The following is a 57,671-nucleotide window of genomic DNA, read 5'->3' on the forward strand; positions in this document are numbered from 1 at the left end:
GATTTTTGGCTGGCATACACTATAACTAATGATTGCTTATTTTTTTATATTATACAATCTAGCTGCGTCTCAGCTTACTTTTGCACTAACCGCTCATCCAACATTGCCTTTACTTCGGCATCTGTAGGTGGTGGCGCGTCCGTTTTCGCAATGCCAATTAAACTCGCGGCTAAACCCTTCGGCTTCACCTTCGATCGGGGTTTCGGTTGGAGCGATCGCATCAAAGCATTAATTAACTGCCATCGCTCCTCGGCAGACAACCTCAGTGCTCGGTCTTGAAGTTCGCGTAACGTCATAGTAATTATCTTTGACAGAAAGCATTGGACAAGCAGCCAAGTATATAAATACCCCTGCTTCAAAATTTTAGCGCCTCAAGTGATGTAATTTCATCTTCTTAAAAACACTTAATTTTTCGAGAGAGGGAGTTAAATGCCCTACAGTCAATTTAGCGTCGAACAAATTAAGACAAATTTTGGCATAACCTTGAATAGAACGGTTGGCTTGTTTGCCGACATTCCCGAAATAGAACTGAACACTTTTTTGCAAGAAACTTTGCAATTCAATCTGCCTTTAGCGCTAGAAATTAATTCCGAGAAAGCTCGCTCAGAGCTAATTGTCGCGCCAATATTAGTTGAAATCAAAAAAGGCTATCGCAACGGATGAGTTTATTTTCAGGTCGAGAATTCAATGTAGACGCTGCTAGGGGTTTGAGCGGTTATTGCGATTTTCTAATTAGCCGATCGCCAGAACAGCTTGTCATAGAATCCCCAGTAATCGCCTTGGTTGAAGCCAAAAACGACAACATTCAATCCGGCTTAGGAGAGTGCACAGGGGGAACCATTGCAGCACAAATATTTAACCAGCGTCGCGAACATGATATTCAGACAATTTATGGAGTTTTGACAACTGGGAGTATCTGGAAATTTTTTTAAGTTAGAAGGAATTGCGATCGAGATTGATAAAGACGAATATCTTATCAAAAATGTTGCTAAAATTATCGATATCTTAATAAATTTTATAGAGTCTTGAGTAAAACCAGAATGTATTATCTAAGGCGATCGGGCAAATCGCAAGTTAAAATAGTTGTTGACATCCTTTAACCAAAGCCAGCCATGAATCAAGCACCCAATCCTTTTAACTCAAATCCATCGAATCCGCTAGATCCCTTGGAACAAGAACTTGACGAGCAAGGTCAAGAGTTGCCCAGACAGTACCACCCAGCTACTAAAAAAACTCTGCAAACAGGCTTTCTCATCCTGGTAGTTGTCGGGGTAGTTATTGGGGGAATTCTATCTGTAGGGGTAATTTCGTTGATGCAAAAGACCGGATTGACTGATGTGCCGGCGCGAGTACAGAGTCCGAAGTAATATCATGTCCGTTGAATTGCCCGCGATCAAATTTTGTCGTCTAGGATGGGCGGGTTTATAGATATTGTCGGTGTGAATTGCAGATGGTGAGTGAAACCCGCTCCTACCAGTATTGCTGTTGATTTACTGGACTATATCTAATATTTAGTGGGAATGTTCTGTCGGTGCTAAATGCACCTATTTTGGGGGATGAAGTTTGAGAAAATATGATGTTTTATATAGATTTTTGCAAAATATAGCAACTGTACCCGATGGTGAGGAGGTTCTCGCATTCCCCAAACCGTTGCTTTTCTTCCTTCTTCCTGATGACGTTGGACGGAAAGCTCGGAGGCGACAGCACTAATGACTGATGACTAATGACTGATGACTAATGACTGATGACTAATGACTTCTTCTACAATTGATGGTGAAAAATTCTCAAATTGCGCCCGATGGCACTTCTCAACCGCAGATTTCCGAAAAACTTGTTTCGGCTGGCTTTCACGCGCTTTCTGACCCCCTGCGGATTCAGATTTTGGAGTTGTTGCGGGAACAGGAGTTATGTGTTTGCGATTTGTGCGATCGGCTTGGAGTCTCTCAATCTAAACTCTCTTTTCACCTCAAAACCCTAAAAGAAGCCGGTTTGGTTCGCAGCCGCCAAGAAAGCCGCTGGATATACTACAGTCTCAATTTAGCTCAGTTTCTCGTGCTGGAAGAGTACCTCGCCCAGTATCGCCGTTTCAGTCAGATGCTGCTGGCCCGCCCTTGTTCTGAGGTGGGTTGACCGATCAATATTTCTTAATAAGTAATATTATGTCCCCCAAAGTAACCGCTATTGGTTTGTAGTGAGGACTTCATTCCTGTCTTGATGCGGACTCGCATTCCGAACGATCGAACCAAGAGGGTGGACGCATCAATTTTTTTTGATATAATGTATTTAAACCAATGAGTTGATAGCGATGGGTGCAATAGTAAAGAAGTTAGCTTCTGGTGAAAAACGAGATTGCAAGCGAGAAGCACTTGCGGAAGGCCTCGGTACATTTATTATAGTTTTTGCCGGCACCGGCGCGGTGATGGTCAACAAAATTAGCGGTGGTTCTTTAACTCATTTGGGCGTTAGTTTTGTGTTTGGTGCCGTTGTAGCTGCGATGATTTACGCGATCGGGCATATCAGCGACGCGCACTTTAACCCAGCCGTAACTTTAGGGTTTTGGGCGAGCGGTTTTTTCCCAAAATACAAAGTTTTGCCCTATGTTTTGGCGCAGTGTGCGGGGGCGATCGCAGCTTCTCAAGTGCTGCTAATTACCCTAGGAAAAGTAGCAAATCTCGGTGCAACAGTTCCTCTAAACGGCAACTGGTTGCAGTCTCTAATTTTAGAAACAGTCCTGACCTTTATCTTAATGTTTGTTATCCTCGGTTCGGGATTAGATAGACGCGCTCATATCGGTTTTGCGGGGATAGCAATTGGCTTAACTGTAGGCTTAGAAGCTGCATTTATGGGGCCGATTACCGGAGCGAGCATGAATCCGGCTCGATCGCTCGGCCCGGCTTTAGTTGGCGGAATTTGGCAACACCATTGGGTTTACTGGGTTGCTCCGATTTGGGGAGCGCAATTAGCAGTCGCAGTTTATCGAGAACTGTCTAACGGATTTCGGGATTTCAATTAAAACTATCATGGAAAAATTCACACACAAACCGAGAATTTTGTTTTTATATGGCTCTTTGCGAGAGCGTTCTTACAGCCGTTTATTAGCGGAAGAATCGGCGAGAATTATTGAGGGTTTCGGGGCCGAAGTTAGGTTTTTTCATCCTCGGGAATTGCCGATTTACGGTAGCGTTCCCGATACGCATCCGAAGGTTCAGGAATTGCGGGAATTGAGTTTGTGGTCGGAGGGTCAAGTGTGGTCTAGTCCAGAAATGCACGGCAATATTACTGGAATTATCAAAAACCAAATTGACTGGATTCCTTTAAGTATTGGGGTCGTCAGACCGACTCAAGGTCGAACTTTGGCGGTGATGCAAGTCAGCGGCGGTTCTCAGTCTTTTAATGCTGTCAATACTTTGAGAATTTTGGGCCGCTGGATGCGGATGTTTACAATTCCCAATCAGTCTTCGGTTGCGAAGGCTTATCAGGAGTTTAACGAGGATGGGACGATGAAGGATTCGCCTTATCGCGATCGCGCGATCGACGTGATGGAGGAACTGTACAAGTTTACCTTGCTGTTGCGGGAGCAAACGGACTATTTGACCGATCGCTACAGCGAACGCAAGGAACAAGCAGCTAAAGAGGCGATCACACTAGCAAATCGCGCCCTTGAAACATCTAACTAACAACCACCAACTAACAACCCACAACCCACAAAAATCATGAAAAAAGTAATGTTCGTTTGCAAAAGAAACTCCTGCAGATCGCAAATGGCAGAAGGATTCGCTAAAACCATCGGAGAGGGCAAAATTGCTGTCAGCAGTTCCGGCTTAGAATCAAGCAGAGTTCATCCGACAGCAATTCAAGTCATGTCAGAAATCGGCATTGACATCACAGATCAAACATCCAACCCATTAAACGAATTCAATGCAGAAGACTACGACGCCGTAATTTCTCTGTGCGGCTGCGGCGTGAATTTACCCGAAGCGTGGGTATTGCGAGAAGTTTTTGAAGATTGGCAACTCGACGATCCCGACGGACAACCCATCGAAACTTTTCACCGCGTTAGAGATGAAATTAAAGCACGAGTTGCAAAATTAGTTAACTCTCTCAAACCAGATTAATGTCGAAAATATCACCCTTGGGTTGCGGGTTGCGATCGATTATCAACGGACTGATTTTTAACCTGTCGCTGTCGCATCCAAAGAATTAGTGCTAAATTATGAGAGGCGTTCCGGCCGATCGCCTCTCAATCCGTTGCGAGCACAGACCGAAAAATTTAGCACATGATTCAGACAGCAATCACGCCTTTCAAAAACAAACTAAACTCAGCTTTAACTAAAAAGCAGATTACAGTTTTACAAATTAATCTCGGGAAACGCTGCAACCTCGCTTGCACTCACTGTCACGTAGAAGCTAGCCCGAAACGAACAGAAGAACTTTCCCCGGAAATTTGCGACCAATTAATTGAAATGATTCGCCGTTTTCCTCAAATTCAAACTGTTGACCTCACTGGCGGTGCTCCCGAAATGCTTTACGGTTTTAAACCGCTAGCAGAAGCAGCAAGGGCAACAGGTAAAGAGGTAATTGTTCGTTCTAATTTAACGATTTACTTTGAAAAAGGTTTTGAGGATATTCCTGAATATTGCGCGCAGCAACAACTCAGAATAGTTGCATCGCTTCCTTGCTACCAAGCTGACAATGTTGACAAAATGCGCGGTAGCGGTGTTTTTGACAGTTCGATTCTGGCGCTGCAAAAGCTGAATCAGTTGGGATACGGGAAAAACCCAAATTTGATTCTGGATTTGGTGTACAATCCGCAAGTGCCGACAACAGATAAGTTCTCGCTAACAGCGGAACAAGGCAAGTTACAGCGAGATTATCAGGTTTATTTAGCTGAAAATTTTGGAATTTGTTTTAATCACTTGTTCGCGATTACTAATTTGCCTGTGGGACGGACTAAGTTTCATTTGGAACATAAGAAACTTCACAAGCCTTATCTGGGTTTTTTGGAGGATAATTTTAATCCGGGTACTGTGGAGCATTTAATGTGCCGCAATGAGTTGTCGATCGACTATTTGGGCAATGTCTACGACTGCGATTTTAACCAAATGGAAAATCTGCCGGCTAAAACTCGCAGCGGGGAACAGATAACTGTTGCTAAATTGCTGGAATCTGGCAGTTTAGATGTGATTCCAGAGGTGCAAACTGCTGCTTATTGTTACGGTTGTACGGCTGGTTCAGGTTCTAGCTGCGGCGGCACTTTGACTTAAGAAGGAAGAAGGAAGAAGGAAGTTCGGCAACGAGCAATGTACGGGATGTAACGGATGTAACGGATGTAACGGATGTAAGTCCGTCGGAAGAAGGAAGAAACTATGCCCAATGCCCTGTTTGGCCAATGCCAATGCCCAATGCCCTGTTTGGCCAATGCCCAATGCCAATTCCCAATGCCCTGTTTGGCCAATTCCCAATTCCCAATTCCCAATTCCCAATTCCCCAATGCCCATATTGTTGAGAATGGAGATTTTAAGCAATGAATGATTTGCGATCGCCCGATGAAAAAAATCCGCCACCATCCCAAAGGTGGAAACTGTTTTTAGGGATTGCTTTAGCTGTAGCTTTGATTGTGGCGGCACAGTTTTTTAACTTTCAAGCAATTCTAAAAAATGCGCTATCGGCGATCGCGAGTCTGGGCCCTTGGGGCCCTGCAGCTTTTATTCTAATTTACATTGTCGCTACGGTTTTATTTATTCCCGGTTCTTTGCTTACTCTCGGTTCTGGGGTTTTGTTCGGAGTCGTTGGCGGCACGGTTTGCGTTTCCATCGGCTCGGTTTTGGGCGCAACTTTCGCTTTTTTAATAGGAAGGTATTTAACTCGCGATTGGGTTTCCAAACAGATAGAAGGAAATTCCAAATTTCAGGCGATCGACTCCGCAGTTGCTTCTGAAGGATGGAAAATTGTGCTGCTGACGCGACTTTCGCCAATTTTCCCATTTAATTTGCTCAACTATGCTTTTGGAGTCACGCAGGTATCTTTCAGAGACTATTTTTTTGCATCTTGGCTCGGCATGATTCCCGGAACTGTGATGTATGTTTATATCGGTTATCTGGCTGGGAGTTTGGCGGCACTCGGAGCTGAAGGGCGATCGCGCACTGCTGCTGAGTGGGCTCTTTACGGCATTGGTTTGCTAGCAACGATCGCCCTCACCGTTTATGCAGCCCGCTTGGCAAAAAAAGCTTTAGACGAAAAAATTTCTCCTTAAACTCACTGCACAAATTGGTTAAATTGTCAATACGGTTTTGCTCGTAAATTATAATACATAGCTAGTTTAAAAAACTCCGTATTTTCTCTGTGTTATTTACAAAAAATTTGTTATACAAACGAGATAGATATTAAATATATCGTAAAGCACTAACCTCAACAAAGTAAAATCAAAGTCAAAATACAAAATTGATGTCAAAATAGAATGCGATATTGCGATCGAAATAAAAATTATTCGCAGCCAGAAATCCACATCCCCATCAGCCAAACCTAGGAGGAATCAAGTCCTGACTGTTGACATGATATTAATTCTGCCGAATGACCGTGCAGTTCGATCAATTTCACTCTCGACGAGAACATTTGATGATGCAAAAACCAGCAAATCAAGCCCGACCCGTTTCTGCGCCGCCGCCCCACCAAAACCCAAAACTGCGCCACTTTTGGCAAAACATCGGCGTCAGCGCTCAATCGCGCTGGCAGCAACTAGAAAGTCTTTGGCAACACAGACGGCAGCGCCGCCATTTGTTGACTCTGCTAATTCTAGGCACCACGGCTTTAACCATTAGCACAACTACTTGCGTAAGCTATTTTTTTGTGCGCGGACTAATACTCGATAATTTAAAGGAAATAGCACTATTAAAATTAGAAAAAGGCACCGATGAAATCGATCGCTGGCTCAGCAGCCGCAAAGCAGAAATAGAAACCATCGCTTACTCTCCAAAGATTCGCACTCTCAATTGGGAATTAGTCGAACCCCGGTTGCAATCAGAAATATACAGGCTAAAAGAGTATTTCATTCTGGCATTAATTCAACCCAACGGCTCACTAATTAACACTCTAGGCAACCGCACGAATGTCAAAGACCGCCAACACTTTACAAAAGCAATGGCCGGGCAAATCAATGTTTCTGACCCGCTGATCGGCCGCAGTACACAAGTTTCGACCATCGTCGTTTCAGTTCCTATTTGGGCTTTGCCACAGGCTTCTAATCAAGTAATTGGAGTCCTATCGGGCAGCATTAAATTAGACAGAGTAGCAAATGTTGTTAACAGCCTGCAGTACGGTTCCGAGAGTTACGCTTTTGCGCTCAATTCCGAAGGAGTGCCAATTGTTCATCCCAACAATAACTTAATCGGCAATAGCGATCGGTCCGCCCCAAGCTTTTTACAGTCACAAGATTCCGCACTCTCCACAATTGCGCGGCACATGATCGATCGCCAGACGAACATCGAACTGGTAAAAATAGATAACAAATGGGTGTATGCCGTCTACGCTCCCCTCCAGGAAGTGAACTGGTCGATGGCCTTAATAATTCCCCGCGAAAATATTGAATCCCAACTGCAAGCATTAAATTTTCTAACATCCGTCGTCGTCGGACTGCTAGTCCCGGCAATGCTAGCAGCAATATGGCTAATTTATTCCTCGGAAAACAATCGCGCCAGAGCCGAGCGAGAAGCCATGCTCAACCGAATTGCTGGACGCATTCGCACTTCTCTAGAATTAGACAAAATCGTGCAAAGTACCGTCGAAGAAATAGTAAATTTGCTGCATCTAGAACGAGCAGCTTTTGGTTGGTACGAACCGCAGAACAAAACTTTACAAATTTTGTGGGAATCTTCCCAATTTGATTGTCCGAGACAAGCGATAAACTTTGAGCCTTACTTGGTGGAAAATTTGTCAGTAGGGAGCGACCAATCCGATCCAATTATTTTTAGTGCCGATACTTGGACTCGGGGCGCAAGTCAACCGCTCGAACTGAAAGCTAATAGCTATTTAGCGGTGCCAGTCCCGACTCAAAACGAGCAACAGGGTTATTTAGTGTGCAGCCACGCTGCTCAGTGGTTTTGGAGTGCGGAAGAAATTCAACTGTTAAAAGCTGTAGCAGATCAATTGGCGATCGCAATTACTCAATCTCACCTTTACACTCAAACCCAAGACCAAGTAAAACTGCTCAATAATGCCTTGCACGAACTGAAAAAGACTCAAACCCATTTAGTGCAGAGCGAAAAAATGTCATCCCTCGGTCAAATGGTAGCGGGGATAGCGCACGAAATCAACAACCCGGTTAACTTCATTTCGGCTAATTTGCCTCACACCACAAAATATACTAAAGATTTATTAGAATTAGTGAGTTTGTACAAACAAACATTCCCAGAAGTCACCCCGGAAATCGCCCATTTTACAGAAGAAATTGAGCTAGATTTTATCGAGGAAGATTTGCCGCATATATTAAATTCTATGAAAATAGGAACCGATCGCATTCGCAGCATAGTTCTTTCTTTACGCAACTTTTCTCGCCTCGATGAATCAGACAAAAAGCAGGCGGACATTCACGAAGGCATGGAAAATACCTTGCTGCTGCTTTCCAACAAAATCAAAAATGGCATTTATATAGTCAAGAGATACGGAAAAGTGCCTTTAGTAGACTGCTATCCGTCTCAGCTAAATCAGGTGTTTATGAACTTGCTGAGCAATGCGATCGATGCCTTGAACGAGATCGATCGCCTGGATAAAATTATTACTATTTCCACAGGAGTAGTTCGCGAACATAGCATAAAATTTCTGAAAGTGGCGATCGCCGACAACGGCCCCGGCATTCCCGACAGCGTTAAAGACCAAATTTTTAACCCATTTTTTACCACCAAACCGGTGGGACAAGGCACTGGTTTGGGGTTAGCAATCAGCTACAAAATTGTTGTAGACGGACACGGCGGCAGCATCAAAATATCTAAACCTGCAGGCGGCGGGACGGAGTTTTTAATAAAAATTCCGATTAATGAAAAGCGACAGGAAGCAAGCAATAAAAGGGAAGTTGGGCAACGAGCAATGTAGGGGAGGTAATGGATAGAGGCTCGAGGAGACAAATAACTTTAATTAATGCTAATTTTACTGCTGTTGGCTAAAATTAAAAGAGTTTTTGTGAAAGGAGTTTTATGGCTGTTGGTAAGGATACAATTTTCGAGCGCTTTTTATCGCCGCTGATCCGACTGGCGATCGACGAAGAAGCAATCAAACGACTCTACGAAGGTACTGACTGGGAAAAAGCGGGCGATCGCCACCGACAAACCAACCTAGTTTATCCCAAATATTACAGCAGCCAAAACTTTCACGGCATCAAAGGCGGCTACCTCAACCCCAGTGCCGCCGTTTCCTACGATCCAATCACGCAATACGTTTTGCCTCCCCACGAAACAGTCGTCAGACAAGGTTTAATTGACGCTGTGCGGGTAAAACCGCGCCGAATTATCGATTTGGGATGTGGCACCGGTTCGACAACCCTGATGCTCAAACAAGCCTTTCCCGAAGCGGAAGTTGTCGGCCTGGACTTGTCTCCTTATATGCTGGTAGTCGCCGAAATGAAGGCGCAAAAAGCCGGCTTGAATATCGAGTGGTTGCACGGAAATGCTGAAAGCGTGGGTTTTGCTGACAGCAGCTTCGATTTAGTCGCAGCTTCCTTGCTGTTTCACGAAACGCCGCCTGCTGTCTCACGGGCAATTTTGCGAGAAAGCTTCCGACTGCTGAAGGTTGGGGGACAAGTGGCAATTTTGGACGGAAATCAAAAAACTTTGCGACATACAGAGTGGCTGACTGATATCTTTGAAGAGCCTTATATTAAGTCTTACGCGGCTGGTAGTATGGATGCTTGGGCGGGGGCGGCGGGATTTGCTGCGGTGCAAACTCAGGAACACTGGTGGGTGCATCAGGTGACGCAGGGCGTGAAACCTCTTCTGGGAGAAGATTTCGAGCCGGTGCGTCAGGCGCAGGTGTCGAATTTGGGCGATCGCGCTCCTGATTTTGATGGCGATTTACCGGGCATTCCAGCACCCGCTTGATTTATTGACTGTTGGCTGTTGACAGTTAACTGTTAACTGTTGGCTGTTGACAGTTAACTGTTAACAGTGGCTGTATATAAATTATATGTCACAAAACAATTCCCCGTCTTGTGGGGTGTCCCGCCCTGAACATACAATTTAAATGTCCGACAGCTTAATGACTACCCTTTGACTTCGATCTTCGGGCAAGATGATTAATAACTGATAACTAATGACTGATAACTAATAACCAATAATATCAAATCCGGTAGCATCGGAATGATTCAGATATATATTCTCTCCCTCTGTGTACTCTGTGCTCTCTGTGGTTAAATCAGTCCGATACAAGCGGAAACGATATAACCAACAACCAACAACCAACAACCAACAACTAATAACTAATAACTAATAACCAATAACCAATAACCAATAACCAATAACTAATAACTAATAACCAATAACTAATAACCAATAACCAATAACTAATGACTCTAAAAGCAGTTTTATTTGATTTTAATGGCGTTATTATTAATGACGAGTCGATTCACGAGAACTTAATCGATCGCCTGATGCTAGATGAAAATCTGCAACTCAAACGCGGGGAGTTTCGAGAAATTTGTTTGGGAAAGAGCGATCGCGCTTGCATTACCGAACTGCTGCAGCGCCGAGGACGATATCTCACAGAAACATACCTCGATCGCTTGCTGTTAGGCAAGGCCAAAGCTTATCAAGAAAAAATAAATAGTTTGGAAACATTGCCGATTTATACCGGTTTGGCAGAATTTATTGACAAAATTCGCGTTTCTGGACTAAAAATGGCCGTAGTTAGCGGGGCCATGCGATCGGATATAGAATTAGTGCTAGAGCGAGCCGGTTTGGCTGCAAATTTTGAGTTAATTGTCGCAGGTGACGACTTGACGGCGAGCAAACCAGAACCCGACTGCTATTTGTTGGCTGTGGAACTTCTCAACCAGAAATATCCCGGTTTGAACCTGCAACCGATCGAGTGTTTGGCCCTAGAAGATACTTTTGCGGGGATAGAATCGGCGAAAAAAGCGGGGATGCAGGTAGCGGGCGTGACTCACACTTACCCGTTTCACATGATCCAGCGCCAAGCTAATTGGACGGTGGACTATTTTGCTGATTTAGAGTTGGACAGAGTGGCCCAACTTTGCTCGATCGCCCCCACCGAGCCGGCGGCGGAAAACTCTTGACGTTTTTAGCCCTTACGTGCTAATGTTGGTCACGGTTTGTAAAATTGAAAGCAAATGCAATTTGCAAGCCTTTGAGATTCGGCAATCGAGCATTTAAAATGCTAAATTGAAAGTCAATCAGGGGAATTAGCTCAGTTGGTAGAGCGCTGCGATCGCACCGCAGAGGCCAGCGGTTCGAGTCCGCTATTCTCCATAAATTAGTTGACAGTGGACAGTTGACTCCGAAAGCAGTTGCAGAGTAGGGGAATCAAACCATTTATGCTTGACGGGTATCGGCTGTATTCATTAGGTTATTTATGTCCGCGCCCAATGTGGCTGTTGCTATATTTGTAGAAAGGGCGATCGTCATCTGCTTTGATATTTTCCTGTGAACGCGCGATCGATTAACCGCAGCAAGATGAATTCGCTTCGTAGTGCGGACTTCAGTCCGCTCATTATTGCATTGTGGTGTCCACACTACGAACCGTTTTTGTGATGGTAATCGATCGGACACGATCCAAGTGTGCCACAAACTCAGTTACGGTCTAACTCCTAGTATCAATAAGATAATTCTCTAAAGAAACCCGGTTGTTAATTTCAGACCGATCGCTCAAAGTGCATATCTTAGTGTCTAAACTCCGTTTCTGCCACATTTGCCATCAATCCTCACCAAACCTTCATTTTGTAAATTAATAATAACTTTTGTATATAAAGATACAAAAGTATTCTCAACCTAGTCTTAATATCAAGTCGCTATATGTTATTCTCAATCATCTGACTGAGCTATTTAAGAGTAACAAGGAAAAATGACAAAGCGATTCGATCGGCGGAAATTTCTTTTATACGGTTCTGCTACCCTCACAACAAGTTTATTCCTCAAAGCTTGTAGAACTCCGACTCCAACAGCCACCCCAGCCGCTTCTCCAACAGCAACAGGAACTGCACCAGCAGCAGGCGGTGGAAACACGATCAAAGTAGGAATTTTACATTCCTTGAGCGGCACAATGTCCATCAGCGAAAAAAGCGTGGTTGATGCCGAACAATTAGCGATCGAAGAAATCAACAAAGCTGGCGGTGTCCTCGGAAAACAAATCGAAGCAATAGTAGAAGATGGCAACTCAGACTGGCCGACTTTTGCCGAAAAAGCCAAAAAATTGATCGACCAAGATAAAGTTGTCACAGTCTTCGGCTGCTGGACATCCGCCAGCCGCAAAGCAGTATTGCCAGTCTTTGAAGAAAAAAATCATATGCTCTGGTATCCCGTACAATACGAGGGTCAAGAGTGCTCAAAAAACATCTTTTACACCGGGGCAGCCCCAAACCAACAAATCGAACCAGCAGTTGACTGGCTGCTAGAAAATAAAGGAAAAAAATTCTTCTTAGTTGGGTCTGACTACGTTTTTCCCCGCACCGCAAACACCATTATTAAAGCACAGCTAGCAGCCAAAGGCGGAGAATTAGTTGGCGAAGATTACATACCTCTTGGCGGTACAGAAGTCACGCCCATTATTACTAAAATCAAGGCAGCTTTGCCCGACGGCGGGGTCATCTTCAATTCCCTCAACGGCGACAGCAATGTGGCATTTTTCAAACAGTTGCAGGGTGCAGGTTTGGGCCCGGACAAATATCCGTCAATGTCTGTCAGTATTGCAGAAGAAGAAGTAAAGGCGATCGGCGTAGAATATCTCAAAGACCATTACGCCGCCTGGAATTACTTCATGACTGTGGACACACCCGCAAATACAAAGTTTGTCGCAGCATTCAAAGCAAAATACGGCAATGACAGAGTGACAAACGACCCGATGGAAGCAGCTTACATCATGGTTTACCTGTGGAAGCAAGCCGTCGAAAAAGCAGGAACAGCCGACGATTTGGACAAAGTGCGGGCAGCAGCTTTGGGTCAAACTTTTGACGCACCGGAGGGCAAAGTGACCCTAGAAAACAACCATCACCTTGCTAAATTTGTGCGGTTGGGTAAGGTGAGAGAAGACGGTTTGTTTGAAATTGCTTATGCTACGCCAGAAGCCGTGCCACCGATTCCTTGGAATCAGTTTGTCCCCGAAACAAAAGGCTTTTCTTGTGATTGGTCAGATCCGGCCAAAGGCGGCAAATTCAAGACCAGCTAAGTAAAGCAGAATTCAAGCGTGAAGGGCAGCATCTCCGGCTTTGCTTGTTACCAGGAAAAGCGAAAGTAACGCATATCTGGAGGCTCTGCCTCCTTTTACTTCGCCACTTATAGGAGAAATAACTATAATCTGTTGTGCATTTAAATTGTATATTTTGATGACAATCAAAAATTGTCAAATCCTCTCCCTCTCTCCCCCTCTCCCCTTCTCCCCCTCTCCCCTTCAATCGCCATACACAATATATATGAGCAACAGCTTAGGAGGTATTTAAGTTATTAAATGTTCCTAAGCAAAGTAGAAGTCAATCGTGAAATCGGAAGTTTGTAGGCTGCTTGGGAGTGCACCTTACCTTTATACAAAAAATCGCGACATCAAATATCGAAAAATAGGAGGATAAAAAGTGCTGAGTGGCTTATTGGACGGTGTATTCAACGGCATTAGCATCGGCGCTGTTTTACTAATTGCAGCCCTGGGGTTAGCGATTATTTTCGGGTTGATGGGCGTGATTAATATGGCTCACGGCGAATTGATGATGCTGGGGGCTTATACAACTTTCGTAGTGCAGAATGTTTTCAAAGGTATCGGAGGATTTGCCTTTGAAATCTATATTTTATTTGCCATTCCCCTAGCTTTTTTAGTAGCTGCATTGGTAGGATTAATTCTCGAACGCGGAGTGATTCGCTATCTCTACGGGCGGCCCCTAGAAACATTGCTGGCGACGTGGGGCGTAAGTTTAATTTTGCAGCAGTTTGTCCGCAGTGTTAGTTGGGTTTTGGTAGCGGGAATTGCGGTGTTTTGTTTGCTATTTTTTGGCGGCTTGCAGGTGCTGAAGCGACGCGCAGATTTCGATCGCATTCGCAAGGGAATTATCGCCATAATTTTACCTTTATCTTTGGGTATTTCTTGGGCTGTCAGCGCACTTTTAAGCAAAACTTACAAACTCGCAGTAACTAAACCTTGGTTTGGCGCTCAAAACGTCGATGTGACTGCGCCTGCATGGCTGCGCGGCGGCATCCCGCTGGGCAATTTTCAACTCCCCTACGCCAGACTTTTTATTATTGCGCTGACAGGAGTTTGTTTGGCGGGAATTTACCTATTTTTGCAAAAATCTGTGTGGGGATTGCGGATTCGCGCTGTGACGCAAAATCGCAGCATGAGCGCTTGTTTGGGAATACCTACCGAGAAAGTAGATGCGCTGACTTTTGCTTTGGGTTCGGGGTTGGCTGGTGTTGCTGGCTGCGCGATTAGTCTGATTGGTTCGGTAGGCTCAAATACCGGACAAAATTATATTGTCGATACCTTTATGGTTGTGGTTGTGGGCGGTGTCGGCAAGATTGTGGGGAGTGTGGTTGCTGCAATGGCGATCGGCACTGCAAATTACCTGATCGGCTCTGGGACATTAGCATTAATGTTTGCTCCTATCAAGCCCTTAGCTGATTTCTTCACATTTTTCGCCACCACCAGCATGGCAAAAGTCATGGTATTCGCCTTGATTATGGCTTTTCTGCAAGTGAAACCAGGAGGAATTTTTCCGCAAAAAGGACGCACTGTTGAGAATTGAAAACTACAGCTTCGATCGCCAAAAAAATGAAAAATACACAAAAAAAGGCACGGCTAAAAGAAGCAGCAATTGTAGGGGCGATCGCCCTAACATTCATATTGCTCGTCCCAGGAATAGTTCCTGACGCTCGTCTCAACCAATTGGGCCGATTTTTAGCACTAGCAATTGCAGCCCTCGGCATAGACTTAATCTGGGGATATACAGGTTTGCTCAGTCTGGGACATGGCGTGTTTTTTGCCCTAGGTGGCTACGCCTTCGCCATGCACCTAAAACTGCAAATTCCCCCAACCGCCAGCACTCAATTGCCCGAATTTATGAGCCTCTACGGCGTCACCGAACTGCCTTGGTTTTGGCAACCATTTTACTCTTTTCCCTTCAGTGTCGTCGCAGTATTTCTCATTCCCGCCATCTTGGGCGGACTTTTAGGTTACTTAGTATTCCGCAATCGAATTCGAGGCGTTTACTTTTCAATTCTCACCCAAGCAGCAACCATTGTATTTTTCAACTTTTTCAACGGCCAGCAAAAACTGATTAACGGCACCAACGGACTCACCGACTTTAAAACCCTGTTCGGAGCCTCAGTAAACAGTAGAGACACTCAATATATTTTCTACATTCTCACCGTACTATTTCTAGTAGCAACCTACGCCCTCTGCCGGTGGCTGACAAGCGGGCGTTTCGGGCGGTTGCTCGTAGCAATTCGCGACGACGAAGTGCGCCTGCGTTTCTCAGGTTACAATCCCACAGGATACAAAGTTTTAGTATTTGCAATTTCCGCCGGTTTAGCCGGAATAGCAGGCGCTTTATTCACCGTACAAACCGGAATCATTTCCCCGAAAGCAATGGATATTGCATTTTCCATCGAAATAGTAATTTGGGTAGCCGTAGGAGGGCGCGCCACTTTATCTGGGGCCATATTGGGAGCGCTGCTAGTCAACTTTGGCAAGAGTTTCTTGAGCGAACAATTTCCTGAAGTCTGGCTATTTTTTCAAGGCGCGCTATTTTTAATAGTAGTCACAGTCCTGCCCGACGGCATAGTCGGATGGCTGCAAAATAAAGATTTTGAACACATCCGCCGCCTGTTCAAAAAACCAAAGTACGCATCAACTTACCCCAGCCTGGAACAAGACCCCGAAGTACAGCGAGAAAAAGAAGAACTTGAACATTGAATGCTAAAAAATGATATCTGGTATGCTTGCGAATTTCCAACTAAAGATTTTGTAGTAAAATAACTCAATTATTTAACATGAGGGGAAACAGATGGCAGATATTATTGACTACAAAATCTACGGCGACGATTTGCAACTGATTGAAATTGAACTCGACCCCAGAGAAGGCGTCAGAGCTGAAGTGGGAGCCATGACATACATGGAAGGCGACATCCAGATGCAAACAGCCACAGGTGGTGGCATATTTCAAGGTTTCAAACGGATGCTGACAGGGGAAAGTTTTTTTATTAGCACCTTTGTCAACAGCGGAAATCGCAAGGCCCGCGTCGCTTTTGCCGCCCCCTATCCTGGGAAAATAATTCCCCTCGATTTAGGTAAACTTGGTGGCAAATTTCTGTGTCAAAAAGACTCATTTCTCTGTGCGGCAAATGGGATTGACATTGATGTAGCTTTCACCAAGCGACTCGGTGCTGGTTTCTTTGGCGGAGAAGGCTTTATTCTGCAAAAATTGCAGGGTGACGGCCTCGCTTTTGTTCATGCGGGAGGAACAATAGTTGAGAAAAATTTGGGAGTTGGCGAAGTGTTGCGAGCGGACACTGGTTGTTTGGTCGCTTTTGCGCCGACTGTAGATTACGATATTCAGTTTGTGGGCGGCTTTAGAAATGCTTTATTTGGTGGCGAAGGCTTGTTTTTAGTCAAGCTAACCGGGCCTGGCAAAGTGTATTTGCAAAGTCTGCCACTCTCGAAATTGGCTGAGCGAATTATGGCGGTAAATCCAGCTCCTTTAAGGAGCAGTTCTAGCAGTTCTAGCTTCGCGTAAAAGGTTTGTAGTGAGGACTTTAGTCCGCATTCAGGCTAAATCTGTAAGAAGCAACTCAAGTTCTTACTCCAAATATTCAGTAATAAAAGACTAAAGCCCTTACTACAAATATTCAAGAAATATTCAATAAAATTTCTGACAAATACATGAACAAAAAAGTATTAGAAATCGAAAACTTGACTGTTAGCTTTGACGGTTTCAAAGCCATTAACAATCTGAATTTTAGTATGGATGCGGGCGAACTGCGAGTTATCATTGGCCCCAACGGTGCGGGGAAAACAACTTTTCTCGACTCGATTACCGGGAAGGTGCAGCCGACGGAAGGGCGGGTAATCTTTAAAGGTCGCAATTTACGCAAATTGTCGGAATATCAGATTGCTCGCCTCGGTATTGGCCGCAAGTTTCAGACGCCGCGAGTTTACTTGAATTTAACGCCGAGGGAAAATTTAGAGCTATCTTGCAACGGCAATAAAAATGTATTTCCTACTCTGTTTAAGGGTTCTCCTGTGGCGGAAAAGCGCACGGTTGCTGGTTTGTTAGAAACAATTGGTTTAGTTGCTAAAGCTGATGTTCATGCTGGTTTGCTTTCTCACGGGGAAAAGCAGTGGTTGGAAATTGGGATGTTGGTGGCTCAATCTCCCGATTTGTTGTTGGTTGATGAACCTGTGGCTGGTTTGACTGATGAGGAAACGGCGCTGACTGGAGATTTGCTGATTTCGCTGGCCGAAAGTCATTCGGTGTTAGTGATAGAACACGATATGGAGTTTGTGCGGCAAATTGCTCAAAAGGTGACGGTTTTGCATCAGGGTGCTGTTTTGTGTGAAGGAACGATGGATGAGGTGCAAAATGACGATCGCGTTATTGAAGTATATTTGGGAAAACCAGAAGAGTAGTCATTAGTCATTAGTCATTAGTCATTAGTCATTAGTCATTAGTCATTAGTCATTAGTCATTCGTCATTATAAAAATAACAGTTAACAGTCAACAGTCAACAGTTAACAGTCAACAGTCAACAGTCAACAGTCAATAATTATGCTGCAAGTTTCTGATTTGAATGTTTATTACGGCGAAAGTCACATTTTGCGCGGTGTCGATTTAAGTGTTAATGCGGGGCAAATGGTTTGTTTGATCGGCCGCAATGGTGTTGGTAAAACTACGATGCTAAAAACGCTGATGGGGTTGCTGCAACCCCGCAGCGGTAAGATTAATTTTGGCGGTGAGTCGATTGTTTCTAAGTTGACTCACCAGCGGGCAAAGTTGGGCATCGGTTACGTGCCTCAAGGGCGGGAAATTATTCCTAGGTTGAGTGTTAAAGAAAATTTGTTGTTGGGTTTGGAAGCGAAACCAATTGCGGTTAAAAATCCTAAAATTCCTGATGAGATTTTTGATTTGTTTCCGGTTTTGAATACTATGCTCGATCGCATGGGGGGTGATTTGAGCGGGGGACAGCAGCAGCAGTTGGCGATTGCTAGGGCTTTGATGGGTGAGCCGAAATTGCTAATTTTGGATGAACCGACGGAGGGGATTCAACCGTCTATTATTTTGGATATTGAGGCTGCGGTGCGTCGGGTGATTGCGACTAGGGGTATTTCGGTTTTGTTGGTGGAGCAGCATTTGCATTTTGTGCGGCAAGCTGACTGGTATTATGCTATGCAAAAAGGGGGAATTGTGGCTTCGGGAAGCACTAGCGAATTGAGCGATGAGGTGATTCAGAGGTTTTTGGCTGTTTGATGTCGAATCAATAAGACTCGGCGGTTGAAACCGCAACTACAAAAACGAAGTCCGCCTACGCGGACTCAAGAATGAAGGGGATATTCAAGCTGGATTTAATGTTATTAATTTTTTCGGCCGTCTGGCATTGTTGTACCTCCCATGCTGGCTCTGTCCAAACTGGCTCCGTCGATGTTAGCATTGCGGAGGTTGGCATTTGACAGGTTGGCATCTCTGAGGTCGGCAAATCGTAAATCTGCGCCGTCTAAATTGGTTCCTGTCAAGTTGGCTTTTCTGAGGTTGGTGTTGCTAATTCTTGCTCCGATTAATTCTACTCCGCTTAAGTCGGCGCGAGCAAGATTGGTGTTGACAAAATCTGAAATCTCGAAGCGACTTCCGCTGAGGTTGGCGTCTGATAAATCTGCTCCTGTGACGATCGCATTTTTTAAGCGCAGGTTAACTAATTTTACGGCTCGGAGGTCGCAGCGGACGCAACTTTGAGTTAGCAACAGGGTTTCGACGTTGGCGTTGATTTGGTCAATTTGTTGCTGGGAGAATTTTTCGGCAAATTCTGGGGAGACGTAGCCGAGGTTTTTGGGATCGTCTGCTTTTGGTTGTGGTGTTGGTGTTTGGGGTGTTGGTGGTTGACTTGTTGGGGGTTGACTTGTTGGTGGTTGGGGTATTTGTGGTTGGATGATTTGTGGTTGAGGTGTTTCTGGTTGGGGTGTTGGTGTTTGGGCGATCGCCCTTTGTTGCAGCCCCGCTTGCGGATATCCTAGAGTAGCGGCAAACATTAACAGGGCGATCGACAATCTTGTAAATTTTTTCATAATTTTTTTTCCAAATACACCATTCCCTATTGTATTGCGTAGCGTGCATTCAGCAAGAAAGCTGTGCTCACATACATTTAGTTAAATAAATCTAAATTTAGATAAAAGACTTCAGAACCGTCGGGTGCGCGAATCAACTTTTCTATTACCGGAGGCAGTTGTTGTTGGCGGTACAATTCGGGAATTTCGCAGAAGCTTTCTTCGGGAACTTCCAAGATTTTTGGCATATCAGGAATGGGAATTCCCAAGCGATCGCTTTTATTTAAACTGCAAACAATCAGGTAGTTGAAGTCAGCAAGAGTGCGACTGCTGGGAAATATTTTGGATAAGTTAATCAGGGTAATCAATTCTTCTTGATGTCGCACTAAACTTTGACCGCTATCTAAAAAACCGTAGGGATTAAAGTCTTTGACAACGCGCTGGACTTTTTCAATGGGAACTGCATAATTAACGTTTCCGAGTTCAAAGGAAACAAGTTTTCGAGGGGGGGTTCTGACAGCACCTTGTTTTTGGCTGCGAAAACGGCGATTGTAATTGGCGTGAGTCATTCGATTTTAGATTGAAGATTAATGAACCGCGAAGGCGCTAAGAACGCAGTACGCGAAGCGGCGCGTAAGCGCTAGGAAGAGGAAGAAGAAGATGCTGTTTGGATTATTTAATGTTTGATTAATTTGGGGATGGCTTCTAAAAGTTGGGCTTCGCTGTAAGGTTTGGTGAAATATTTATTTGCGCCTAATTCCATTGCCATTTGCCGATGTTTTTCGCCGCTGCGGGAGGTCAGCATGGCTACAGGGATTTTAGCAAACCGCTGGGTCGATCGCATCGATCGCAACAATTCAAATCCATCCATCCGGGGCATTTCAATATCCACAATGGCCAAACTGCAATCAAGACCGTTTTGCAGCTTTTCCAAAGCATCCAGCCCGTCTTTAGCCTGCACGACTCGGTAGCGGGCACGAGTCAGCATCAGAGACAGCAACTGCCGAATTGTATAGGAATCGTCCACTACCAAAATCTGGGGTGACTGACTCGAACTCGGCGCCATATGTGGCGTTGTACCGGACACAGGGGCGATCGCACTATTGGACAAAGGTTGACCTACCAAATCATCCACATCCAAAATAGTCACAACTTTGCCGTCCCCCAAAATCGTACTCCCCAAAACCCCGCGAGGCTTGGATAGAGGTGGCGGCAAGGGTTTAACCACAATTTCCTGCTGGCCGATCAGACGTTCCACTGCTACCGCCAGCATTCCTTCGCTAGAAGCCAAAACCAGGACGGGAATGTGATCTTGAGTCAAAGGGTCTGGGGAGGGGCCATCGGGCCCGAGGACGCTATATTCGAGCAAATCTTGCATCCTCACCAAACGAATAAATTCCTCCCGCCACCACAGCATAGGCTGATTGCCGGCGGTGTGAACTTCCGAAGCTTTGATGTGGAGAATCTCCTCGACTGCATCCAGCGGTACTGCTATTTTATTACGATCGGTCTTCACCATCAAAGCGTCAGTAATCGACAGCAACAGCGGCAGCTTGATGATAAAGTTTGTACCTTTTCCCAGGCGAGAGTCCACCTTCACCGTTCCCCGCACAGTCCGCAAATTCGTTCGCACCACGTCGAGTCCGACTCCCCGCCCCGAAAGGTCGCTGACCCCTTCTGCGGTGCTAAAACCAGGCCAAAACAGAAAATCGTAGAGTTCGGCAATGGAAAATTCTTGAGCTTGTTCCTCTGTCGCTAAACCCTTGTTGACAACTTTGCGGCGGATGATTTCCGGGTCAATGCCTTTTCCGTCATCGGCGACAGTAATAATAGTTTGGCCGCCTTGGTGGCGGGCTGCTATTTCAATTTGACCGCTGGCGGGTTTGCCGCTGGCTTGCCGAACTTCGGGCATTTCGATGCCGTGGTCGAAGGCGTTTCTCACTAAGTGTATTAAGGGGTCGCGCAAAGCATCGAGCAAACTTTCGTCAATTTTGGTATCTCTTCCCACTAACAGGAGGTTGACATCTTTATCGTAAGTGAGACACATATCCCGGAGCGCTCGGGGCAAGTGGTCTACGGCGCGACTGAAACTCACGACTCGCAACTGCATGACGCGGCTGCGGAGTTGTTCGGTAATGCGGCGCAGTTGGTCGGTACTGCGCTCGAATTTCATGGCTAGGAGGTCTAATTTGGTGGCGGATTGTGAAATTGCTTGGGCGGTTTCGATGACTTCTGCGGCTGTAGAGTGGAACTCTGTATAGCGATCCATCTCTAAGATATCGAAGTGAGCATGGGCGATCGAGGATTTGCTATTAGCAATCAGTGGAAATTCTATTTCAGATGCTGCAAGTTTTTGTAATCCCGAATTGCCGTTTCCCCCTCTCCAATCGGCAAAACTCAGTCTGTCGTATTCTTCTCGCAACTGGCCGCCGAATTGGTTCAAATCTACGATACTGCGGCGGATGCGCTTGACTTCGCCGCGCAGTTCGGATTCTTGAAGTTCCAAATTTGTACGGTTGATGACTAATTCTCCGACGAGGTTCACCAATTCTGTTAAGCGTTCTAAGTCTACTCGGATTGTCGGTCTTTGGAGGTTGGGGAGTGGGGGAGTGGGAGATTGGGAGAGGGGGAGATTTGGGGAGGGGGAGATTTGGGGAGGGGTTTCGGATGCTGGTGATTCGTCTGTGGGTGGGGAGATTTGGGGGAGTTCGATCGCCCTTCCTTCCAATAGCTGCTGGCGAGCGGTTTGCAGGTTTTGGGCGATCGCCCAACCCTCGGACTGGAGGCGTTCTAAAGTCAAGTCGGGAAAATCGATCAAATCTCTCAGGGGTGCGGCAACTTTCCCAAAATCCGGCAATTGCAGCATTCCAGCCAAACCGGAGAGTTGATAATAAACCTGGTTGAGGGCGGTAACGCTTTTTGCTAAATCTGCCTCAGAAGCTTGGGAAAGTTCGGTTTCCAGGCGATTGAAGATTGGCGGCAATTCGTGTTCAAAAATCAGTTTTAGGGTTTCCGGGGCTGCCGATCGACTGGCGGCGGGAACTGGTGGCGGTTCTGGCTTGCCGTACTTTGCCTCGAACTGGGCGTGAATTTGGGCGAGATCCTCCAAATTTGACCTTTGATCTGGAGTGCTGACATCTGAGTGATGAATGGATTCGACAGAAATCTTTTTGAGAGTATCCACCCCTTGCAGTAAAACACTTACAGTGGTCTGTTCCAGCGCCAACAAGTCCGTGCGATCGCGCAAAATGACAAAACAGTCCTCTAGGGTGTGAGCCGCCGCCGACACGTTTTGAAAGCCCAACATCGAGCCCGCACCTTTAATTGAGTGAGCCGCCCGAAACATTTCTTTAACTGCTGCTTTTCGCTGTTCCAAATCCGAGGATTCCATCGCCAGCAGGTGCGTCTCCATTGACTGGAGAAACTCGCTGGTTTCTGCGGTAAAAGCATCTATTAATTCGTTTAAATCATCGTCATTCATATATATAGACTAAGACAAGCGGCCAGTAGTTTTGAACTCTTACCGATAACCTCGGTTCTTGGCTAATCGCTTGAACTCAACGAACTTTCTTTCGTTATTTCCGATTGTAAGCCAAGTTGTTGCCGGACTGCTTGCAATGATTTTCCTCTTTTTGCCTTCGGGCGATCGCTTGGAGGCGGCACATCGTCAGCAGAAATAACTGGCTTTTTTAGAGCAGCAAGGAGTTGGTTTAATTCTTCTTGAAGTTCTTCCACTGATTCTCCAAAAGGTGCGGTTTCTTTTTCAGAGCAGGCTGCGATCGCACCTTTATCGTCATAATACACCGTGCGAATTGTGTACCTGCCATCCTCAAAAAATACTCGATAATCCCAGTTCATCATAGTTCTTCCTCTTCTCCTTGAAGTATGTATTTATTCCCCGGCTTGGCAGCTATGCGCTCTATACTGACAATTTTAACTTGCTTGTCAACGTTGTACAAAACGCGATATACCCCCACTCTCAATTCCCATTCTGCTGTATTATTTGGGCGCAGGGGTTTCCGGTTGCGCGTCTCGGTAGTGGGTTCATAACAAAGGTTGGCTTCAATACCGTCAACAATTAGATTCTGTTCGTGTTTCTTAAACCACTGCAAATCCTCAATCGCTTGGTCTGTAAACTCAATCTCAAACACTTCTGAGCCGCACCCTAAAAATATTTATAATACTCATCCATCTTACCATTCATCATCGCACACTGCCAGAATACCTCGAACCCCGACTTCTTGAAGAAGTCGGGGTTCTAAAATTACGAGCGGAAATTCGCCACCGACTTTTGCAATTTTTCAACAGAACCGGACAGATCGTCCAAAGAAGCTTTGACATCCGAACCCTTTTGTGCAGTTGTATTAGCAATCTCGTTGACTTGCTGCATACTGTTAGAAATTTCCTCAGCCGAAACAGTTTGCTTGGCAGATGCGCGAGTAATATTCTGCACCAAAGCATTCATTTCTCGACTAACTTCGATGATAGCATTGAGGTGAGTTTTAGCTTCGCTGGCTAGTTTTGTGCCTTCGACTACCTCCAGCGTTCCCGATTCCATTGCTTTCATCACGCGGCTGATTTCTTCTTGAATTGTACCGACAATTTCCGAGATTTCTTCAGTAGCGCCGGCCGATCGCTCTGCCAACTTCCGCACTTCTTCGGCGACAACCGCAAAACCCAAACCTTGTTCGCCGGCTCTGGCTGCTTCAATCGTAGCATTGAGAGCTAACAAATTCGTTTGGGAAGCAAGTTGAGAAATCGAAGTGACAATTTTGCCGATTTGCTGCGAAGATTCGCCCAAACGCTTCATCATTTTTGAGGTTGAGGCGATCGTCAACCGGAGCTCGTTAATGCCTTCGACAGCGCGATCGACCGCCATACCGCCGACTTCAGCAGTGTGAGAAGACTGCTGGGCGACTGTTTCAGCCCGCACCGAAACATCTCGCACGTCGCGGATCGAATTCACGATCCGCTCGATTTCCCGCATGATGGCAGATATTTTTGTTGCTTGAACTTCCGCTTGTTGGGTGAGTTGGCTGGTATTGGTGATTGACTCGCCGGTGGCAGATGTTACCTGTTCGGCTAAAGTTTGAATTCCCGTTACTACCTTCCGCAAAGAACCGATTAAGAAGTTGAAAGAATCCGCAACAGCACCTAAAACATCGTTGGTAACTTCCGCCCTGACTGTCAAGTCGCCTTGAGCCGCGCCTTTAATTTCTCCCAACAATTTGAGGACTTGTTGAGTCATAGAATCGGCTTCAGCTTTGCGTTCTGCTGCCAATTTTCCTAGCCGTTCTTCTGCTTCTTTGCGCTCGGTGATGTCAAAGCGGATGGCGATATATTTGATTATTGTGCCGCTGGTATCGAAGATTGGGGCGATCGTCGAATCTACCCAATAAAATGAGCCATTTTTGCCGCGGTTTTTGATTTCTCCTTTCCACACCAAGCCGCGCGAAATTGTCATCCACATTTCAGCAAAAAATGCTTTGGGATGGTAGCCGGAATTGACGATCCGGTGGTCGCGGTGCAGGAGTTCTCCCATGCTGTAACCGGAAATTTGAATGAATCTGTCGTTGACGTAGGTAATCATGCCTTTGATGTCAGTTTCGCTGACGATCGCAGCTTCGTCTAGGGCATTTTGTCGCGTTTTGAGTTCTTGCAGCAAGCGTTGCTGTGTCTCGGCAAACTGCTGCATCTGCTCCTGGGATGCTTTTTCCTGGGTGACGTTGCGGCAAACTACTACACCGCCTTTGATCGCTCCCGTTTCGTCTTTGAGCGGGCTGCCGCTAATTTTTATCCACAGGCCCTCCGGCTGGGCTGCATGGCGGGTAAAAAGCTCTACTTCGCGTACTGATTCTCCTCGAATGGCGCGCGCTAAAGGTATGTCGGCGGCGGGATAGGGAGTGACGGTATCGGCCAAAAATAAGCCATATTTTCCCGACCACTCGTCGGGAAGAGTATCCGTTGAACCCAAGCCAAAGATGTTTTCGGCTGCGGGGTTGAATAAAACAAAATTGCCATTTTCGTCGGCAGCAATTATGCCGTCGCCAATGCTGTCTATTAACAGTTGCAAGAGATTGCTTTGACCTCTAAATTTGTCTTCGGAACTCGCTAATTGGGCGGTTGTTTTTTCCAGTTGCACCATCGCGTGTTTACTTTCGGTAACGTCGCGAGCCACTGCATACATGAGCTTTTGTTCGGTTTCCGGTCGCACTTTCCACGACAGCCACCTGTAGGAACCGTCTTTGCAGCGGTAGCGATTTTCAAAAGACTTTGTTTCGGTGCCACCGGCTATTTTTGCAGCTTCTGCTGTGGTTTTTTCGCGATCGTCTGGATGGACGAAATTGATAAAAGGTTGGTCTTGCAGTTCTTCTAGGGTGTAGCCGAGGGTTGTTGCCCAAGCGGGATTGATGCGCTTGAATTTGCCTTCAAAATCTACAATACAAACTAAGTCTAGGGACAGGGTAAAAAATCGCTCGCGCTCTGCTTCGGCTTTTTTGCGATCGGTAATTTCGATCGCCACACCGCCGACACCCATCAGTTTGCCGTCCTCTCCGGCCAAAGGAAAGTAAGAAGCCAGCCAATCTCGGATTACACCCGGTTGATTGACGGTTGTTCCCGATACCTCAATGTTTAAAAATGATTGGTTGTTTGTCAGAACGCTCTCCAAAATCGGCTGCAGAGTATCGACCATTTCGGGCATAACTTCCCTGACGGTTTTGCCGAGGTGTTCGGCAACTGATGGGCCGGTAGTTTCGGCTAATTTCTCGTTGACTTGCACGTAGCGCAATTGGTCGTCAAGAATAAACATGGCGGCCGGGGCGGCTGCAAAAAATGCGTCAAAGCGGGATTGACGCAAAACTAATTCTCGTTCTAGGGCTTTGCGATCGCTAATGTCGCGAGCTTCTGGAATCAGGAGCACGACTTTGCCGCTGTCGTCTACGATCGGTTTGAGGGAGAAGTCCACAGTCATCACAGCACCCCCAGCCACGAGCACGTCGGCTTCGTAGCGGACAAATTCGCCGGCGGCGGCAGAGGCGACGGCAGCTTGCACTTTTTGCTTGGCTTCTGGGGAAATCTGCCACCACAGATTCTCGGCAAACTGCGTGCCCACGAAGTCTTCGCGCCCGAGTCCGGCGGCTGTCATGGCTGTTTGGTTGGCTTCCAAAACGGTGCCGTCTGGTTCTAGTAGCCCGACTAATTGGAACGATTGGTCAAAAATGGCTCGGAACAGTCTTTCGCGATCGCGCAGCTTTTCTTGGGCCCGCTGGCGATCGCTGATGTCTCGCGTCACTGTGGCCAGGCCCACCGCCTCGCCTGTTTCTGGGTTTTTGACGGTAAATAGGGTGAAGTCAACGGGAATGTTTTTGCCTGTTTGAAAGTTTCTAAACTGGAATTCGCCCTGCCAAAAACCGTCTCGCACAGTGGCGGGCAATATCTCTTCTTTGAGGATCTTAGCGTTTTCTGGTGTGAAGAAGTCATACATATTTTTGCTTTTGACTTCTGCAATATTTTGCAATCCGGCGAGCTTAATTCCAGCGGCATTTATGTATGTTGGCTCTCCCTCCATTGTTGCTATGCCGATAAAATCCGAGCTGCTTTCGACAAGCGAAATCAATTTTTTGTTTTCGATCTCAGCCAGCTTGCGCTCTGTAATGTCGTTGTTAATTTCTAAAATTGCCTTGGGTTTTCCCTGTTCGTCTCGCTGCAAAGTCCAGCGGCTGAACACGGTAATTTTGGTTGGGTAATTGGTGGTGTGAATCAGTTCTCCTTCCCAATAATCCTGCTCTTCTAGCTGTGCTGAAATTGATGCTAAAGGTTGGGTAAATCTCGTATCGAACAGAGTGTGAGTAACTTGTCCTAAAGCTTCTTGCTTTTTCCAGCCGTATATTTTTTCAGCGCCTTGGTTCCAGTAATCGATCGTCCCGTCTAGCTCTCGAATAATCAAAGCATCGCTGGCGAGGTCGAGCATTTGCAAGTTTTGCTGCAAGGCTTGTTCCGCGCGCTTGCGGTTGGTGATATTGCGGGCGATCGTTGACATAAATTCAACTTCTCCGCTGTCGGATTTGTGAACAATAATTACTTGAGAAACCGGTATTTCTTCGCCGTCTAAAGTCTGCCAAATTGTCTCGCCGCTCCAAACTCCATCCCGATAAGCTGCGGGGATGGCGACGTTTATAACAGTATCGACACTTTTGGGCGATGTCAGGTCGGAAATGGTGACTTCGGCTAAATTTGCGTCCTCGCCAACTTTTAACATTTCCCTGGCGGCCTGGTTGAGATAAATGGTGTGCTGCTGGGAGTCTGTCATCCCTACCCAGTCTGTTGTGGCTTCTAGGATGGCTTTGAGCCGCAGTAGCTGCTGTTGGGATTCGCGGCTTTCTGTGATATCGCGGGCGAAGCCGAGCATTCCTATAGTATTGCCTTCTGCATCTTTGAGCAGCAATTTCTGGGTGTCGAATACGTGTATTTTGCCGTCGGCTAAGGTGGCAGAGTCGTTGGGGGCCGGCGCGGTTTTGTTGTCGGCGCGGAAGTTTTGGATTTGGTTTTGGGAGTCTGTTTGGGCGTGGGTGTTGCTGAAGATGCGATCGGCCGATATGCCAAGTTCTAAATCATCTTTGCCGATAATTTCTGCTGGAGTTTTGCCGAAGGCGGCGGCGAAACCTGCATTGACTAAGGCGTAGCGGCGGTCTTGATTTTTGACGAAGATGCAGTCTGGGGTGGCGTCAATTACTGTCCGCAGCAAACGTTGGGAATTTTCTACTTTTGCGAGTGTTTGCCGCATTTGTTCTTCCATTTCCACACGCTTGGTGATTTCTCGAATCGCGCAAACGAGGACTTTGCTCCCGGAGGCATCTACAAAGGTAGATTTTTTGACGGAGAAAAACTGGGTATTTCCGGCTGGGTTTGTGATAGTTTCTTGGGTTTCAATGCTCGTATTTGCCAAAAAGACTAATTGATTTTTTTCTTCATATATATCTGCTTCTTCTTTCGGTAAAAAGTCGCGGTAAGCTTTGCCAATTAGTTCTTCTCGGCTGTGGCCGATGTATTGACAAAAGGCATCATTTAATGTTAGCCATCGGTGCTGTTCGTCTTTGACGTAAATCGGGTCGGGGATGGTGTTAAGGATATTGTTTAAAAATTGTTCCGAAGCTTTTAATTGCTCTTGAACAACGGTGCGCTCGCGAATCTCTTGTTGCAATTGGGCGTTAGTTTGCGAAATTTGCTCGGTTCTTTCCTGGACTCGCTGCTCTAGTTCTGCCGTTAGCTGTTTCAAGGCAGCTTCTGTTTGTTTGCGTTTGGTAATTTCGCGGCCTTCTACAAGTATTTGATAGACTTGTCCAGTTTCATCTAACAGGGGTTTTAAGGATAGATCCATTACTATCAACTGGTTATTGAAGCCGGTGATTTCGTATTCTTCCCGCACAAATTGGCCGGTAGAGACTTGTTGAATGTTGGTTTTTATTCGCTGCTGGTTGGTTGGGGATGCTGCCCACCAATGTGTGTGCCAAAATTTCTGTCCCAGCACTTGTGATTCTGGGAAATTGCCTAATTCTAGCGCTGTCCGATTTGCTTCGATCAAAGTACCGTCTGGTTCTAACAATCCGATGATTTGAAAAGCTTGATCGAAGATGGCTTGAAATCGCTGAGTAGTTTGGCTGAGGGCTTGTTCTGTTGCTTTTTTGGACTTGAGAATTTGGGTGGAACCTACTAAGAATTGGTAGCGGTTGGACAAACTCAAAAATGCGATCGCCGGAATGACAGTCATCCAATCGGAGATAGTTTGCGCCACCGGGGAGTGCGGCAGTCCCAAATATTGGGCGGCGTGGCCGCTGTGTCCGAAAGCGCAACTCAAAAATATGGCTGCTGTGACTGTGGCGAAGATGTCAAACCCAAATTGACGGTTTCGCCACAAACCTAAGCTGATCAGGAAGCCGATCGCAAAATAACACAAACAAATGATGCAATTGGCAATCCCAGTTAGCATCGATGGAGAGAAGTCAGGTAATGTGAGGGTGAATGTCGTGGCGATCGAGCTATAGAGAAGTTTCATGATAAAATTTATAGTTGGCAACTCAAATGCGGGCGATGGAACGATCAATTTTAGATTTTAGATTTTAGATTGACTCCATATTCTTCCTTCTTCCTGATGACGTTGGACGTTCGATGGGGGGAGGACAGCACTAATGACTAATGACTTCTTCCATCTTCCATCTTCCATCTTCCATCTTCCGACGGACTTACATCCGTTACATCCGTTACATCCGTTACATAATCCGTTACATCCCGTACATTGCTCGTTGCCGAACTTCCTTCTACTTACCAGCGATCGGAATGGGCGATGGCTTCGACATCGACTATCATGAGCAAGCGTCCGTCGGAATTGTACAAACCTTTCAAAAAAGGAGCTAAGTCAGGGCTGACATCTATCGCCGAGACAGTGCGATCGGGATTTAGAGATAAAACTCCTTCGACGCGGGAGACGGCCAATCCCATCCGCATCTTCGACAATCTCACGTCTCGGGGATCTGGCGCTTCCACCACTAAAATGCGGCTGCTTGGGTGGTGAGTGTCAACCGGTTCGATACCTGCAAACCCTCCGAAGTCTGCGGTTGCTAAGATTTCGCCCCGCAAGTTGGTTAATCCCAGCAAAAAAGGCAGGGTGTTGGGAACCGGGGAAATCGGTTGTTCGCTGAGGGAAAGCACTTCTCGCACAGCCTCTAATTCTATGGCGAACAGACTGCCTCCTTGACCGAAGATAAGAAATTGTTTTGTTCCACTTGTCTGATTCCCCGCTACGGTGGGAGCAGTTGCTTTCATTGTAGATTTTTTGTTTATAGTCTAGCTTACAAATTAGGATTTTGCTTTGCCAGGAAAGGGGAGCATCTCACGAGAGGGCAAAAACCGTCTTTGAGGAGTGCGATCGTCCAGATTCCTAGATTTATACCTATAGCGATCGCTGCGATCGCACTTTGTGTAATAGGGAGCACCTAGTGTTTTGCATTTATAGTACGAGTTTAATATCTCGCCAGCACAATACGCGAGCTCTTGAGGTGCTCGCACGCTCAATAAAAAAAATGTTTTTTGCAAAACACCAGATGCTCCCGTGTAATACCCTGTCCGGTCAATTACCCAAATAAAAAAGGTTAATAATGCGGACTGCATTCCGCATTACTAACCAATGTAAACTCCGTTAATCGACCGGACACGATATTAAATAAATCGCGGATTTGACAATTAATCAACTTGCGATTATTATTAAAAGTAAAAATTTTAAGGAATTGTGAAACCCAGTTTTTTCAAGAAAACGGGGTTTCTAGCTATAATGTTTTTTGTGAGAGCTAATGAAGGCTATATATTGTGTTCATGCCGAAAGCAAGCGCTGCACGATGTTGACGAGTTGCTGAGCTTCAAAGGGTTTGCTGACGTAAGCGTCTGCGCCTAAATCGGTTCCCCAAGCTTTATCAATGTCGGTATTTTTATGAGTACAAAATACTACTGGTAAGTTGGCAGTTGCGCGATCGCCCCGCAATTCTCTGATCACTTCAAATCCGTTCATTCGCGGCATCACTACGTCTAAAACGACAAGATCCGGGGGTTTTTCTCGGATCAGGGCGATCGCTTCTTCGCCGTCGCTAGCCCGGATCGCGTCCATTCCGGCATCTTGAAGAATGCGGCAGATGATTTCGAGTTCGCTGGGAACATCGTCTACTACTAAAATTTTTGACATAATTCCATACTTCCTTGCTGTTGTTGACAGCCGACAATTCAGGATTGAGAAGCTGGCGCGATGGTTGTTTGGCTGCACCCCGCCAGCGAAAAAATTAATTCACTTCTAAATACAATATAGCCGATCGTACTGCCGCTGCGGGCAGAAAAAAGTTTAGTTAACGAACAATATACAAGATGCAAACGGATTTTGAGGAATTTGGCAATTGGGATTTGGGATTTGAAATTTTCCATTACGAGTTACCCAATTTAAACTTCAATAATTACTCGCAAATTACCGCACTTTTTAGTAACCAGACAGGCTATTAATGAACCCGATCGCTCAAATTCCCAATCCAGCAAAGTTGAGCAGATTTTTAAGTTGTGCCGCGACAGTTTGTTAATCGATTTGGGTAGTGCGGACTCGATAATTCGCAGTTGGTTGTTGGGGAAATCGGGGACTAAATTTAACATCATTTTCCAGAGTTAAAAAAATACTGCCGATTGCCCAAACTTGGGGCGAACAAGCTACAGGATACTGCACGGGGCGATCTACATTAAAATTTGTTGTGCGATAGATATTTGCTGCGGTAGGTTGTGCTGGCAAGTTCTGTTAACTGATAACTTCTTATCACGCACAGTTAATTTAATAACATTTTAAATATTTAGTCCATAGTACCTAAGATGGAGATTTTCACATCAGCCAATCGCACTTTTTGGCTTTGATTTTGATATAACAGGGCTACTAAACCGCAAACCAGCTTAATTGACTTCTACCGAAAGAAAGAATCCTACGCAATCGAGGTATTTTTCCCAGTAGCATCTTCCCTTAATATCAAAAGTTGTGTAAAATACTGCAGTACAAGGGCTGACGCGCTGGCGATCGCCAAAACCGGCTTTTTCAACTCGCTCGCGCGCACTCCCCTGAAATTATTATCAAAAAAATCTCGGTTGATGCGCCGCCAAATAAAAAATGCTAATTCAGTAATTTAATTGGGATAAATTTATAAATATGAGCGTTCAGTTTAGCGAGATTCAACTCCCTTCAATTCCCAGCCAGCAACAACCAGAAAAAATAAAAAACGCTGGCAATTTTGCCCATCAAAACAAGCCCAATGTGCCCGAAGTGAAGGGGATATCGCGGCGAGGGATGACTGAAATTATAGCAGATATTCAGAACGAGCGAGGTGACAGCATTACTCCTCTGGAATGGACTTATTGTCTCTGGGCTAAAGCTGAATGGGACACCAAAAACCCCGATCGCGCCCCAGAAATATCCCAAGCTATTTGGCTGGTAGCTCAAAACAATGTCCGCCTGAAACAGCAGTTGCTGTGGCGCTTGGCTCTGCACCACAGCCACCAGTTAGAAAATCCTGTTTCTAGCAATGTTCCGGTGCTCGATCGCTTTTTGGTAGAGTGCTTTGCCGAATTTGCCAGCACGGCGGCGGGTATCGATGCTTTACCAGTACAAATTATTAAAATCCTGACTCGCGATAACTCTGATTACGAGCTAGCAAAACTCAGTTGGCAATATCTCAAAACCCCAACAGAGCTATTAGCAAAAGCTCAGTTACCCGCCACAATCCCCGCAGTCGATCGCGCTCAAGTACATCTTGCCGGAATTTTTGCTAAAAATCAGGTTTCCGATTTGTCGGGCGTAGAATGGCTGCTTAGGTGCTTGAAGGAAATGCCACCAGCGCCGCAACTTGCAGCAGTTGAAGAGTTGTTAGTGAAAATTTCGAGCGATATTCTCAAAAATCAAAGGCCTAAATTGGTTGAGTGGGTGCGAGATGAATATTATCCCAAATTGCAGTTAGTTTCGGCTCCCGCCCGAGAGTCGCTGATTCGATGGATTGGCGCACTAAATTATAGTTATTTCCAGAAAACAATTGATTTGGTGGCGCGGATGCTGCGGCTGTCTGATGCAGAAATTAAGCAGTTGGAGGAGCGCCGAGATTTTTGGGCAAATTATAGCGATCGCCTGAAGCGGGTGCGGTTGCTTTTGCCGCAGTCGTCTGTGAGCGCGATCGGCTACCAGTTGCAGTTTGATGTGGATATCTTACCAGATGAGGGCGCTCCTCCAACTGAGGTCTGTATTTTTCAGTTTGAGGATTATTGTGCGATCGAGTTTTTCCGGGGCACTGGGGCGGAAATTCGGTTAATTGGGCGCAGCAAAGAGAGCGATCGGCTGTTGTTTGTCAAAAAAGAACTTTCAATTAAGCGCATCAGAAAATTAGGTGGCGAAGTGCACGATCGCGTTTTTATGTGGCAGAGTTCCTGTGAAAAGTGGCTAAAACAGAAAAATATTCTGCCCAATGAGGGGACTAAATCTTTTCAGGGAATGTCGCAGTATTACGGCAAATATGATGCTACAAATGGCTTGAGAAGGCCGGAACCTCAAGAACAAAAAGAACGCGAAGTTTTATTGAAAAAGTGGCAAAAAGAAATGGAATCTTTGTCATAATGATTGCGACTAATCAGTTTGTAGTGAGGAATGCGAGTCCGCAAAAATTAAGCATGACTCACATTCCTCACTACAAACCTGGGCGAACTGTGCGATAGTCATATTTTCCCCGGTAGAATATTTTGGGTTGACCGAAATTGCTACAAACGGGCGATCGTCCTCCTCAATCTCTCCTCGCGGGTACAGCCGAAAAGACTGCCGCCAGATGCCGTCAAATTAATCAGTGAGATAGATACTGCGATCGGCTATAATAAAGGGCTAGAGGAAAAGAACACCGAAAATCCGAAAATATGGTTGCCATCCAAAGAAATCTCAACATTGCCGCGCTAGAAGCAGAATACAGTCAAAAAACACCCAGAGAAATTATCAAATTTGCCCTAGAAAATTTTGACAATATCTCAATTTCTTTCAGCGGTGCCGAGGACGTAGTTCTGATCGACATTGCCTCGAAAATTACCAAAAACTTCCGCGTTTTCACTTTAGACACCGGACGATTGCACTCAGAAACTTATCAGTTTTTAGATGCCGTCAGAAAACATTACGGCATTAAGTTAGAAGTAATGTTTCCCGATGCAGCAGAAGTACAAGCCCTAGTAGATGAAAAGGGATTGTTTAGTTTTTATGAAGACGGTCACAAAGAATGCTGCGGCGTGCGAAAAGTCAAGCCGCTGCGCCGGAAATTGAATACCCTCGATGCTTGGATTACAGGTCAGCGCAAAGACCAAAGCCCCAGTACCCGCAACGGTATTCCGGTGATTGAAGTTGACGGTGCTTTTTCAACTCCAGACCATGAATTAATTAAATTCAACCCCTTAGCCAATTGGTCTTCAGCAGAAGTTTGGGAATACATTCGCGCTTTGGAAGTGCCTTACAATAAGTTGCACGAACGCGGTTTTGTCAGCATTGGTTGCGAACCTTGTACAAAACCAGTATTGCCAAACCAACACGAACGCGAAGGTCGTTGGTGGTGGGAAGAATCGACAATGAAAGAGTGCGGCTTGCACGCTGGTAATGCACAAAAATAGTGCATAAAGTTGTATGGTGCGTCAGGTGGAAAATTATGAGTTTTTTGTCAAAATATTCAGCCCTGACGCACCATACAATAACTATTGTATAAGGTGCGTCGCTGTGAAATTGTCGATGTTTGTTTAGGAATTGTCGATGTATCCGCACCCTACGGCTTCTTTCTTCCTGATGACGTTGTACGGAAAGCTCGGAGGCGACAGCAAAACATGACTAATGACTAATGACTTCGCTCAGGGTAAAATAACTAATGACTAATGACTAATGACTTCTTCCATCTTCCATCTTCACTTCTAAAAATTTTTTAAGTCAGGTATTTATGCTCGCCTCAACTAGCGAATTGCTGAACACGGCCCGGAGAAACGCTTATGCGATCGGCGCTTTTAACGTGTACAATCTCGAAGGAGTAAAAGCCGTCATCGATGCCGCCGAAGCGCTGCAAAGTCCTGCGATGCTGCAACTTCACCCCAGCGCCCTAAAATACGGAAAATCGCCTTTAGTCGCGCTTTGCATGGAAGCCGCGCGCAAGTCTTTAGTGCCGATCGCAGTACACTTAGATCACAGTACCTCAGAAAAAGATATTCACCTCGCCCTAGCTGCTGGCATCAAGTCAATTATGGCTGACGGTTCTCCTTTGTCCTACGAACAAAACTTAATATTTACTCGCAAAATGACTGAATTATCCCACGCTAACGGTGCGGTGGTTGAAGCAGAAATCGGCAGAATTAGCGGTACGGAAGACGGTTTGACAATCGAAGAAAAAGCGGCTAAAATGACCGATCCAGTGGAAGCTGTAGAGTTTATTCAAGCAACTAAGGTGGATTTTTTGGCGGTAACAATTGGCAACGTTCACGGCAAATATTTCAGCGAACCGAAACTCGATTTTCCGCGTTTGGCAAAAATCCGGGCTTCTGTTTCGGTGCCGTTAGTGTTGCACGGCGCTAGCGGTTTGCCAGAATCGATGATTAATCAATCTATTACATTAGGCGTATCTAAGTTTAATGTGAATACGGAAGTTCGTGATGCTTATATGGAGGTGTTGAAAACTAGCAATTCTTTGTCAGATCCTGATTTGTTGGAAGTTATGCAAAAGGCGATCGATGCTATGCGATCGGTGATTTCTGGCAAACTGCAACTTTTTGGTTCTGCAGGTAAGGCTTATTTGCATCAGTCACCTTACGCGGATGAGTTGACGGCAAATAATGTTAGCAATAAATAAGCTGAATTTAATCAAATTATTGTTAAATATTAATTCTTTTGTAGTGAAAGTTTTGGCATTTATAGGGATCTCAAAAAGGACTTAATTCTTCATCACTACGAGCCTGTGTGACAAGTAGAAAATAAGTCCTTTTTAGGAGTTATAATAAGGACTGAATTCCCGAATACAAACTTGTAAAAAGAAGGACTGAATGCCTCACTAGGAACCTGTTTACTCGGTGGAAAGGCGAGTCTTCTTCGGGAGTTAGAAGCAAGACTGAAATCCTCACTACGAACCTGTGTTATAAGCAGGACTTTAGTCTGATTTTGACTGGTAATTTTGAAAAAATACTAGATTTATGCTAAAATGACTTTAATAGTGTCAAGACAATCGCCAACACCTTTCAAACTTTTATTGAAACCTTTTTTACGTTCTTCCGTGAAGTTAATCTAAAACCTAAAATCGACTGACCCAAAATTCTGTACTATGCTCAACATTCCTCAACTGATTGCTGGAGAACTTGACATCAATCTCTCCCAAGTCAATAATGCTCTGGAACTTTTCGCCGAGGGAGCAACTATTCCGTTTATTGCCCGCTACCGCAAAGAACGTACCGATTCCCTCAACGAAATTCATTTGCGGGATATTTCCGATCGCTTTACTTATTTGACGGAAATTGAAGACCGCAAAAAATCGATTTTGGAGACGATCGCCTCCCAGGGCAAACTGACGGAAGAATTGCAAGCTAAAATTGAATCGTGTCTGCAAAAAAATGAACTCGAAGACCTTTATTTGCCTTACAAACCGAAGCGGCGGACGCGGGCGACAATTGCTAGAGAAAAAGGTTTGGAACCCCTGGCAAAATTTATCAAATCTCTGAACCTGCCAACTGCTCAATCGGCCGATATCGCAGCGGAAGCTAGCAAATATGTGTCGGAAGAAAAGGGCGTAAAAACTTCAGAAGAAGCTCTCAAAGGTGCTGGGGATATTTTGGCGGAAGCGGTTTCGGAAAAAGCCGAATTGCGGGCTTATTTGCGAGAGTTTTTGATGAAAACAGGAGTTTTTGTCTCGAAAATTAAAGAGGATTTCCCGGAAGGAAGCACTAAATTTGAAATGTACCGCAATTATCAAGTTGCAGTGAGAAGCGTTCAGTCGCACAATATGTTAGCGCTGTTTCGCGGGGAAACGGAAGGAGTCTTAGATTTGGAACTGGCCTTTGATGAATCCGCAGTGATGGCTTATTTGGAAGGTCAGGAAATTAGAACTAGGATACCGTTCGTTAAAGAGTTTTATCGATCGACCTTGAAGGATGCCTTCAACCGACTGATGAAGACTTCGTTAATCACAGAAGTGCGATCGCACAACAAAGCCGTCGCTGATATCGAGTCGATCGCCACTTTTGAAACCAACCTCCGCGAGTTGCTGCTGTCGGCGCCGGCGGGAATGAAACCGACACTGGCGATCGATCCGGGATTTCGCACGGGGTGCAAAGTTTCCGCCCTCGATGAAACCGGGCAATTTTTAGAATATCAAGCAATTTTCCCCCACCAAGCGGCCGCTCAGCGACAGCAAGCTGGTAAAATTGTCAAGCATTTAATTGAAAAATATAAGATTGAATTAATCGCGATCGGCAACGGTACAGCTTCCCGCGAAACAGACGAATTTGTTTCGGAAGTTTTGGCCCAAATGGACAGGAAACCGATTAAAGTCATGGTGAATGAATCCGGTGCATCGATTTATTCAGCCAGCGATGTGGCGATCGCCGAATTTCCCGACCTCGACATCACCGTCCGCGGCGCAGTCAGCATCGGGCGGCGCTTGCAAGACCCCCTCGCCGAACTCGTGAAAATCGACCCGAAATCAATAGGAGTTGGTCAATACCAGCACGACGTTGACCAAAAACTGCTCAAAAAGAAACTCGACGAAACAGTCGAAAGCTGCGTTAATTATGTCGGAGTTGACTTAAACACAGCCTCGAAAGAACTGCTGACATTTGTGTCAGGAATGACGGCAACAGTTGCCAAAAATATCGTTAATTACCGTAACGAAAACGGCGCATTTAAAAATCGCCGCCAACTCCTGAAAGTTCCCAAACTTGGGCCAAAAGCTTTTGAACAAGCAGCCGGATTTCTCCGCATTCGCGGCGGCGAAAACCCCCTGGACAATACCGCAGTTCATCCCGAAAGTTATCCTGTCGTGCAGGCGATCGCCAAGGATTTAGACTTGCCGTTGACAGGAATAACACAAATATCGGAAAAAATCAAGACTGTAAACATCAAGAAATATGTCACGGAAAAAGTCGGAGAACCAACACTCCGAGACATTATTTCCGAACTAGAAAAACCGGGAAGAGACCCGCGAGCCGAGTTTAAATATGCCACTTTCCAAGCAGGAATTAAAGAAATCTCCGACTTGCAAGTTGGGATGGAATTAGAAGGCATAATCACGAATGTAGCTAACTTTGGAGCCTTTGTTGATGTGGGAGTGCACCAAGATGGTTTGGTTCACGTTTCTCAATTAGCCGATCGCTTTGTAGACGATCCGAAACAGATTGTCAAAGTCGGACAAGTTGTGAAAGTGCGGGTTTTGGAGGTGAATGAGAAATTAAAGCGGGTTAGTTTGACAATGAAGCTGCAAGAAAAACCGCAACCGCAAAATGGCAATAGCGCGAGGCTTCCGGCCCCGCGCCGACGTTAAAAATTTGGGGGAAACTGGAATAATCTGGAATTAGATATTGATATGATTGAACCGCGAAGACGCGAAGGACGCGAAGGAAGAGAAAAGAAGAAGAAGCTGGTAATTGCTATTTTTTCTTGCTAGCTTTCCAAGTGCCACCGTAGAAGTAAAAAGGATTGTTTTTACTTACCGATTCCCAACATTTAAGACACAAAAAAAACCACTGCCCCGACTCGTCATACCGGGCGCGGTAGAGAGTCGGGGCAGATTGGGAACAACGATCGCAATATTTGATTCTGATTGCCCTGGCCATTGTTACTCAGTTTCAACTAAAACAGCAGGAGTCCCGCAGTCTAACGGTACTCCGTTGAGTGACGGGAGGAATGCGCGTGAGGCTCAAGAGCTGAACAAATTATCTATAAACACAACAGAATTTCTTCAATACGTGATACAACCTTGTCATGAAACAAGTTTTGACAGTATCTTGCAAGCTCCAAGTAACGCCTGAGCAGTCCATCAAAATTGATGCAACCTGTAAGGCGTTCGCTAATGCTTGTGAATACGTGAATCAAACTGTGCCGCCAACTCTGACAAATGAATTGGCGATGCAATCCTTGGTATATCACAATGTCAGAGATATGTTTGGACTTTCGGCGCAGTTGGCAATCCATGCTATTAGACGGGTTTCTGGCAACAGAAAAACAGCTAAAAAAGATGGGAAGCCAGTCATCCGCTTTGCTCCTACTAGCGTCACTTACGATACCCGTATATTTTCTTTTAGGGAAAAAGATTGGACAGTAAGTTTGACTACTACTGGCGGTAGGGAACGGTTTGTACTGGCTATCGGAAACTACCAACTTGGATTGCTCAAAGGTCAAAACCCCAAGACTGCTACTTTGTGCAAACGCTCTTATGGTAGTTACTATCTTAATATTCAGCTTGAATCTCAGCCAGCCGAGCCTCCACCAAGCAATCAAGTTTTGGGCTGTGATTTGGGTAGGACTGATATTGCAGTTACTTCTGATGGAGATACATTTAGCGGTAAACAAATTACCCAAGTTAGAAATCATTATGCCAAGTTGAGAGCGAATCTCCAACGCAAAGCCACGAAAGGCACGCGGAGTTCTCGGCGCAGATGTCGAGAATTGTTGAAACGGTTATCGGGCAAGGAAAAACGCTTTCAAACCTTGGTAAATCACACTATCAGTCACCGTATCGTAACTAAAGCTCAAAACAAAAATCAAGTTATCGCTTTGGAAGATTTGACGGGAATTAGGGAGCGCGCAAATCAGCAGCCACGCTCGAAAAAAGAGCGGAGACTTAGCAATAGCTGGGCCTTCTTTCAGTTGCGCCAATTCCTAATCTACAAAGCTATAAAGCATAGCGTAAAGATTTTGTTTGTTGAGCCTAGATACACTAGCCAAATGTGCCACAAATGCAATCATATTCACCCTGTACAGGGTGAATCTTATAGAAACGGTAAAAAGTTTGCTTGTGGTCATTGTGGATGGAAAGGTGATGCCGACTTAAACGGCAGTAAGAATATTGCTGCTATTGGGGCTTCCGTAAATAAGCCCGAAGGTTCGAGATTGTTTTGCAATGTGCAAGATCATTTCAGGGCTATTGAAAGCCCACACTGTACCTGTACTCAGGTCAGTGCTGGGTAATTTACACAATAACGGACTCTTGAGGACGGGCGAATATCATGCGGCCGGCGCTTGTTTGCAGGGCGCTGGTGACTACGACTCTGGCTTCGCCGCCGACATAGCTGCTTCCTGCTTCTACGACAACCATTGTGCCGTCATCCAAGTAACCGATTCCCTGAGAGGGTTCTTTGCCTTCTTTGCGGATTTTTAGTTCGATCGTATCTCCCGGCAAATAAGTCGGGCGCACCGCATGAGTCAAATCGTTGATATTCAAAACCGGCAGTTTTTGGACGGTAGCTACTTTCGATAAGTTGTAATCGTTGGTGAGCAAAATTCCGTCGATATCTAAAGCGAAGCGGACTAATTTCGCATCGACTGTGGCAATATCTTCGTAGTCAGCCGAGTGAATTTGAATCCGTTCTGGATATGTTTCTTTGATGCGGTTGAGTACATCTAAGCCGCGGCGTCCGCGCACTCGCTTTTGATCGTTGGCGGAATCAGCTACCAGTTGCAGTTCTTGGAGCACGAATTGCGGCACGATAATTTGACCTTCGAGGAAACCTGTTTCTAGCAAGTTTTCAATTCGGCCGTCAATAATGCAGCTAGTATCGACAACTTTGGCAGTTGCTGGTTTGAAAGTACCTTCGGCTACCAACACCGTGTCAAAGCTTTTGGGGTTGATCAGTCGCAAGAAAGCGCGGCCGTGAGTGTCTGTCAAGCTGACACCTGTGAAGCCGAACATGACGCTACCCAAGACTGCGACTAGAGGTTTGATGAAGCCGAACTCGCGGGGAATTGGCAGCAGGAATAGCGGAGCCAGCATTAAGTTCGCTACTAGCAGTCCGATGATTAAGCCGATCGCCCGCGTCAGCAGCATCTCGACTGGCATATCGCGGACTTGTTTTTCCAAGCGCCGATAGGTTGTTTGAGCCACTAATCCCATCACGAAGCCGATTAATGCTCCAAAGGAACCTAGTACAGAACTTAAACCTTGTATATTTGTAACTTGCTCCAGCAGGTTGTTCGGTAGCAGCTCGACTCCGTAATAGCCGATGCCTCCGCCTGCGATTATGAATGAGATTATTATGATTGCGTCTAGCATTAGTTCTAGGTTAATGAATTTGTTTACATTATATCTTTCCCGTGCTGATAGTTTTTTCCGACGTTGCGGTCGGATATCGCTATCTTGATTCATAAATTTTAATGAACTTATATTTCGCGCCTCTACCGTGAAGGGGATGCGCGATCGAGCAAGAGCTAGATTTAGCGAGGTCTGCCGAGGGCATCTACCAGATACCAATACAGGAATCTCTGGCTATTCGGGAATTTCTGCCGATCGCCACCGATAGTAGGTGCAACTAAAATAGCCGCTCGAACCCAGGCCTTTATTACTGACCAACTGTCATAATATACATAATTATTCATGATGCTTTAATTAAAGCTTGAGATTTGAACTGGCAATTGTGGCTTGAGAGTAATGAACGCTACTACAGATTATTTAACATTTGAATTCAAAAAAAGCGGCCAAGCGGCAAATTCCGGCATTCCGAGTTCGGCTTACCTGCACGTACCTTTTTGTCGCCGCCGCTGTTACTACTGCGATTTTCCGGTTTTTGTGGTGGGCGATCGCAAAAATGGCGAAAATTCCGGCACAATCGTGCAATACGTTGCCGCACTGTGTCAAGAAATTCAAGCAACTCCAAATTTAGGCGCATCTCTGAAAACAGTTTTTTTTGGTGGCGGCACACCTTCGCTGCTTTCTGTCAGTCAGTTGAGCCATATTTTAGAGACTCTAGACGGCAAATTTGGGATTGCTGCTGGGGCGGAAATTTCTATAGAAATAGACCCTGGTACTTTTAATTTAGAACAGTTGCGGGGATATGTAGCGGCGGGAGTAAATCGAGTTAGTTTGGGAGTGCAAGCTTTTCAGGATGAATTGCTGCAAGCTTGCGGGCGATCGCACTCTGTGGCAGAAATTTTTGAAGCAGTAGAAATCGTGCGATCGGCCGGGATTGTCAATTTCAGTTTAGATTTAATTTCGGGACTGCCGCACCAAACTTTAGAACAGTGGGAAACTTCCCTCAAATCGGCGGTAGAAATTGGCCCGACTCACCTGTCGAGTTACGACTTAATTGTTGAGCCTGGGACGGCCTTTGGGCGCTACTTTGAAGCAGGCGCGCAGCCGCTACCGGCAGATGAAACCGCTGCTGAAATGTACCGTTTGGCGCGATCGATTTTGACTGGGGCTGGCTACGAACATTACGAAATTTCTAATTACGCTAAGCCCGGTTATCAGTGCCGCCACAACCGCGTTTATTGGGAAAATCGCCCTTATTACGGTTTGGGAATGGGGGCGGCGAGTTACGTGGAAGGCCGGAGGTTGACAAGGCCTCGCAAAACTCAAGAATATTATCAGTGGGTGCGATCGATCTGTGCGATCGCTTCAGCAGCCACCCCAAAAATAGGGGAGGAAACCCCGCAGGATATTTACCCAGCAGTCGATCAAAATGTTCAAGTCTCAGAAAATGACATTTTGTTAGAAACGCTGATGCTAGGCTTGCGTTTAGCAGAAGGAGTTAGCCTTTCGGCGCTGACTCAACAGTTTACGCAGCAAACAGTCGATCGAATTTGGGATTGTTTGCAACCCTACTGGCGGCTGCGATGGGTGGAAATCGTGACAGCCGATAGGGCTATTTCCTACGGGATAGATCCGCTTGACGCAACTTTAGGCGAAGGCGCGAAACTGCCGCTTTCAGGGAATTTGAGGTTGAGCGATCCTGAAGGTTTTTTATTTTCCAATACAATTTTAGCCGATTTGTTCAGCCAGCTAGGCAAGGATAACTAACTGGCGTCTGAGGTGTACTCCCTCAGACAGTAACCGAGGGCGATCGAGCCAGGGCAGCAAATTAAAATTATAGAAAAATTAATTGCTCCCTAGTTTTATTCCGTCAAAAAAGATATGTTTTCTATCGATCCCTAAACAAAACTTAAAATCGAACTAAGCCTTGAGGTAGACGCAGCGACTGAAATCCGGCTGTCATACTTGAGATTGAAGATTTGAAAAAGATATCGATGGAAACTCTAACTCTCAAACGCAACAACCTTCACAGCGAATCCATTCTTGTAACTAGCGCTCCGCCCTGCACTTCTATTTCTAAATGCGCTTTTTGCTGTTACTACAAAGATCCAAGAGGATCGGTTGGTCACTGTCAATTGTTGAATGCACCCGTGAGGGGAGGATGGAAATCTTGCACCTTAGCAATGTCGCCTTTTGCACCTTCTTGGGAACACGTAGAAAAGAGCAATTTTTCCTGCAGAGGTATTTATTAATATACCCAAAGTATGTCTATTTTTTATTGTAATATGTTATATTAAGATCGGGCTAGCAGCCGATGGATTACACAATTTCACAAACAAGTAAAACAAATGAATTTGACAATGAATGAGGTAATTTCCGAACAGAATACGCGCATTTTGTGTTGGTATCTTAACAATACTAGCCAAGTGCAAATTGCTCGAATTACAAATATTCCTAATTGGCATTTTGAGCGAACGGTGTTTCCGGGAGAACGTTTTTTGTTTGAAGCGGTACCGGAAGCTAAATTAGAAATTTGGACAGCTGCAGAGACTGGTGGTGTGGCGTGCGAACCAATTTTGTGCGATCGACTGCAAGTAGAAGAATTAAGCACCGCTGATTGAACCGGAACAAAAATCGTAGGGTGCGTCATTTTTGACATCTTAATAATCGTGGCGAAAAAGTCTCATGCTGACGCACCCTTGATTTAATTCGGGGCGTGCGTCAGCATGAGATTGTTGGTTTGTCGCCGAAATAGTCGTAGCTGACGCATCCTACTTATCAGAAACCTGGTTTCTGGCGTGATTTATCGTTAAGCCCAAAACTCCTATAAACCGGTTTTTTTACCCCACATCAGCCCTAAAACTCTCCGAAATATCGATCTAAGCTAAATTATAGAAAATCCACCGCTCTTCAATCTTAAAACCCGATGTCCCTCACCGAACAAATCCTCTCCCAAGTGCCCGGAAATGCCCTTGAAGGCCTGCAAAAGGTCGATCGACTCTGGAACAACCTCAAACAAAACACCGCACCAGCACCCCAAGCAGTCAAGCACAACCAACAACCCCTCGAAACCCTCGACTTCGACATAGTTATCGGCGGCGGAACCCTAGGAATACTCATCGGAACAGCCTTAGCCGTGCGGGGTTGGCGAGTAGCCCTACTCGAACGCGGCATCCTGCGAGGGCGCGAACAAGAATGGAACATTTCGCGCAAAGAATTAGACGCATTCTTAGAACTAAATTTGCTGACTGCTGCTGAAATAGACAAAGCAATAGCCACCGAATACAACCCAGCCCGCATCAGCTTTGCCAACACCCCCGACATTTGGGTGCGCGACGTACTAAACATCGGAATAGACCCAGTTTACCTCCTCGAAACCCTCAAACAAAAATTTCTCCAAGCCGGAGGCAAACTATTTGAAAACACACCATTTAAAACAGCAACAATTCACCCGAACGGAGTCGCGGTAGAATCGGCAATTACAGATTCACCGACAGCCGAAAATTTATTTAAAACCAGATTATTCTTAGATGCAATGGGACATTTTTCCCCCATTGTCCGCCAAGCCAGACAAGGCAAAAAACCCGACGCAGTATGTTTAGTAGTCGGCACTTGCGCCCAAGGATACCCCAAAAACGAAACCGGCGACATATTTGCATCCTTCACCCCAATGCAAAATCAGTGCCAATACTTTTGGGAAGCATTTCCAGCCAGAGACGGGCGCACTACTTACTTATTTACCTACATAGACGCTGACACAGAAAGATTCAGTTTAGAAACATTATTTGAAGAATATTTGCGCTTGCTGCCCCAATATCAAAACCTCAAACTCGAACAGTTAAAATTCCAAAGAGCACTCTACGGATTCTTTCCCTGCTATCGTCAAAGTCCTCTAAAAATGCCTTGGAATCGCATACTTCCAGTCGGAGACAGCAGCGGTAGCCAATCGCCCCTCAGCTTCGGCGGTTTTGGGGCAATGGTGCGCCACCTCAAACGATTGACTCTCGGAATTGACGAAGCTTTGACAAGCGAGAGTTTAGACAAAAAATCCCTCGCACTTTTGCAACCGTACCAGCCCAATCTATCTGTTACCTGGTTGTTTCAGCGTTCGATGAGTGCTGCGATGAATCAAAAAATTGAGCCCAATCAAATCAATCAACTTTTGGCTGCTGTATTTCAGGTAATGGAAGAGTTGGGAGAACCGGTACTCAAACCGTTTCTGCAGGATATTGTGTTATTTCCGGCTTTGTCAAAAACCCTGTTTAAAACAGCAATTAGTCATCCCGGATTAGTGATGAAAATCATTCCGCAGGTGGGAATAGCTAATTTGTTTGATTGGATGGTTCATTATGTAAATTTAGGAATTTATACGGGATTGCAGCCATTGGGGAAAGCGGTAGAACCGCAGGTTAAAAATTTATCTGCACAACAGCAATATTATTTTAACCGATTAGTTGAAGCGTGGCAATACGGCGCGGGAGGCGATTATTAATTATGGTAATTCGGTTTGTAGTGAGGACTTGAGTCTGTGTCAAAATCAGAGGAATAAAATCCTCATATCGTTTCTGGTTGCATCGGAATAATAAAATCGAGTCAACAGTTAACAATCAACCATTCAGTTTTTCGAGTCAACAGTCAACAGTCAACAGTCAACTGTCAACAGTTATATATGAGTGCAACCGGAATTGATATCACTACAAACTTATACAGGAGCTATAACTGCTAAAGCTTGGGGAATCACTCGGAATTTTGCAGGCGTGTGAGTGGTGATTTCACCGTCGGTATTAATCGAACGGCGTTTGCTAGTATTAATCTCAAATTCTTGAGCGTGCAAGGCGCGAACCTTCGGCCAAGTGGTATGATTTCCTTGCCTCATTGCCGGCAGCAAAGCAAGGATTTCCCACCAATGTTGTGTCTCTAAACTATACAAGTCTAGTCGCTTGTCGTCGATGGTGGCATCTTCGGCAACTGTCATGCCGCCGCCGTAGTAGCGGCCGTTGCCTATGGCAATTTGAATTGTTTTTACATTAAAAGATTGGTTATTGACCTTGATTTCTGCTCTGAATGGTCGCGATTTAAAAATTGTCTGCAAAGCAGCAAAAGCATAAGCTAAAATTCCCCAGCGCTGCTTTACATCTTTAGTCAGTCTCTGGGTAATTTCGACGCTCAATCCCAAACTCGCTACATTAAAAAAATGCTGTTGGTTTACCCAGCCTATGTCTATAAGCCGAATTTTACCGCTGGCAATTACTTGAATAGCTGCGGATAAATTGGTAGGAATTCCGAGAGTGCGGGCTAAATCGTTAGCTGTTCCCATCGGCAAAATACCCAAGGGTAATTTAGTGTCCATCAAACCTTCGATGGCGCAGTTAAGTGTGCCATCGCCACCACCGATGATGACTAATTCGACTTGATTTTTTTGCTTCCGAATTGTGTCGGAAATTTCGCTGGCGCTGTCGGTTGATTTTACTATTAATTCAAAACCAAGTGCTTCTAATTTGGCAGTGGCTTGAGATAATAGTTTTTTCCCTTTTCGGGAGTGCTGGTTTACTAAAAGGAGAGCTTTTTTCATGGAAAAATGGGCTAAGAGTTGGGTAAAAAAATTAATTATGTCACGGTTCGTAGTGCGGAGTTGAGTCCGCACTGCGAACCGAAGGAAGAAATGGCTTTATTTAATTGGGATTTATTAGCTCTATTTTTATTTAAGTAGGAATTAATCCTTTTGTTGAAAAAATATGACAAATTGATGATTTAAATGGATTGATTTAATGTTTTAATTGTATTTTACCATTGGTGAGGGATTGACATCAATCTAAAATAATTGATAATTGTAGCAACAGATTGCGGGAGACGATCGCGCTTCTGGGCTAGCTGTCATCTACCTTCTTGAAGCTAAATTAAATTTATGTCTCATATTTTGGAACAAGCGCAAGCCGCTGCCGATCGCCAAAACTGGCCTATTGTAGTCGAATGCTTGCAGCAAGTGACAGCCAACCGCAGCCAGCCACAGGAAAAAATATTTTTAGAACAAGCTGTAAGTTTAGCAATACAAACCTTGGAATGGGGGGATTTTCAAGACCGCTGGGAAATTGCTAAAGTATTGCCAAATCTGGGAAATGGCGCGATCGCACCTTTAATTGCCACGATCGAAGACGAAGACGCAGACACCGAACCCAGGTGGTTTGCCGCCCGCATTCTCGGAAAGTTCGAGCGCCCGGAAGTGATTGCAGCTTTAGTACAATTAGTCAAAAATTCCGACGAAGAATTGAGCCAAATCGCGGCCCAAACCCTCGCCAATTTCGGCCCGACAGCTATAGAATCCCTAGCAACTCTATTGCAGCAGGAAGACTCGCGACAGTTTGCCACAGCAGCCCTCGCCCAAATTCGCCGCCCCGAAGCGATCGCCCCGCTGTTGAGTGTAGTCAAAGACTCTAGAATTGCGGTGCGGCTGGCTGCGATCGAGGCTTTGAGTAGTTTTCACGACTCCCGCATCCCGCCGGTACTGGTAGAAGCACTCAAAGATGTGGCGACATCAGTCAGAAAAGAAGCCGTGAGAGCTCTGGGAGTTCGCGCTTATTTAGATGCAGAATTAGATTTAGTTAATTTGCTCAAACCTTTGCTTTGGGACATCCGATTTGAAGTGTCCCAACAAGCGGCGATCGCGATCGGGCGACTGAAAACCGATGCTGCAGCGTACAGTTTATTTGAATTCCTGCGAAACCCCGCAACTCCCCTGGAATTGCAAATCGAAACTGTGCGCGCCCTAGGCTGGAGCGAAACTGCTGTTGCTTTAGAATATTTGCAAACTGCGCTGATTGGGCGATCGCTTTTTAACGCACAACCAAGCGAATTCACAAATAGCGATCGAATGCTAAATGCCAGCGAATCCTGGCAGATAAATAACATTAATCCTGCTGTTTGTCAAGAAATTGCCGCTGTTTTAGGGCGAGGGTCAAAGCCGGAGTTAAAAGTTAAAGCTGCTGAAATTGCGATCGGTTTGCTGGAGGGGAATCATCCGGCGGTGCAGCCTCCCGAAATCAAACAATCTTTAGCTTTAGCGTTAGGACAATTAGGTGATATTAGAGCGCTAAACGCGCTGATTCAATTGTTAGCCGACGGCGATAATAGCGTCAGGCTGCACGGCGCTGCAGCACTCAAACGGCTTGGTGCGGCGGAGGTTCGGCAGCAATTAGAAAGTTTAGTTAAACAAGAGAGTCTGGAACCGGGATTGAGAGAGGGAATTGCGATCGCCCTGCAAGAATGGTAGGAGAATTAGTCTTATTGACTGTTGACTGTTGACTGTTGACTGTTGACTAACAACTAACAACTAACAACTAACAACTAACAAATGACTAAATTGGCAATCGCACCCCAAAAGTCGAGCCTAGTCCTAGGCCGGGACTTTCGACCCAGATAGTGCCGCCGTGGAGTTCCACAAGATGGCGGACGATCGCCAATCCCAGTCCCAGCCCGCCGTAATTGCGCGTAGAACTGCTGTCAGCTTGGCGGAAGCGATCGAACACAAACGGTAAAAACTCCTTGCTGATGCCAATTCCGGTATCGGTGACGGCGATCGTCACAGAGTGAACCGGAGACACAGACAAAATGGCATCACCAGCCGATCGCGATTCCCCGTCATCCCAGACCCTGATTTCTATGCGACCTCCCCGCGGCGTAAACTTAATCGCATTCGAGAGCAAATTCCACACCACCTGCTGCAAACGAGCAGCATCGCCCCTCAAGGTACTCACTCCTTCGCCGTAATAACTCACCAATTCAACTCCGCGAACTTCAGCATCAGGAATCAGGGCCTTGACGGCCGTTTCTACAGTCCCAACCAAATTCACCGGGGACAGCTTCAAACACACTTTACCGCTGACAATCCGGGAAACGTCCAGCAAATCCTCAATCATCTGAGTCTGCAACCGCCCGTTTCGCTCGATCGTCTCCAAAGCCACAGCCGTTTTTTCGGGACTCAACTTGCGCTGTCGCAGCATCTGAGACCAGCCCACCACCGCGTTGAGAGGAGTCCGCAACTCGTGGGAAAGCGTTGCCAAAAACTCGTCTTTAATCCGGTTGGTCTCGGAAGCTTCCCGGTAAAGCCGCGCATTGTCGATCGCCACCGCCGCATCCCGCGCCAAATCCGACAGTAAAACCAAATCGGCGTGCTCGCAGCGGCGGCCAGACTCTCCGCACAGCAGCGAAATCGCTCCCAGCGTCCGCCCGCGAGCCATCAGCGGCACGCAGATTGCCGATAGCGGGCTATGGGAACACAGCACCAACAGCAATTCCCTGTCCGGTACCACCGCTTCGAGCGCCCAATTCGGTATTTCTGGGTAAAGTTTCCCCTCCCCAGTCCGCAGCACCTTTGCCACTCCGTGCCTTCCGTGGGGGTCTACCGGCAAGCGCTGGTCGATTTGCCACAGCAGGGCGACTTTGTTCGGATCGGAGTGAGCAACTGCTTGCAAGCGGAGCGAGCCGTCGGGTTCGATTAAATGCACGCAGCACCAATCCCCCAACTCCGGCACTGCTAAATCTGCCAGACCTTGCAGCGCCTGCTGGTAATCTAAGGAAGCCGAGGACAGCAAAGCCAAGGCTCGGGCGCGGAAATCGGCTGTTTGGGCCGCTCGCTGGCGATCGTCAATATCCGTACAAGTCCCGAACCACTTGATGATTTTCCCCTCAGCATCCCGCACGGGCAATGCCCGACACAGATGCCAGCGGTAAGCCCCGTCAGATGCCCGTTTAAAGCGGTATTCCACCTCATAAGTCTCCCCAGTCTGTACCGAGTTATTCCAGCGTTCTAGGGTGTGTTCCAAGTCATCTGGATGCAAAATTGGCTGCCACCCCCAGCCTTTAGTTTCCTCCAGCGTCATGCCGCTATATTCAAACCAGCCCTGGTTGCAATAATCGATCGCGCCGTCGGGTAAAGCAGTCCAAACTATTTGCGGGATGGCTTCAGCGAGGGCGCGGTACAACTGTTCGCTGGCTTCTGTTTGGCGGCGGGCTACTTGTTCCCGCGCCAAGGCGAGATTCCGCTGTGCTTCGGCTTGTTTGCGATCGCTGATGTCGCCGATCGCCCCGATCAATTTGTAGGGATTGCCTTGAGAGTCAAGCACTGCCATGCCGCGATCGATCCAGTGCAGCCAGCCGCCACCTTGGTTCTGAACGCGGTATTCCTCAAAAAATGGGGCAGCAGAACAGTCTGGCGCGCTCAAATATCGATCGAGTGCAGCCAGGACTCGATCTCGGTCTTCCGAATGCAAGATACTGTTCCAAGCTGCTCTCGTCCTCGGAAATCCGCCTTTTTCGTACTCCAAATGTCCGTCTATCTCACCGAACCACAGCACGATACCCGTATCGATATCCCATTCGTAAATCAAATCGCTAGCACTTTTTGCCGCAATCCGAAACCGCTCTTCAGACTGTCGCAGCACTTCCACAAAATTAAAGCGTTCCGTCACGTCCAAAACCAGAGACAGCAACGATATCAACTGTCCAGAATCGCTGTAAAAAGCCGAATTGTACCACTCGCAGTGGAGCAACGAACCGCCCTTATTATAATTGCTGTTGCGAACTACATTGCAGCGAGTCTGTGGGTTTTTTAAACTATCAATTGCCGATTGTACATCTTCAAAATCGCCATACCCAATAAAATTCCATTCGCTAAAATGCTTGCCTAAAACTTCTCTTTTCTTCCACCCAAAAATCTTTTCGGCAGCCGGCGACCACCCGCTGATGCGACAATTTTCATCCCACTCAATCACAGCTAGGGGTGTATTTTCAAAATGAGAAGTTAGTTTTTGCATCGCGTCGCCCAAAGATGCTTCTACTTGCTTGCGCTCAGTAATATCGCTAAAAGAAATCGCTATACCGTCGCCCAATTTAACCGTCACAATCCGAAACCAGCCGACAATGCCTTCGCTGTTGTAATAAATCTCGGTATCTAGGGGAGTTCCTGTTTCTACAACTTCCACGTAACGGTCGAACAAATTGCGCTCTTTATGACCGGGTAGCACTTCCAGCAATCGCTTTCCGATTAATTCTTCAGGAGTCATGTGCTGAATTCTTGCCGCTGCGGGATTGACGTATTCCCATTCAAAATCTACAATTTTAGATTCGTCGCGAAGGCTGCGGAACACGTTAAATCCATCTATAGATAATTCCTGAAAAACGCGGAAGCGTTCTTCACTTTCTTGTAGCTTGCTTACAGTATCGAGTAGAAGTTGCTCGACTCGCTCGCGCTGCGCTATTTCTGCGAGCAATTGCTGGTTAATTTGCTGAAGTTCGTTTGGGGGGGAGGCGGCGGAATTTTTAATGGCCATCACAGCAGGATCTCGATCGAGCTTTTGAGTTTCCGGCGCTGTATTTGCCGAGAAAAAAGCCAAACCGTCCAAAGCCAAGAATTGTTGAGAAAGCGATGGCATCAGTTCCGCCACAGCCCACAAAGAAATCACAGCCGTAATGGCGGCGAGGAAACTTGAGGGCCAGTAGCTGGGATGCACCAGCATCCAAACTTGCATCAGATGAGTTGTGCCCCGGCAGAAAAACCAGGCTCCCAATAACAGAAACCCCCTGCTCAAAGGCAATTTGCGCTGCTTCCAGGCAAAGTATGTCAGAATCGCTGGAATTGAGTAATCAGCCAAGGAAATTAACAAATCGCTGACCGCGTGCAGTCCCATTAACTGCGGTGGCCACTCTTCTAATCCACCTTGGGAAATAAAATTGTGGTTAAATGACATAATTTTAAGAAGAAATTGCAGCATTTCGGCTTTCCCGTGCGTGCGATCGTACTTGCACTTGTGTTGCTGACCCGCTAATTCCTAGTTTATACACAAAGAAACAGAAAATAACAGTCACTTTCAGCCGGGATAAAAGTTCATTGCAGGTTTTAACCGTGCGCCAATCTTCGGACATTTATTGACAATTATAGGGAAACTCAGGTACTATAATGCTCCATTAATTATCAAATTAAATGCTATCTTTTGAGATCGAAATTCAACAAAAAATCCCGCAGCTTAACGCAAGCGAGCGATGGCGACTGCTAATTTTATTAAAAATCTTGAGCTATCAACTGGCAAAATTCTCTAAATTTATCGAAATTTAATCGGTTTGTTGATAAGTTGGCAGATTCAGAAATCCCTTCAACATTGGAGAAGCGACATTTACTCGGACGCTCCGAAATCCTGCCCCAGCAAGTTGGTTCGTAAAAACGAGCATCTCCGCGTCTGTCAGCATCAAAACTAATCTGTACTGTATCAAATTCTACTAAATTCTTCAACTAAATCGGTTAACGTTACTTACGATCGTTCGAGGAAAATGTCTGAAACCATCTAGAATTAAACATCCATGCGCTTAGAGCAGCTTCAAGCATTTCTTTCGGTTGCTGAAACCGGGAGCTTTCAGCAAGCGGCCCGGAAGTGCGGCGTGACTCAATCGACTATTAGCCGTCAAGTGCAGGGACTCGAAGCGGAAGTGGGTTTGTCGCTGTTTCACCGTGCGGGAAGCGCGAAGCTGACTGTGGGAGGGGAACGCCTGTTGCCTCACGCTCGCAAAATCTGTCAGACTTGGCGAAATGCTGCGGTCGAATTGGCGGATTTGCTGGCGGGAAAGCAGCCGGAACTGTGCGTGGCTGCGATTCATTCGGTTTGTGCTGCTTATTTGCCGCCTGTGCTGCAAAGGTTTTGTCGCGATTATCCTGAAGTGCAGTTGCGGGTGACTGCGCTGGGGAGCGATCGAGCTCTGAAAGTTCTCAAAGACGGTTTGGTGGACATCGCGGTGGTGATGAACAACCGTTATTTTACTCAAGCTCCAGAAATGTTGGTTGAGGTACTCTACAATGAGCCGATCGAGGTATTGATGGCGGCAAATCATCCCCTGGCCGTGTACGATCGAGTACCTTGGCCGGAATTGATTTGTTACCCGCAAGTGGTGTTTAAGGACGGGTACGGAATGCAGCGGATGGTGCAAGAACAATTTGAACGCATCGGCGCTAAACTTCATGCTGTTTTGGAACTCAACACTCTCGATGCTTTTCGGGGTGTGGTGCGACAGGGAGAATTGATTGCTTTGCTACCACATTCAGCTTTGATTGAGGCCCAGGGCGATCGCACTTTAGCAATTCGGCCCATCGTCGCCAAACAAAGTGCAAATCCCCAAGTTTCGACGATCCTCTTCGAGGGCTTCGGTAACGGACAATCGGCGATCGATCCAGCTTGGACTCGCGAAGTGGTATTGGTGACAACTCACGATCGAATGCAAATTCCGCCGATCGCCCATTTCTGGAATCTAGTACGCGAATTTGTGCCACCATTAGATGTCATCAAGCTCGGAAAATTAGGGAATTAATTCGCGAGTTATCAGGTTTTTTGTTGACTGTTGACTGTTGACTGTTGTCTCTTCTCTTTCTAATAACAAATAACCAATAACCAATAACAAATAACCAATAACCAATAACAAATAACCAACAACCAATAACCAACAACCAATAACCAATAACCAACTACAAGAATTATGAGTGACCAATTTAGAGAATTGCTGCGAAAAATTGGCAGCGGAATACACACAGGAGAAAACTTAACTCGCCAGGAAGCAGCAGCAGCCACGCGGATGATGCTGCTGCAAGAAGCAACACCAGCTCAAATCGGAGCTTTTATGATTTCCCACCGCATCAAACGGCCCACCGGCGAAGAATTAGCCGGAATGCTAGATGCCTATGAAGAATTCGGGCCCATGCTTGCCCCCCCAAACCGAGAAAAAGGGTTTACAGTTTCTAGCGTCGCCGTGTTTGGTGTAGCTTACGACGGGCGATCGCGCACCGCTCCAATTAGCCCCATAACCGCCCTAATTTTAGCCGCCTCTGGCGTGCCAAGCGTCATGCACGGCGGCGATGTCATGCCAACCAAAGAAGGCATTCCCCTGATTGAAATTTGGCGCGGTTTGGGAGTAGACTGGACAAAACTTAGTTTAGAAAAAGTCCAGCAAGTTTTTGACAGTACCGGTTTAGGTTTTGTTTACCTTCCCAAGCATTTTCCTCAAGCCACCGCTTTAGTTCCCTACCGCCGCGAAATCGGCAAAAGGCCGCCTTTTTCGACAATGGAGTTGATGTGGTGTCCCTGCGCCGGCGATGTTAACGTCATCTCCGGCTACGTCCACCCGCCGACAGAAGGTATGTTTCAAAAAGCCTTTGAATTGCGGGGTGTAAAAAATTATACCACAGTCAAAGGATTGGAGGGAAGCTGCGACTTGCCGCGCGATCGTACTGCAATTATCGGCATTGCTAGGCCGGATACTGAGTTTGAGCGAGTGCTTTTGGCCCACGGAGATTACGGTTTCAGCAACACAAATCCCGCCTTTGAATCCGAGGAAGACTTACTCAAACAAATCCAGGAAGTGTTGCTAGGCAAACCCTCAGAATTGATGCAGTCAGCTATCTGGAATGGCGGCTTTTATCTGTGGCGCAGCGGGGTTTGTTTAGATATAAACTCGGGTTTGATTGAAGCAGAAACTTTATTGAGCAGCGGTCAAGTTATGCAAAAAATTGAGGAAGTGAGCAAAGCAATTTGTGCTTTAATTTGAGAATGAATCATGAGGTTTTGTGCTAATGACTGTTAACAGTTAACGGTTGACTAATGACTAATGACTACTGACTAATGACTAATGACTAATGACTAACCATCAAATTGCTGTAATTGTACTCGCAGGCGGTCAAAGTTCGCGGATGGGGACGGATAAAGCTTTGCTGGAAATTGAGGGTAAAAGCCTGTTGCAGCGGGCGCTGGAGGTGGCAGCATCCGTAACGCCACAAGTGTATGTTTTGACTGCTTGGCCCGATCGCTATCGATCGACCTTAACCGAACAATCCCAATTTCTGCTAGAGTACAATCCGGGCTCCGGGCCCTTAGTTGCATTGACTCAGGGATTGACAGAAATTCCCGCCGACTGGATTTTACTATTAGCTTGCGATTTGCCCTTATTAGAACCCCAAATTATTCAAAATTGGGCGAGTCAGCTAACAGCTATTCCCCAATCAACCCTAGCAATTGTCCCTTATCAAAACTCGCGCTGGGAACCTTTGTGCGGATTCTACCGCCAACAATCTCTCGCCAGTTTGCAAAGTTTTATTGAAAAAGGGGGACGTTCCTTTCAAAAATGGTTAAATCAAATCCAAGCAATCCCTCTACCTGTAGGGGAACGAGAAGCAATAATGTTATCGAATTGCAACACATTAGAAGAGTTTGAGCAATTAAAAGATAAAATAGGTAGCCGTTGACTGTTGACTGTTGGCTGTTGACTGTTGACTGTTAACTGTTGACTGTTGACTGTTGGTTCTAATGACTACTGACTAATGCCAACTAACTACTGCCAACTGCCAACTGCCAACTGCCAACTAAACTACTGCCAACTGCCAACTGCCAACTACCAACTGCCAACTGCCAACTGACTATTGACTAATTAAATGATTAACGAATATTGGTTACTCGATCGCAATATAACATTTCTCAATCACGGCTCCTTTGGGGCTTGTCCGATTCCCGTACTCGAAGCGCAAATTAGTTTCAGAGAACAACTCGAAAGAGAACCTTTGCGCTTTTTAATGCGAGAATTTGAACCGCTGTTAGATAATGCCAGAAATCAGTTAGCCGCATTTATCGGCGCGGATGAAGAAGATTTAGCCTTTGTGCCGAATGCTACAACGGGAATAAATGCAGTTTTGCGATCGCTCACTTTTGTTCCGGGCGACGAATTGCTAACCACAAATCAGGAATACAACGCCTGCCGCAACACACTTGATTTTATAGCAGAGCGTACAGGTGCTAAAGTAATAGTAGCAGAAATTCCATTTCCCATTGAATCGCCCGAACAAATTATTGAAGCAATAATTAAGTGCATTTCTGCTAAAACAAAAATTGCCTTATTAGACCACATAGTCAGCCAAACTGGCTTAATATTTCCCATCAAACAGTTAGTCGGCGAGTTAGAAAATCGCGGCGTAGATGTATTGGTAGACGGAGCACACGCGCCGGGAATGGTAGCGCTCAATTTAGCAGAAATGGGCGCAACTTACTACACGGGAAATTGCCACAAATGGCTGTGCGCGCCGAAAGGTGCTGCCTTTTTGTACGTGCGGCGCGACAAGCAAAATACCATTCGCCCCACTACTATCAGTCACGGCGCTAACTCGCCGCGCACTGATAAATCGCGCTTTCAATTAGAATTTGACTGGATGGGAACAGTCGATCCGAGTCCCTATTTGTGCGTACCCGTAGCTATTGATTTTATGGGTTCTTTGTTGAAGGGTGGCTGGCCAGAATTGATGGCAAAAAATCATACTTTAGCGTTAGCTGGAAGAAAAATATTGGCAGATAAATTAGATTTGCCACTACCTTGTCCCGATGAAATGGTAGGTTCAATGGCAGTTGTACCGCTGGCTGATGAAAAATCTGATGCGGTTGCAAAAGGAGGAATTCCACCTTTGCAAGAGGCGCTATGGCAGATTTTCAAAATTGAAGTTCCAGTGATTCCTTGGCCCGATTCTAGCAAGCGGTTGGTAAGGATTTCCGCTCAATTTTACAATACTTTGGCGCAGTATGAGTATTTGGCTAAGGCGCTGGTTGAGTTGACAAGTGATGGGTTAACCGCAGATTTCAAGCGTACAGAAACTGATGAAACTAGATAATTTAATCGCTTTTTAAAAGGGATGAGAATGGGATATCCTGGCGATACAAACTGTTAAGCCAAGCGTATTGGAATATAATATAGCAAAACTTGCATTTCCCCAGCCCAAACAAACGAAATGAAAAAAGGAGAATTTAATGTCAAATGCGATGATGGTAATTTATCCCTATCGCGAACAGTACACCTGGGTTTTTGACGACGAGCAAGTCGAACTTGTTCGAGAACCGTTTGTTCAGGGCGTACCCGAAAGGATTGAAGCACTCGTCGCAGACATTCCCAATGCCGATGGAGGTTTCCGACTCTTATTTTCAGCCAATCCATTTCCCGGATATCAAGCAGAAATGCTGTGGTTTAAAACAGAATACGGCGGCAACTGGTATCGGTGGGAATCGAAAAATCTTGAAGGCTGGCTGTGTCCGGCTTTGTTAAAATACTTTCCAGAAGCACCGCCCAAGTTTTACTGCAAAGCTGAAAAACTGCAATAATTAACAGCAAGTCCATGAAAAACTTGTCGATTTTTAAACGAAACTTTGTTAAACCAGTCGATCGCGAAACTCGAAAAAAGCCTAAAATAGTCCTGTATGTATTTTGGACACTTTTGCTGATTTTCACGGCAGCCATCTCCGCAGGAATCGGAGCAATGACCGCCCTTTTCGCCCCCGTGGAACCGCAATTTATTAGTAGAGTCCTAGATGCTGCGGGCTTTAATTACAAATCATCCAACTCTTCTGGATACCGCCTGTCGCG

48 protein-coding genes and 1 tRNA gene (1 of these 49 running past the window's edge) are annotated in these 57,671 nt (G+C 45.9%); 34 read left to right on the forward strand and 15 right to left on the reverse strand.

Going from position 1 to position 57,671, the window contains the following annotated elements; all coding sequences use genetic code 11:
• Window positions 1–74 precede the first annotated feature (74 nt).
• Window positions 75–296: a hypothetical protein gene (locus QT998_RS24095; protein WP_333118202.1), complete on the reverse strand. Its 222-nt coding sequence runs from the start codon at window positions 294–296 to the stop codon at window positions 75–77.
• Window positions 297–429: 133 nt separating this feature from the next.
• On the opposite strand from QT998_RS24095, the gene QT998_RS24100 reads away from it, so the two are divergent.
• The 13 genes from QT998_RS24100 (at window position 430) to QT998_RS24160 (ending at window position 11,471) form a co-directional block, all read left to right on the forward strand.
• The gene (locus QT998_RS24100) at window positions 430–663 is read left to right on the forward strand and encodes a hypothetical protein (RefSeq protein ID WP_333087170.1); all 234 of its coding nucleotides are present in this window, start codon (window positions 430–432) and stop codon (window positions 661–663) included.
• Window positions 660–932, forward strand: a complete 273-nt coding sequence (locus QT998_RS24105) for a hypothetical protein (RefSeq protein ID WP_333087171.1) — start codon at window positions 660–662, stop codon at window positions 930–932. The genes QT998_RS24100 and QT998_RS24105 overlap by 4 nt, the downstream gene beginning before the upstream one ends.
• Before the next feature lie 180 nt (window positions 933–1,112).
• Entirely contained in the window at window positions 1,113–1,367 is a 255-nt protein-coding gene (locus tag QT998_RS24110) for a hypothetical protein (RefSeq protein ID WP_333087172.1), read from the forward strand.
• 403 nt (window positions 1,368–1,770) lie between these two features.
• Window positions 1,771–2,130: an ArsR/SmtB family transcription factor gene (locus tag QT998_RS24115; protein WP_333087173.1), complete on the forward strand. Its 360-nt coding sequence runs from the start codon at window positions 1,771–1,773 to the stop codon at window positions 2,128–2,130.
• A gap of 175 nt (window positions 2,131–2,305) precedes the next feature.
• Window positions 2,306–3,013, forward strand: coding sequence for an MIP/aquaporin family protein (locus QT998_RS24120; RefSeq protein WP_333087174.1), 708 nt, complete (start codon window positions 2,306–2,308; stop codon window positions 3,011–3,013).
• A gap of 7 nt (window positions 3,014–3,020) precedes the next feature.
• Entirely contained in the window at window positions 3,021–3,677 is a 657-nt protein-coding gene (gene arsH, locus QT998_RS24125; RefSeq protein ID WP_333118201.1) for an arsenical resistance protein ArsH, read from the forward strand.
• 36 nt (window positions 3,678–3,713) lie between these two features.
• Complete coding sequence (gene arsC / locus QT998_RS24130; protein ID WP_333087177.1) at window positions 3,714–4,115, forward strand: arsenate reductase, glutathione/glutaredoxin type; 402 nt, start codon at window positions 3,714–3,716, stop codon at window positions 4,113–4,115.
• 162 nt (window positions 4,116–4,277) lie between these two features.
• Window positions 4,278–5,264 carry an arsenosugar biosynthesis radical SAM (seleno)protein ArsS gene (gene arsS, locus QT998_RS24135; RefSeq protein WP_333087178.1) on the forward strand — a complete coding sequence of 329 codons (987 nt, stop codon included), beginning with the start codon at window positions 4,278–4,280 and terminating at the stop codon, window positions 5,262–5,264.
• 260 nt (window positions 5,265–5,524) lie between these two features.
• Entirely contained in the window at window positions 5,525–6,253 is a 729-nt protein-coding gene (locus tag QT998_RS24140) for a TVP38/TMEM64 family protein (protein ID WP_333118200.1), read from the forward strand.
• Between the two features lie 362 nt (window positions 6,254–6,615).
• Window positions 6,616–9,084 (forward strand): ATP-binding protein, encoded by a 2,469-nt coding sequence (locus QT998_RS24145; protein ID WP_333087181.1) that lies wholly within the window; start codon window positions 6,616–6,618, stop codon window positions 9,082–9,084.
• 101 nt (window positions 9,085–9,185) lie between these two features.
• Window positions 9,186–10,085: a class I SAM-dependent methyltransferase gene (locus QT998_RS24150; RefSeq protein ID WP_333118198.1), complete on the forward strand. Its 900-nt coding sequence runs from the start codon at window positions 9,186–9,188 to the stop codon at window positions 10,083–10,085.
• Between the two features lie 464 nt (window positions 10,086–10,549).
• A complete protein-coding gene (locus QT998_RS24155) occupies window positions 10,550–11,278 on the forward strand; it encodes an HAD family hydrolase (RefSeq protein WP_194008652.1) in 729 nt (242 codons plus the stop codon).
• A 120-nt stretch (window positions 11,279–11,398) separates the two neighbouring features.
• Window positions 11,399–11,471, forward strand: a tRNA-Ala gene (locus tag QT998_RS24160).
• A gap of 63 nt (window positions 11,472–11,534) precedes the next feature.
• On the opposite strand, the gene QT998_RS24165 is transcribed toward QT998_RS24160, so the two are convergent.
• Window positions 11,535–11,771 (reverse strand): hypothetical protein, encoded by a 237-nt coding sequence (locus QT998_RS24165; RefSeq protein ID WP_333118197.1) that lies wholly within the window; start codon window positions 11,769–11,771, stop codon window positions 11,535–11,537.
• A gap of 292 nt (window positions 11,772–12,063) precedes the next feature.
• Here QT998_RS24165 and urtA point away from each other — a divergent pair, with 292 nt between their 5' ends.
• The 6 genes from urtA (at window position 12,064) to urtE (ending at window position 18,664) form a co-directional block, all read left to right on the forward strand.
• Window positions 12,064–13,383, forward strand: a complete 1,320-nt coding sequence (gene urtA, locus QT998_RS24170; protein WP_194071000.1) for an urea ABC transporter substrate-binding protein — start codon at window positions 12,064–12,066, stop codon at window positions 13,381–13,383.
• A gap of 400 nt (window positions 13,384–13,783) precedes the next feature.
• Window positions 13,784–14,944, forward strand: a complete 1,161-nt coding sequence (locus tag QT998_RS24175; protein ID WP_442921997.1) for an ABC transporter permease subunit — start codon at window positions 13,784–13,786, stop codon at window positions 14,942–14,944.
• A 26-nt stretch (window positions 14,945–14,970) separates the two neighbouring features.
• On the forward strand, window positions 14,971–16,113 hold the full coding sequence (gene urtC, locus QT998_RS24180) for an urea ABC transporter permease subunit UrtC (RefSeq protein WP_333118195.1): 1,143 nt from the start codon (window positions 14,971–14,973) through the stop codon (window positions 16,111–16,113).
• Window positions 16,114–16,204: 91 nt separating this feature from the next.
• Window positions 16,205–16,933 carry a TIGR00266 family protein gene (locus tag QT998_RS24185; protein ID WP_333118194.1) on the forward strand — a complete coding sequence of 243 codons (729 nt, stop codon included), beginning with the start codon at window positions 16,205–16,207 and terminating at the stop codon, window positions 16,931–16,933.
• A gap of 146 nt (window positions 16,934–17,079) precedes the next feature.
• The gene (urtD, locus tag QT998_RS24190) at window positions 17,080–17,826 is read left to right on the forward strand and encodes an urea ABC transporter ATP-binding protein UrtD (protein ID WP_333118193.1); all 747 of its coding nucleotides are present in this window, start codon (window positions 17,080–17,082) and stop codon (window positions 17,824–17,826) included.
• A gap of 139 nt (window positions 17,827–17,965) precedes the next feature.
• Entirely contained in the window at window positions 17,966–18,664 is a 699-nt protein-coding gene (gene urtE, locus QT998_RS24195) for an urea ABC transporter ATP-binding subunit UrtE (protein WP_194071148.1), read from the forward strand.
• Window positions 18,665–18,768: 104 nt separating this feature from the next.
• Here urtE and QT998_RS24200 read toward each other — a convergent pair whose 3' ends face one another.
• From QT998_RS24200 to QT998_RS24245, 10 genes are all read right to left on the reverse strand, one after another.
• Window positions 18,769–19,473, reverse strand: a complete 705-nt coding sequence (locus QT998_RS24200) for a pentapeptide repeat-containing protein (RefSeq protein WP_333118191.1) — start codon at window positions 19,471–19,473, stop codon at window positions 18,769–18,771.
• A 77-nt stretch (window positions 19,474–19,550) separates the two neighbouring features.
• The gene (locus QT998_RS24205; protein WP_194071150.1) at window positions 19,551–20,021 is read right to left on the reverse strand and encodes a chemotaxis protein CheW; all 471 of its coding nucleotides are present in this window, start codon (window positions 20,019–20,021) and stop codon (window positions 19,551–19,553) included.
• A gap of 107 nt (window positions 20,022–20,128) precedes the next feature.
• Window positions 20,129–22,933 (reverse strand): hybrid sensor histidine kinase/response regulator, encoded by a 2,805-nt coding sequence (locus QT998_RS24210; protein WP_333118189.1) that lies wholly within the window; start codon window positions 22,931–22,933, stop codon window positions 20,129–20,131.
• Between the two features lie 62 nt (window positions 22,934–22,995).
• Entirely contained in the window at window positions 22,996–23,313 is a 318-nt protein-coding gene (locus QT998_RS24215; protein WP_333087194.1) for a hypothetical protein, read from the reverse strand.
• Window positions 23,310–23,603, reverse strand: coding sequence for a type II toxin-antitoxin system RelE family toxin (locus tag QT998_RS24220; protein ID WP_333087196.1), 294 nt, complete (start codon window positions 23,601–23,603; stop codon window positions 23,310–23,312). The genes QT998_RS24215 and QT998_RS24220 overlap by 4 nt, the downstream gene beginning before the upstream one ends.
• Before the next feature lie 113 nt (window positions 23,604–23,716).
• Entirely contained in the window at window positions 23,717–29,506 is a 5,790-nt protein-coding gene (locus QT998_RS24225; RefSeq protein WP_333118187.1) for a PAS domain S-box protein, read from the reverse strand.
• Window positions 29,507–29,772: 266 nt separating this feature from the next.
• On the reverse strand, window positions 29,773–30,273 hold the full coding sequence (locus QT998_RS24230) for a chemotaxis protein CheW (protein ID WP_333087198.1): 501 nt from the start codon (window positions 30,271–30,273) through the stop codon (window positions 29,773–29,775).
• 26 nt (window positions 30,274–30,299) lie between these two features.
• Window positions 30,300–30,443, reverse strand: coding sequence for a hypothetical protein (locus QT998_RS24235; protein ID WP_333118186.1), 144 nt, complete (start codon window positions 30,441–30,443; stop codon window positions 30,300–30,302).
• 374 nt (window positions 30,444–30,817) lie between these two features.
• Entirely contained in the window at window positions 30,818–31,183 is a 366-nt protein-coding gene (locus QT998_RS24240; RefSeq protein WP_194009638.1) for a response regulator transcription factor, read from the reverse strand.
• Between the two features lie 378 nt (window positions 31,184–31,561).
• Window positions 31,562–31,768, reverse strand: coding sequence for a hypothetical protein (locus tag QT998_RS24245; protein ID WP_333087200.1), 207 nt, complete (start codon window positions 31,766–31,768; stop codon window positions 31,562–31,564).
• A gap of 405 nt (window positions 31,769–32,173) precedes the next feature.
• Here QT998_RS24245 and QT998_RS24250 point away from each other — a divergent pair, with 405 nt between their 5' ends.
• From QT998_RS24250 to QT998_RS24270, 5 genes are all read left to right on the forward strand, one after another.
• Window positions 32,174–33,625, forward strand: a complete 1,452-nt coding sequence (locus QT998_RS24250; protein WP_333118185.1) for an EH signature domain-containing protein — start codon at window positions 32,174–32,176, stop codon at window positions 33,623–33,625.
• Between the two features lie 290 nt (window positions 33,626–33,915).
• Window positions 33,916–34,650, forward strand: a complete 735-nt coding sequence (locus QT998_RS24255; protein WP_333087203.1) for a phosphoadenylyl-sulfate reductase — start codon at window positions 33,916–33,918, stop codon at window positions 34,648–34,650.
• A 317-nt stretch (window positions 34,651–34,967) separates the two neighbouring features.
• A complete protein-coding gene (locus QT998_RS24260; RefSeq protein WP_333087204.1) occupies window positions 34,968–35,867 on the forward strand; it encodes a class II fructose-bisphosphate aldolase in 900 nt (299 codons plus the stop codon).
• A 465-nt stretch (window positions 35,868–36,332) separates the two neighbouring features.
• On the forward strand, window positions 36,333–38,543 hold the full coding sequence (locus QT998_RS24265) for a Tex family protein (RefSeq protein WP_333118181.1): 2,211 nt from the start codon (window positions 36,333–36,335) through the stop codon (window positions 38,541–38,543).
• Window positions 38,544–38,983: 440 nt separating this feature from the next.
• Entirely contained in the window at window positions 38,984–40,189 is a 1,206-nt protein-coding gene (locus QT998_RS24270; protein ID WP_333118179.1) for an RNA-guided endonuclease InsQ/TnpB family protein, read from the forward strand.
• A 1-nt stretch (window position 40,190) separates the two neighbouring features.
• Here QT998_RS24270 and QT998_RS24275 read toward each other — a convergent pair whose 3' ends face one another.
• Window positions 40,191–41,270: a PIN/TRAM domain-containing protein gene (locus tag QT998_RS24275; protein ID WP_333087208.1), complete on the reverse strand. Its 1,080-nt coding sequence runs from the start codon at window positions 41,268–41,270 to the stop codon at window positions 40,191–40,193.
• A gap of 375 nt (window positions 41,271–41,645) precedes the next feature.
• On the opposite strand from QT998_RS24275, the gene hemW reads away from it, so the two are divergent.
• The 3 genes from hemW to QT998_RS24290 all read left to right on the forward strand — a co-directional run bounded on the left by hemW (window position 41,646) and on the right by QT998_RS24290 (window position 45,738).
• Complete coding sequence (hemW, locus tag QT998_RS24280) at window positions 41,646–43,013, forward strand: radical SAM family heme chaperone HemW (protein WP_333118175.1); 1,368 nt, start codon at window positions 41,646–41,648, stop codon at window positions 43,011–43,013.
• A gap of 581 nt (window positions 43,014–43,594) precedes the next feature.
• Window positions 43,595–43,867: a DUF1830 domain-containing protein gene (locus QT998_RS24285; protein WP_194009647.1), complete on the forward strand. Its 273-nt coding sequence runs from the start codon at window positions 43,595–43,597 to the stop codon at window positions 43,865–43,867.
• 305 nt (window positions 43,868–44,172) lie between these two features.
• Window positions 44,173–45,738 carry an FAD-binding oxidoreductase gene (locus tag QT998_RS24290; protein WP_333118172.1) on the forward strand — a complete coding sequence of 522 codons (1,566 nt, stop codon included), beginning with the start codon at window positions 44,173–44,175 and terminating at the stop codon, window positions 45,736–45,738.
• Between the two features lie 210 nt (window positions 45,739–45,948).
• On the opposite strand, the gene QT998_RS24295 is transcribed toward QT998_RS24290, so the two are convergent.
• On the reverse strand, window positions 45,949–46,818 hold the full coding sequence (locus QT998_RS24295) for a lipid kinase (RefSeq protein ID WP_333118170.1): 870 nt from the start codon (window positions 46,816–46,818) through the stop codon (window positions 45,949–45,951).
• Between the two features lie 333 nt (window positions 46,819–47,151).
• Here QT998_RS24295 and QT998_RS24300 point away from each other — a divergent pair, with 333 nt between their 5' ends.
• A complete protein-coding gene (locus QT998_RS24300) occupies window positions 47,152–48,513 on the forward strand; it encodes a HEAT repeat domain-containing protein (RefSeq protein ID WP_333118168.1) in 1,362 nt (453 codons plus the stop codon).
• Window positions 48,514–48,598: 85 nt separating this feature from the next.
• Here QT998_RS24300 and QT998_RS24305 read toward each other — a convergent pair whose 3' ends face one another.
• Window positions 48,599–52,012 (reverse strand): PAS domain-containing sensor histidine kinase, encoded by a 3,414-nt coding sequence (locus QT998_RS24305; protein WP_333218171.1) that lies wholly within the window; start codon window positions 52,010–52,012, stop codon window positions 48,599–48,601.
• Window positions 52,013–52,595: 583 nt separating this feature from the next.
• Here QT998_RS24305 and QT998_RS24310 point away from each other — a divergent pair.
• The 6 genes from QT998_RS24310 to QT998_RS24340 form a co-directional block, all read left to right on the forward strand.
• Complete coding sequence (locus tag QT998_RS24310) at window positions 52,596–53,594, forward strand: LysR family transcriptional regulator (RefSeq protein ID WP_333087217.1); 999 nt, start codon at window positions 52,596–52,598, stop codon at window positions 53,592–53,594.
• A gap of 165 nt (window positions 53,595–53,759) precedes the next feature.
• On the forward strand, window positions 53,760–54,824 hold the full coding sequence (locus QT998_RS24320) for an anthranilate phosphoribosyltransferase family protein (RefSeq protein WP_333087219.1): 1,065 nt from the start codon (window positions 53,760–53,762) through the stop codon (window positions 54,822–54,824).
• 88 nt (window positions 54,825–54,912) lie between these two features.
• Window positions 54,913–55,518 carry a molybdenum cofactor guanylyltransferase gene (locus QT998_RS24325; RefSeq protein WP_333118162.1) on the forward strand — a complete coding sequence of 202 codons (606 nt, stop codon included), beginning with the start codon at window positions 54,913–54,915 and terminating at the stop codon, window positions 55,516–55,518.
• Between the two features lie 186 nt (window positions 55,519–55,704).
• Complete coding sequence (locus QT998_RS24330; RefSeq protein ID WP_333118160.1) at window positions 55,705–56,925, forward strand: aminotransferase class V-fold PLP-dependent enzyme; 1,221 nt, start codon at window positions 55,705–55,707, stop codon at window positions 56,923–56,925.
• 136 nt (window positions 56,926–57,061) lie between these two features.
• Window positions 57,062–57,409, forward strand: coding sequence for a DUF6717 family protein (locus QT998_RS24335; protein ID WP_333118158.1), 348 nt, complete (start codon window positions 57,062–57,064; stop codon window positions 57,407–57,409).
• Between the two features lie 14 nt (window positions 57,410–57,423).
• Window positions 57,424–57,671, forward strand: the beginning of a protein-coding gene (locus tag QT998_RS24340; protein ID WP_333087225.1) for an LCP family protein. Its footprint extends 1,102 nt past the window's final position; the window shows 248 of its 1,350 coding nt (coding positions 1–248); it begins with the start codon at window positions 57,424–57,426; the stop codon falls past the right edge of the window.

Origin of the sequence: Microcoleus sp. S1D4, from assembly GCF_036700765.1 — a bacterium.
Lineage (GTDB): Bacteria > Cyanobacteriota > Cyanobacteriia > Cyanobacteriales > Microcoleaceae > Microcoleus.

Excerpts from the sequence above, each read along its gene's own strand:
- QT998_RS24210 (WP_333118189.1), bottom strand. The coding sequence starts at position 22,933 with ATGAATGACGATGATTTAAACGAATTAATAGATGCTTTTACCGCAGAA.
- QT998_RS24150 (WP_333118198.1), top strand. The coding sequence starts at position 9,186 with ATGGCTGTTGGTAAGGATACAATTTTCGAGCGCTTTTTATCGCCGCTG.
- QT998_RS24255 (WP_333087203.1), top strand. The coding sequence starts at position 33,916 with ATGGTTGCCATCCAAAGAAATCTCAACATTGCCGCGCTAGAAGCAGAA.
- QT998_RS24115 (WP_333087173.1), top strand. The coding sequence starts at position 1,771 with ATGGTGAAAAATTCTCAAATTGCGCCCGATGGCACTTCTCAACCGCAG.
- QT998_RS24310 (WP_333087217.1), top strand. The coding sequence starts at position 52,596 with ATGCGCTTAGAGCAGCTTCAAGCATTTCTTTCGGTTGCTGAAACCGGG.
- QT998_RS24250 (WP_333118185.1), top strand. The coding sequence starts at position 32,174 with ATGAGCGTTCAGTTTAGCGAGATTCAACTCCCTTCAATTCCCAGCCAG.
- QT998_RS24140 (WP_333118200.1), top strand. The coding sequence starts at position 5,525 with ATGAATGATTTGCGATCGCCCGATGAAAAAAATCCGCCACCATCCCAA.
- QT998_RS24285 (WP_194009647.1), top strand. The coding sequence starts at position 43,595 with ATGAATTTGACAATGAATGAGGTAATTTCCGAACAGAATACGCGCATT.
- QT998_RS24305 (WP_333218171.1), bottom strand. The coding sequence starts at position 52,012 with ATGCTGCAATTTCTTCTTAAAATTATGTCATTTAACCACAATTTTATT.
- QT998_RS24205 (WP_194071150.1), bottom strand. The coding sequence starts at position 20,021 with ATGACTCACGCCAATTACAATCGCCGTTTTCGCAGCCAAAAACAAGGT.
- urtD (WP_333118193.1), top strand. The coding sequence starts at position 17,080 with ATGAACAAAAAAGTATTAGAAATCGAAAACTTGACTGTTAGCTTTGAC.
- QT998_RS24265 (WP_333118181.1), top strand. The coding sequence starts at position 36,333 with ATGCTCAACATTCCTCAACTGATTGCTGGAGAACTTGACATCAATCTC.
- QT998_RS24275 (WP_333087208.1), bottom strand. The coding sequence starts at position 41,270 with ATGCTAGACGCAATCATAATAATCTCATTCATAATCGCAGGCGGAGGC.
- urtA (WP_194071000.1), top strand. The coding sequence starts at position 12,064 with ATGACAAAGCGATTCGATCGGCGGAAATTTCTTTTATACGGTTCTGCT.
- QT998_RS24200 (WP_333118191.1), bottom strand. The coding sequence starts at position 19,473 with ATGAAAAAATTTACAAGATTGTCGATCGCCCTGTTAATGTTTGCCGCT.
- QT998_RS24110 (WP_333087172.1), top strand. The coding sequence starts at position 1,113 with ATGAATCAAGCACCCAATCCTTTTAACTCAAATCCATCGAATCCGCTA.
- urtE (WP_194071148.1), top strand. The coding sequence starts at position 17,966 with ATGCTGCAAGTTTCTGATTTGAATGTTTATTACGGCGAAAGTCACATT.
- hemW (WP_333118175.1), top strand. The coding sequence starts at position 41,646 with ATGAACGCTACTACAGATTATTTAACATTTGAATTCAAAAAAAGCGGC.
- QT998_RS24230 (WP_333087198.1), bottom strand. The coding sequence starts at position 30,273 with ATGAAAGCAACTGCTCCCACCGTAGCGGGGAATCAGACAAGTGGAACA.
- arsC (WP_333087177.1), top strand. The coding sequence starts at position 3,714 with ATGAAAAAAGTAATGTTCGTTTGCAAAAGAAACTCCTGCAGATCGCAA.
- QT998_RS24260 (WP_333087204.1), top strand. The coding sequence starts at position 34,968 with ATGCTCGCCTCAACTAGCGAATTGCTGAACACGGCCCGGAGAAACGCT.
- QT998_RS24225 (WP_333118187.1), bottom strand. The coding sequence starts at position 29,506 with ATGAAACTTCTCTATAGCTCGATCGCCACGACATTCACCCTCACATTA.
- QT998_RS24215 (WP_333087194.1), bottom strand. The coding sequence starts at position 23,313 with ATGATGAACTGGGATTATCGAGTATTTTTTGAGGATGGCAGGTACACA.
- QT998_RS24155 (WP_194008652.1), top strand. The coding sequence starts at position 10,550 with ATGACTCTAAAAGCAGTTTTATTTGATTTTAATGGCGTTATTATTAAT.
- QT998_RS24325 (WP_333118162.1), top strand. The coding sequence starts at position 54,913 with ATGACTAACCATCAAATTGCTGTAATTGTACTCGCAGGCGGTCAAAGT.
- arsS (WP_333087178.1), top strand. The coding sequence starts at position 4,278 with ATGATTCAGACAGCAATCACGCCTTTCAAAAACAAACTAAACTCAGCT.
- QT998_RS24335 (WP_333118158.1), top strand. The coding sequence starts at position 57,062 with ATGTCAAATGCGATGATGGTAATTTATCCCTATCGCGAACAGTACACC.
- QT998_RS24185 (WP_333118194.1), top strand. The coding sequence starts at position 16,205 with ATGGCAGATATTATTGACTACAAAATCTACGGCGACGATTTGCAACTG.
- QT998_RS24105 (WP_333087171.1), top strand. The coding sequence starts at position 660 with ATGAGTTTATTTTCAGGTCGAGAATTCAATGTAGACGCTGCTAGGGGT.
- QT998_RS24300 (WP_333118168.1), top strand. The coding sequence starts at position 47,152 with ATGTCTCATATTTTGGAACAAGCGCAAGCCGCTGCCGATCGCCAAAAC.
- QT998_RS24145 (WP_333087181.1), top strand. The coding sequence starts at position 6,616 with ATGATGCAAAAACCAGCAAATCAAGCCCGACCCGTTTCTGCGCCGCCG.
- QT998_RS24330 (WP_333118160.1), top strand. The coding sequence starts at position 55,705 with ATGATTAACGAATATTGGTTACTCGATCGCAATATAACATTTCTCAAT.
- urtC (WP_333118195.1), top strand. The coding sequence starts at position 14,971 with ATGAAAAATACACAAAAAAAGGCACGGCTAAAAGAAGCAGCAATTGTA.
- arsH (WP_333118201.1), top strand. The coding sequence starts at position 3,021 with ATGGAAAAATTCACACACAAACCGAGAATTTTGTTTTTATATGGCTCT.
- QT998_RS24270 (WP_333118179.1), top strand. The coding sequence starts at position 38,984 with ATGAAACAAGTTTTGACAGTATCTTGCAAGCTCCAAGTAACGCCTGAG.
- QT998_RS24240 (WP_194009638.1), bottom strand. The coding sequence starts at position 31,183 with ATGTCAAAAATTTTAGTAGTAGACGATGTTCCCAGCGAACTCGAAATC.
- QT998_RS24095 (WP_333118202.1), bottom strand. The coding sequence starts at position 296 with ATGACGTTACGCGAACTTCAAGACCGAGCACTGAGGTTGTCTGCCGAG.
- QT998_RS24120 (WP_333087174.1), top strand. The coding sequence starts at position 2,306 with ATGGGTGCAATAGTAAAGAAGTTAGCTTCTGGTGAAAAACGAGATTGC.
- QT998_RS24295 (WP_333118170.1), bottom strand. The coding sequence starts at position 46,818 with ATGAAAAAAGCTCTCCTTTTAGTAAACCAGCACTCCCGAAAAGGGAAA.
- QT998_RS24320 (WP_333087219.1), top strand. The coding sequence starts at position 53,760 with ATGAGTGACCAATTTAGAGAATTGCTGCGAAAAATTGGCAGCGGAATA.
- QT998_RS24100 (WP_333087170.1), top strand. The coding sequence starts at position 430 with ATGCCCTACAGTCAATTTAGCGTCGAACAAATTAAGACAAATTTTGGC.
- QT998_RS24290 (WP_333118172.1), top strand. The coding sequence starts at position 44,173 with ATGTCCCTCACCGAACAAATCCTCTCCCAAGTGCCCGGAAATGCCCTT.